Consider the following 55,411-nt stretch of genomic DNA (forward strand, 5'->3'; position numbering starts at 1 on the left):
TTCCGGAACCAGCCACCCATCTGCGCGCCGGTGGATCCGGTCGGAATGCCGATGGCGTTGTATTCCTTCAGCAGGTTGTTGATCAGGTCCTGGCCGCCGCCCCACTGCAGCCATGAAATATGCTGGCGCGTGTTCAAGCCGAACGGCAGCGACGTGCCGAACGTGAAGGCGGGGTTCTTGCCCCAGTAATAATACAGCGCGGTGTTGCCCATCTCCACCGTTCCGTTGGCGACGGCGTCGAGCACCTGCAGGCCCGGCACGATCTCGCCGGCGGCGAATGGCTGGATCTGGAAACGATTGTCGGTGATCTCGGCAACGCGCTTGGCGAAATACTCGCAGCCGCCGTAGAGCGTATCCAGCGCCTTCGGCCAGCTCGCGGCGTATCGCCATTTGATCTCGGGCATCGACTGCGCGATCGCCGGCGCAGCGACGGCACTGGCGGCGAGGCCCAATCCGCCTGCCGTCAGGAATTTACGACGTTCCATGCGCTTCCCTCCGTTAAGTCGATGCTTCGACCAGGGACCGATCTTGGTGTCGTCTTGTCTTCGTCGACGCTCGACGTTGTCTGTTGAGACGTTGTGGCGTTTCCGAACGGCCCTTGCGGGCACTCGAAGATGGAATTCCGATCGTTGCGGTTCCGCGGCGAGGATGACCGGGCGCTTCGCCGGAATCAAGTCTCATGGGCGCCTCGCAGGTGCGAACGCCGGCCTGACGCAAGTCGGGCCTGCAAGCGATCTGCTATTCGGTCATTCAAAAACTAGGGAGGCTCGCGCATGACGGGCAAGAAAATCGTGGTCGCCGGAGCGAGCGGTCTCGTCGGCAATGCCGCGTTGCGACACTTCGGCGTCTCGGGCGGGTGCGATGTCATTGCCCTGTCCCGGCGGAAGCCGCGCGACCTCTACGGTGCCCGTCATGTACCGATCGACCTGACCAGCGCAGCGGATTGCGGGCGTGCCGCCTCGGAACTGAGCGGCGCAACGCATCTGATCTACGCCGCGCTCTACGAGGCGCCGCAGCTCGTCGACGGCTGGCGCGACCCGCAGCAAATCAAGACCAACGATTTGATGCTGCGCAATTTGATGGGTGCGCTCGAGCCTGTGGCGCCCGGCCTCAGGCACGTCGCCCTGCTGCAGGGCACCAAGGCCTATGGTGTCCACGTTCGCCCCTTGACCGTGCCGGCCCGCGAAGGCCGCTCCGAAATGTACGAGCAGCCCAACTTCTACTGGGCGCAGCAAAACTTCTTGCGCGACCTCCAAACCGGCAAGGCTTGGCATTGGAGCATCCTGCGGCCGGTGCTGATCGTCGGTCTCGCCATGGGCGGCGCCATGGACCTGATCCCGCCGCTCGGCGTCTATGCCGCGATGCTGCGCGAGCAGGGCAGGCCGCTCGACTACCCCGGCGGCGCTCCGCGGGTGGGGCAGGCCGTCGACGTCGATCTTCTCGCCCGCGCCATCGCCTGGTCGGGCGAGGCCGAGGCCGCGCGCAACGAGGCCTTCAATGTGACCAATGGCGACGTCTTTACCTGGGAGAACATCTGGCCTGCGGTCGCCGATGCACTGGAGATGAAGCCGGGCAGGCCGGTCCCGCTGTCGCTCGCGAGGGAATTCCCGAGCTGGGTCGCTCCCTGGGATGCGCTGCGGCGCAAGCACGACCTAGCATCGCCTGCGCTGGCCGAATTCGTCGGCCTCTCGTTCCAATACGCCGATTACAGCCTGCGCTATGGCCACACCGAATCCGGTCCGCCCTCGATCGTCTCGACCGTGAAGATCAACCGCGCCGGCTTCACCGAGATGATGGATACGGAAGACATGTTCCGGAAGTGGTTCAGGCAGGCAAAGCAAGAGCGACTGCTTCCCTGACCGAGAGCCAAAGCGGATACGTCCGGGATCGTTGCCCAGGTCAGACTGTGACCCGGAGCGGTCCGCTGGCCGAGCCGGTTCGAACGGCTTCAGATCTGGCTTATCTGAGCGTGTGTCGCAACCACCGTGAGGGACGGACATCACCTAGGACGGCGATCCTCTGTAGCGGCGAAAAGTCGACTTTCCACAGATCAAGTTCAAACAACTCGTCGCGCTGGCCGAGGTTCAGCGCGACCGACACCAGCACTCCATCGGCATCGTCGAATTCGCATTCGCCAATACATCGGCCGAAACGCCGATCTGCCGCGCCGACAAAGAGAAGGCTACCCATCCCACCGTCGTTCATTTCCTCGACGAGCCCAAAATGGTCCTGCAAGGGCGAATGCTGACCTAGAATAAAGGCAACCAGATCACGCTCTGCGGGGGTGAGTGGGCGTGGCATCTTCTTTCTCGTAGCGGCTGGCGTGCATTGGCTCTATCACGCTGCGAATCCTTATTGATCCAAGCTAGGTTGGCTCGTTCAACAATGTCAGCAGAGAACGAGCTTTGACTAAATCTGCAGTGGCAAGTCCCTCGGAGAAACGAACGTAAAGGGGCGCTAGCAGCTCCCGTGCCTCACCGATACGCGACTGCTTCTGCATCAGGGATGCCAGAGTTGTCGCCGTCCTGAGCTCCCAGGATATTGCGCCTTGGCGGCGTGACCACTCGAGAGAGTGATTGAGGTGCGCTTCGGCCGACACGAGCGCCTCCGCGCCACCTTGATTGAGCGCCAGGATACCCTTGATGCGCAGCAGTTCAGCGACGAACCAGCGGTCCTCGTTCCTTTCCGATTGAGCCAGCGCCCTTTCGATCGTTGTATTGGCTCCGCGGTGATCGCCGATATCAGACTCACCGAGTGCGAGATTGCCCAGAAGGAATAAATAGCGGCTTTGAAAGCCGGTCGGGGGGAAGCCATTCAAGCCTTCGCGAAGCAGGGCAAGGCCCGCAGCGGTGTGGCCACCCTTCATCTCCAGAATACCCGCATAACAGCGGCCCCATACTCCCATTGCTCTGAACGTCGCTTCTCGATGAAGCATAGTTGAGATGAGCGCTTCCGCAGCATCAAAATTGCCGATCTCAAGCGCTAGAGGGCAAGCGCCGAAGGCAATCGCATAGAGAAGAGAAAAATCGTGTCCAAGTGCCGTCGCATGATCGAAGGCGTGTTTGCCGACCGCGGCTGCCTGGTCCGGAAAACCCAACAACCAAAGCGTTTGGCTGTAGTACGTTCGGGCAGCCACATGTTGATCAAACTGATATCGCAGGGCGTGCATTTGCCCTGGCGGCGCGACGTAGCCTGCCAGCATTTTTTCCAGATGTCGCCGGGCGCCGGCTTGGTCCCCTAGAATGTGCCGCGTCACTCCCAAAATCCGCTCTCCGACGAAACGATCAGCGACATCGATAGCGCCATCAGGCAGGTTGACGAATTTTTCGGCGATCTGCAGTGCACCGGGGAAATCGCCTCTTAGGTATCGCCCTATCCAGAGACCCCATAAGCTCCTCAGCTGATATTCGTTGTCGTCCAGTTCTTCAGCCAATCGGGATACACGCAACCACGCATCGTCGATGATCGCAGCGTCCCCGGTCGATTCCATATGCGCAACCGCCAAAGTGAAGAAGAGGCGGAGCTCCCGGCGCGCGTCACGACCCAGCTTTTCGTCGATTTGGAAAACCGCTTGCTCTGTCCGCTCCCGACATTCGTCTATGAGCATATGATGAATCCAGACCGGTGCGGCAGCGGCCGTGAGGTCGAGCGCTAGCAGCGAATCACCAGACTTGCCATGCGCCCAGTCGAGGGCAACGCGGATCTCATCGATCGGCCGACCATTAGTGGCAACCGATGCTTCGGTCAGATTGTTGCTTCCTGCCCCTTTCAGGGACCGAACGAGCTTGGAGGCAGACGCATTTTCGCTCTTCCGGAAACCGGACAGCTCGACCCCAATCCGCTCGAATAAAGTTAAATGATAGACAGCATGACGGCGAGCAACGAGGTTTGCATCATCGCTTCTGGCCAACTTTTCCTGCACATACCCGCGGGTGGTATCCAGCAATCGGTATAGCGGGATGGCGAGACGAGCGTTCGCTGTCAGAAGTGACTTGGCGGCAAGACTGGCAACGGACTCGATCACCTGCGAATCGTCCAAATCATCTCCGGCCGCGATCGCGAAGGCAGCCTCGATCGTAAACGGCCCAACGAAAACAGATAGTCGGCGCAGGATAATCTGCTCAAGCTCCGGCAAAAGATCGTAGCTCCAGTCGAGCGTTGCAGCCAGAGTCTGGTGTCGCGGCAACGCCGTTCGCCGGCCTCGCCAGAGCTCGAACTTGTGGTCGAGGAGCCGCAAAACGTCATGGACTCCGTAAGCGCCCACACGACCAGCTGCGAGTTCGATTGCGAGGGGGATTCCGTCGAGCTTTCGGCAGATCTCGGCCACGACCGGTGCATCGAAGTCGTTGAGTATGAACTGAGGCTGACTTGCTGTAACGCGTTCGACAAAAAGCTGTACTGCAGCGTATGCCATCGCCTCTCGTGCATTGGGACCCTCAGGCGGAAACTCGAGGGGAGCTATCCAATGAACGTGCTCGCCTCTGACCCGCAAGGTTTCACGGCTTGTTGCCAAGATGTAAACTTGCGGCGTTTCCTCGAAGATGGTTTCTGCCAGCGCAGAAGCCGCCTCAATCACACGCTCGCAGCTATCGAGCACCAGCAAAACTCGGATGTCTCGCAGTGCGGCCAGAAGGCCGGGGATAGGATCGCGATCGTCAACGGCAAGTCCGAGCGCCGAGCCGATCGTACCCGCCACGAGATGCGGATCAGAAAGTGAGCCCAGGTCAATAAGGTGAACCAGATCGGCAAACTCTGTAGTGAGTTGGTGGCCGACAGATATTGCCAGAGTTGTTTTTCCGATCCCGCCCGGACCGACAATGGACACGAATCGTTCGGCCATAAGATGCGAGGAGATCGCTTGCACGGCGTCGTCCCTGCCAATCATCCTGCCAAGGCGATTCGGAAATGTTGAGCGTCGACCCGATTTTGCGATTTCAGCAACAGGCTTGAGCGTTCGTGAGACAGGCGCCACGAAGCTATACCCTTGTCCTGGCACGGTCGTGACATACGTCGCTCCGGCCTCTCCATCGCCGAGCACCTTGCGCAAGCCCGCCATATGAAATCTAAGGCTACCCTCGTCGACGGTGACGCCGGCCCAAACCCGAGCTAGCAGAGTCTTCTTGCTGACAACTTCGCCAGCATGCTCGACAAGAACTGTAAGGATGTCCAAGCTACGGGCGCCCAACTGAAGTGGTACACCCGATTTTTCTAGACGTCTCCGCTCCGGGATTAATTCAAAGGGCCCAAAAGAAAAACTTTCTTTCGCGAGCCGATCTTCATTGACGACCGAGCCCACCATCATCATGCGTCCAACTGGTTGTGCCGCGCGAGCTACCTTGCCATGGTTGCCACTGAAATCAATGGACTGGTGAAGGCGGCGGAACTCAGCAGAGCATGTTCGCCCCTCTGTCGCGCACATGTGGCGGCCAGCGGACATCGCTCAGTCCGCACCAATAAATCTCGATTTTATGAGTACAGGGCCTACTCTGCGCTAATGAACGCCGCTTCCATGGCCTTCCGCGTCCTGATCGTCTCGTTGCCCGCGTCGAACTCGACATCGCTCCAGCGCACGATCTCGCCATGGGCGACGTCGTGCTTCAGCCTCACGCGATGCGCCAGCCCGATAGGCAGCGCACCGGCCTTGAGGCTCGCGGCCGCCGGCAACAGCTTGCCCCACACCGTGTAGCCGCCTTCGCCGTCCAACATCTCGCCGGCGCGCAGATTGCGTTTTGCCACGGCGGCGACGTCGCCGCGGAAACCATGGGGCTGCCCGGTCGGCTCGCCCCGCAGCGCGGCCGACAGCACCGAGATGTTCAGCTCGAGGCCGATCAAATGGTAGGGCTTGTACATCGCCGCGTACCGTCCGCTGCCGTCGGTCTTGAGGCCGTATTGCCTGAAGCAGTCGGCGGCGTAGTCGTTCGGCGCCTCCAGCACGACGTAGACGCCCCAGCGCAGATCGCGAAACACCGGCCTTCCATCGCGCTCGAGCGAGGAGACCACCTCCACGACGCCCGATCGCTCCAGCACGCCGCCCTTGCTGCCCGGCCGCATGATATGCGGCAGGTCGTCGACGCCGCAGGGTGGAAACAGCAGGCCCTCCGCAGGCACGTCCAGTCCGCAGGCGTTCGCAATCGCGGCCATCTCGATCGCCGATTTGGTACCGTCGAGGAACGAGTTGAACATCTGCGGATTCATCCCGGCCGATTGCGCCTCGCCCGCGGTCAACCCGTAATGCTGCCAGACGCTGTCGGGCGTCACGTCGTGATAGGCCGGCAGATATTTTGTGCCTTTGCCGGCGGCAACCACATGAAAACCGGTGGCGCGCGCCCAATCCACCATTTCCGCGGTCAGCGCCGGCTGGTCGCCATAGGCGAGCGAGTAGACCACGCCGGCCTTGCGGGCTTCCTGGGCGAGCAGCGGACCGGCAAGCACGTCGGCCTCGACATTGACCATCACGATATGCTTGCCGGCCGCGATCGCCGCGCGGGCGTGTTTGATGCCGACGGCGGGATTGCCGGTCGCCTCCACCACCACGTCCATCGCGCCGCCGGCGATGGCGCGCGCGCCATCATCGGTGAAGACGGTGGCGGCGATCCGCTCGGCGCTCCAGCCCACCGTGCGGCAGGCCTCGCGCGCGCGGTCGCGATCGATGTCGACGATGATGGGTACCTCCAGCCCCGTCGTGTGCGGCACCTGCGCCAGGAACATCGAGCCGAATTTGCCGGCGCCGATCAGCGCCACACGGACGGGCTTGCCGGCGGCAGCGCGGGCCTGGAGGAGGCGGAAGAGGTTCATGTTGTTACCCGATCAAGTATGGTGGTCCGGACGCGGTGCAGCGCCATAAGCGCGTTCACGCGCGTCTTCGACGCACTATGGCGCTACTCCGCAGAGCCGGCACCCAGAAAGAAAACTATCCGTGTGGTATGGGCCCGGCTCTGCAGCGCACCGCTTCGCGCTGCGCTGCGTCCGGGGCACGAGAGTGTCCTACTCCGCCGCCTGCCGCGGCGCACGGGCGAGCCGCACCAGTGCGTCGTCCTCCACCGTCTTGATCGGCGCAAAATCGCGATGCGCGATGTACTCCGGCCGCGTCGGGGTACGGATGTAATTCGAAACCGCGTTCAGCGTCAGGTACACGATCTTGCGCGGATAGGGCGTGATGTTGCCGGCCGAGCCGTGCACGAGATTGCCGTGGAACATCAGCATGCCGCCGGGCTTTCCCGTCGGCGCAACGATGCCGCCCTGCTTGACCAGCCGCGTCACGGTCTCCTCGTCCAGCGTCCACAGCGGATAGGAGGTCGTCGCGAGGTCATGCGAGGCCTTGAGGTCGCCGGCGTTCTGGCTCTGCGGTACCAGCATCAGCGGGCCGTTGATCGGCATCACCTCGTCCAGGAAGATCGCGATGTTCATCGCGCGCGGCTCGGGCATGCCGTCGTCGCGCTTCCAGGTGCCGTAATCCTGGTGCCATTGCCAGACATCGCCGGTGAAGGCGGATTTCGCGTTGATCTTGAACTGGTGCATGTAGACCTGCTCGCCGAACAGCTGCTCGACCGGGCCGATCATGCGCGGATGAGCACCCAGAATGCCGAACGCCTCGTTGTAGAGATGCGCGGCAAAGGCGGTGCGTGGCGCGCCGCTCTTCTCGCGCCAGACTTCCGGCCGGTTCGTGTCATAGATGCCGACCGCCTCGCGCGCGAGGAGATCGACCTCCTCCGGACTGAACAGTTCGGGCAGGAACAGCCAGCCCTCGTGGTGGAAGAACTCCAATTGCTCCTGGGACAGTTTCACGGCGCGTCCTCCTGTTTTGATTTGTTGTCGCTCGTCTTGGCCGGCCATCCACGTCTTGGCAGTGGCGGTCGCTACGCCGCCGCCTCTTCCGTCGCCCTCAATCTCTCCTCAGTCATCCGTCCCGCCGTCTGCGCGTGCGCAAGCGCCGCACGTTCGGCCGCCTTCGCATCTCCTGCGAGAATATGTCCGGCAATGTCGGCATGCTCGGCCCAGGCGCTGCCGCGATAATCGAGCTCCGACAGCACCGTCGCCATCGAGCGGCGCATATGGGGCCATTGCGGCGTAATCGTCTCCTCGATCACGGGATTGCCGGCGAGCCGATAGATCGCGCGATGAAACGCGACGTCGAGCGCGATCAGCTCGGCGAGCGTGGTCTTGCCATCGATCCCGCGTCCGGCGGCGAGCGCCGCCTCCAGCCGCGCGCGTCCCGCCGCATCGCCTGCGCGCTCCGCTGCCAGCCGCGCCGCCAAGGCATCGATTGCGCCGCGCACCTCGTAGAGCTGGCGGATGCGTGCGGGATCGAGCTGGGTGACTTCAAAGCCGCGCCGGCCGCTCTCGGCGACAAGTCCCTGCCGGTGCAACAGGTGCAGCGCATGCGACACCGGCTGGCGCGATACGCCGAGCCTGTCGGCGAGCTCGTTCTGCCGGATGCGCTGGCCGGGCTGCAGCGTGCGGTCGGAGATCGCCTCCAGGATCCGCGCATAGACCTGGTCGATCAAGTTCGGAAGCGGGTCGAGAGGGATCACGCCGGCAGCTCCGAGACCATGAGAGGGAATACGGAATTCCGTATTCAAGGATACGGCGAGGGGATAAGGGCGTCAAGCGCGGCCAAGGGGGCGTCCAGCCTCATTTCGCGCCACCTAAGTCATTGATATTGCTGGGCTCAGCTACTGTGCATGGGGTTGTTTTTGAGGAAAAAAGAGTGTGAGGCCACTTACTCCGCCAAAAACGCGTCCACCGCCTCGCCGAACTCCAGGGGCGCCTGCTCGAACATCCAGTGGCCGGCATTGGGGATCACGGCTGTCTTCGCCCCGGTGATGTGCTCGGCCAGCACACGCCACATCACCGACAGGCTCCCTGTCGTCGCCCCGCCGCCGATCAGGAGTGTCGGGGTCGTGATCGCCTGCGCGTCCGCGAGCGTGTAGGGCCTGCGCTGCTCGTTGATCTGGCCGAGGAAGGTGATCGCGTTGTCGCGCAATTGCTGCTTCGCCGCCGCCGGCACGCGCCGCCACGAGCCGTCGCCTTCGATGCCTTCGTAGAAGTTCTGCAGCGCGCCCTCGATGTCGCCGGCGCGGATCATCTCGACCGAGCGCGCCGTGCGCGCCGCCAGCGGCGGGTGCGCGGGCGTGCCTGCGGGCACCGGCAGGCTCGCATCGAGATCGCCGCCGGGTTCTGCAAGCACCAGCTTTCGCAACAGATCGGGCCGCGCCTGCGCCACGCGAAAGGCGATGTGACCGCCGCGCGAATGGCCCATCAGATCGACCGGCGCGGGTTCGACCTGCTCGATGAAAGCGATCACGTCAGCGACGTGCTGGGCCATCTTGTAATCGTCGCCGACGGCATCCCAATGTTCGGGAAAGAAATGCCGCAGGCTGACCGAGATCACGCGATGCGATTTCGACAGCGGACCGAGCACGGAGTACCAGGTGCGGAAATCGCCGAGCGTGCCGTGCACGCAGACCAGCGGCGGCCCCTCGCCCACTTCGAGATAGGCCATGTCGTAACCATTGACGCGAAGTGTCTGCATGATCAGCCCGCCAGAAAATCCAGCACCAGTTCGGAGAATTTCTGCGGCGCCTGCTCGAACATCGGGTGCGTTGCGTTTGGGATGACCGCCGTCCTGGAATACGACACATGCGCCGCGAGCGCATGCAGCACTTTCGGCAGCAGGCCCTTGGTCCGCGCGCCCAGGATGAACAGCGTCGGCATCCTGATGGACTCCGCGTCGGCCCTCGAGAACGGCGGGCGGTTGTCGCGGACCTGGCCGATCAGCGTGAAGGCGTTGTCACGCAGATTCTGCTTCACCAGGGCCGGCAGCCGCGGCCAGGTGCCGGGCCCTTCCAGCGTGTCGACGAAGACTGCAAGGCCGCCGTCGATGTCGCCGGCCGCGATCTTCTCGGCCGAGGCCGTGAACCGCGCCAGCAACGGCGAGGGGCCGCCGGCATAGTCTGGATCGAGGCTCGCGTCGAGCTCCCCGCCGGGCTCGGCCAGCACCAGCCGCCGGAGCAGGTCCGGCCGCCGCTGCGCCACGCGGAAGCAGATGTGCCCGCCGCGGGAATGGCCCATCAAATCAACCGGGCCGAGGTCGAGCTCCTCGATGAAGGCGATGACGTCGTCGACATGCTGGGCGATCGAATAGGTGTCGCCAACGCCATCCCAGCGATCGGGGAAGAAGTGCCGCAGGCTGACGGCCATCAGCCGGTGCCGCTGGGACAGCGGACCGAGCACGCAGCCCCAGACACGAAAGTCGTTGAGCGAACCATGCACGCAGACCAGCGGCGGCCGCCCTCGGTCTTCGCCCACGTCGAGATAGGGCATGTCGTATCCGTTGACGTGGAGGCTTTGCATTCTGGGCTCGCAAACAGGGAAGGCGGAACTCCTGTGCAAGATTCCCGGAAACCGGGTGGATCGCAACTATTTCCAAGTCTAGATTTGAGCTCAGTTCACATTGGGGCATGCGAGGGGAACGCAAGCCAAGGACGAAGTTATGACCGACCAGCATTTTGCCCTCTTCGACAGCAAGATCGGCCTTTGCGCCATTGCCTGGGGTCCGCGCGGCATCAACGGCACGCAACTGCCGATGGGCGGTGAGCAGAAGATCCGCACCCGCATCAGCCAGCGCCATGCCGATGCCAGCGAAGCCGCGCCGACCGCCGAAGTACAGCAGGCGATCGACCGCATCACAAAACTGCTCGCGGGCGAGCCGGATGACCTCACCGACATCCCGCTCGATCTCGATGGCGTGCCCGACTTCAACCGCGGGGTCTACGCGATCGCCCGCACCATTCCGCCGGGCAAGACCGTCACCTATGGCGACATCGCCAAGCAACTCGGCGGTGTCGAGCTGTCGCGCGACGTGGGCCAGGCGCTCGGCCGCAACCCGTGCCCGATCGTCGTGCCCTGCCATCGCGTGCTGGCGGCCGGCAACAAGCCCGGCGGCTTCTCCGCGAATGGCGGCGTGGTGACGAAGCTGAAGATGCTGGAGATCGAAGGCGCGCTGGTGAACCACACGCCGAGCTTGTTTGATTGAGGCGATGACGCCGCTGGCTAGATCTTCGCCGCCGCCATCGGCCAATATTTGTCGCGCAAATGCGGCTTCACCAGCTTCCCAGTGGGCGTGCGCGGCAGCTCGGCTTCGAAATCGATCGAGCGCGGGCATTTGATCGTCGAGAGGCGGCTCCTGCAATAGGCGATCAGGTCGGCCTCGAGCTCCTTGCCGGCGCGCTTGGGATCGTGCGGCTGCACCACCGCCTTGACCTCTTCGCCCATCTCCTCGTTCGGCACACCGAACACGGCGACGTCGGCGACCTCGGGGTGGGTGATGAGCACGTCCTCGGTCTCCTGCGGGTAAATGTTCACGCCGCCCGAGATGATCATGTAGGACTTGCGGTCGGTGAGAAAGAGAAAGCCATCCCTGTCGAGATAGCCGACGTCGCCGAGCGTCGACCAGCCTTTTGCGTTATAGGCCTTCTTCGTCTTCTCGGGATCGTTGTGATAGGCGAAAACCGGCGCATCGGCGAAATAGACCGTGCCGATCTCGCCCGTCGGCAGCTCCTCATCGTTCTCGTCCAGAATCTTGATCTTGCCGACCACGGCGCGGCCGACGCTGCCGCGGTGCTCCAGCCATTCTTTCGAGTTGCAGACGGTGACGCCGTTGCCTTCGGAGCCCGCGTAATATTCGATCAGGATCGGCCCCCACCATTCGATCATCTTGGCCTTGACCTCGACCGGGCAGGGGGCGGCGGCGTGGATCGCGCCCTTCAGTGTCGAGACTTCGTAGCGGTTACGGACCTCGTTCGGCAGCTTCAGCATGCGCACGAACATGGTCGGCACCAGCTGCGCCTGGGTCACCTTGTACTTTTCGACCAGTTTCAGGAAATCTTCGGCGTCAAAGTGCTCCATGATGATGGAGGTGCCGCCGAGCAGGACAGCCATCATGTTGAAGCGCAAGGGAGCGGCGTGATAGAGCGGTGCCGGTGAGAGATAAATAGTCTCGGCGTTCATGCCGCACATGCTGGCGCAGAGCACGCGCAGAAACGCGTTCGGCTCGTCGATCGGCTTGCCCTCGAAAGCCTTCTTGATACCCTTGGGCCGGCCCGTGGTGCCCGACGAATACAGCATGTCATAGCCGGCAACCTCGTCGGCAATCGGGGTTGTCGGCTGTGCGGCGGCTTCCTTGTCGTAGGAGCGGAAGCCGGCTTGCGGCTCGTCCATCATGTAGAAGACCGGCTCGCCGGGCGCACCCTTGATCAGCGTCTTGATCTGGTCGGCACATTTCGGTGTCGTGATCACGACCTTGGCGCCGCAATCGGCGATGATGTAGTCGATCTCGTCCTGCTTTAAATAGCGGCTGATCGCGGTGTAATAGAGCCCGCTGCGTTGCGCAGCCCAGCAGATCTCCATAAAGGCGAGGCGGTTCTCCATCAGCAGCGCGATGTGGTCGCCGGCCTTCAGCCCGAGCGAGCGGAACAGGTGCGCGCCCTGGTTCGAGAGCTCGTCGAGCTCGCGATAGGTAATCGCCTTGCCGGTCCCGGCCATTTGATAGGCGATCTTGTCGGGTGTGGCGCGGGCGTGGATGGAGGGGTGTGTCATGTCTCTGTTTACGCGGCTGGGAGTAACGTTCCCCGGATATCCGGGGTCCATTGTGAGGCATGGGTCCCGGCTCTGCGCCGCAGCGTTTCACGCTGCAGCGCGTCCGGGACACGAGAGGGCTTACAGCCGCTCCACGATCGTCACATTCGCCATGCCGCCGCCTTCGCACATGGTCTGCAGGCCATAGCGTTTGCCGCGCTGATGCAAGGCATGCACCAGCGTCGTCATCAGCTTGGTGCCGGAGCCGCCGAGCGGATGGCCGAGCGCGATGGCGCCGCCATTGACATTGAGACGTTCCGAATCGGCGCCGGTGGTCTTCAGCCACGCGGTCGGCACCGAGGCAAAGGCCTCGTTGACCTCGAACAGGTCGATGTCGTCGATCGCCATGCCGGCCTTCTCCAGCGCGCGCTTGGTGGCGTGCAGCGGTGCGTCGAGCATGATCACGGGATCGCCACCCATCATGGTCATGTGGTGGACGCGCGCCAGCGGCTTCACGCCGAGCTGCTTCAGGCCACGCTCGTTCACCACCATCACGCCGGAAGCGCCGTCGCAGATCTGGCTGGCGCTGGCCGCGGAGAGCTTGCCATTCTCGGCGATCAGCTTGACGCCCTTGATGCCGTCGAGTGTGGCGTCGAAGCGGATGCCCTCGTCGATGTGGTGGGTGTCCTTGGAGCCGTCGGCGCGGGTGATCTCAAGCGGCACGATCTCCGTCTTGAAACGGCCGGCCTGCGTCGCCGCGATCGCGCGCTGATGACTGTTGTAGGAGTACTCGTCGAGCTCATCCTTGGAGAGGCCGTACTTCTCGGCCATCATCTCGGCGCCGGTGAACTGGCTGAACACGATGTTGGGATAACGCTGCTCGATACCCGGGCTCTTGTAATTGCCAAAGCCGTTCTTGGCGGGAAGCTGCGACGACAGGCCCATCGGCACGCGCGTCATCGATTCCACGCCGGCGGCGATCACCACGTCCATCGCGCCCGACATAACGGCCTGCGCAGCAAAATGCAGCGCCTGCTGCGACGAGCCGCATTGGCGGTCGATCGAGGTGCCCGGCACGCTCTCCGGCAGTTTCGAGGCCATGATGGCGTTGCGCGCCACGTTGTTGGACTGCTCGCCGACCTGCATGACGCAGCCCATGATCACATCCTCGACCAGCGCGGGATCGACCTTGGTGCGGTCGACCAACTCGTCCAGCACCTTCGCGGCGAGATCGGCCGGATGCCATCCGGCGAGGCGGCCCCCCTTGCGCCCACCGGCGGTACGCGCAGCGGCGACGATATAAGCCTCGGCCATGTCGGTTTCTCCCTGGATTATTTTGAACGGTTGGTTGTCGGGGCGGGATTTAAGGGGCGACCGGTTGTTTAGTCAATCGATCAATTAACTCTTGTGGGGAGGCGCTGCTTGGGCTTATCTGCGGCCGCTCTTCCGCCAAAATCAGGGATCTCCGTGACTACCAGCGTACCGAACAGGCTCCCCAGCGGAAAGAATTCCACGGCAGAGAAATTGCTCGTGGCCGCGAGCGAGCTGATGATCGAACGCTCCTCGATCGAGATTTCCCTGAGCGACATCGCCCAGAAGTCCGGCGCCAACGCCGCGCTGGTCAAATATCACTTCGGCAACAAGGACGGCCTGCTGCTGGCGCTGCTCGAGCGCGACGCAGGAACGGAACTGTCCAACCTGGAATATCTGCTGGCGCAGCCGATCACGCCGACCGCGAAGCTGAAGCTGCACATCGGCGGCATCATCCGCGCCTATCACCGGTTTCCCTACATGAACCGGTTGATTCACTATCTGCTGCACGAGAGCGTCGCGGGCTCCGCGGACGAAGTCTCGAAATTCTTCGTCGCACCGCTGCTGGATTTCCATCGCCGCCTGCTCGCCGAAGGTGTCAGTCAGGGCGAATTCCGCGCCACCGATCCCGTGCTGTTCTACACCAGCCTGATCGGCGCCTGCGATCATTTGTTCTTCGGCCGGCACGCGATGTCACGCGCGACCGGCGTCGGCCCGGTCACCGACGACGTCTGCCGGCAATATATCAAGCACATGGAAACGCTGATCTGCGGCGGCATTCTCACGAATATCGAGGAAGCCGCCGCGGCCGGATGATCCGGCCAGAACGCAGAAGTCTAGAGAAGAAACGCCCAAGGAAAAGGTTCGAGGAAAGGTACAAGCGATGCAGTTGAAAGACGTAGCCGTTCTCATCACCGGCGGCGGGTCGGGCCTTGGTGCCGCGACCGCCCGCGCCATGGCCGCCAAGGGCGCCAAGATCGGCGTGATCGACCAGAGCAAGGAAAACGCCGAGAAGGTCGCCGCCGAAGTGAAGGGCATCGCGCTTCATGCCGACGTCACCAGCGAGGAGCAGATCAAGGCGGCGATCGCCAATGCGGAAGCCGCGCACGGCGTCGCGCGCGTGCTGATGAACTGCGCCGGCATCGGCGGCTCGCAGCGCATCGTCGGCCGCGATGGAGTCTACCCGCTGGAAAAGTTCGCGCGCATCATCAACGTCAATTTGATCGGCACGTTCAACTGCCTGCGTCTGTTCGCCGAGCGCTTGGTCACGATCGAGCCGGTCGGTGAAGAGCGCGGCGTCATCGTCAACACTGCTTCGGTCGCGGCTTACGAAGGCCAGATCGGCCAGATCGCCTATGCAGCGTCGAAGGGCGGCGTCGTCGGTCTCACGCTGCCGGCCGCGCGCGACCTCGCGAGCCAGAAGATCCGCGTCAACACCATCGCCCCCGGGCTATTCCTGACGCCGCTGCTGATGGGCTTGAACGAAGAGGCCCGCAAGAGCCTCGGTGCCCAGGTGCCGCATCCCGCGCGTCTCGGCGACGCCAATGAATACGGGTCGCTGGCCGTGCACATCGTCGAGAACCCAATGCTCAATGGCGAAACCATTCGCCTCGACGGCGCGATCCGCATGGCGCCGCGGTAGAGCTCTTTTTCCTTCTCCCCTTGTGGGAGAAGGTGGCGCGCTCCTGAGCGCGCCGGATGAGGGGTTCTCTCCACGATCTCACCTGTGGAGGCAGACCCCTCACCCGAGCGAATGCGCGGCGCGTGACGTACATGCCCTCTCCCACAAGGGAGAGGGCGCAGTAATCGGCACCATCGTTGCGGATGAAGGAAGTCGCGCGCATGTCCCAACCGCTGCTGATCGAGCACAATGACGGCGTCGACACCGTGACGCTCAATCGTCCTGAACACCTCAACGCGCTCGATCCTGCGTTGATCGACGCGCTCAACGTCTACTTCCAAGGCCTTCAGCGCAACCGCGACACGCGCGTCGTGGTGTTGAAGGGCGCCGGCAAGAATTTCTGTGCGGGCCTCGACCTCAAGGCGGCGATGGCGCGCCGTGCCGGCCAGCAGGAGCCGCCTGATGTCACCGAGTCGCTGGATTCGCAGCGGCGCATCGCCGACATCGTGATGCTGATGCGGCGCTGTCCGCAGCCGATCCTCGCGCTGGTACAGGGCGCGGCGGCCGGCGGCGGCTTTGCGCTGGCGCTCGCCTCCGACATCCGCATTGCGACGAGATCGGCGCGGATGAACTGCGCCTTCATCAAGCTCGGCCTTGGCGGCTGCGACATTGGCACCAGTTATTTTCTTCCACGCCTTGTCGGTGTCACCGTGGCATCGGAGCTGATCCTCACGGGACGCTTCATCGGCGCCGAGCGGGCGCTCGCGGTCGGGCTGGTCTCCGAGGTCGTCGACGAGGACAAGCTCGATGAGGCCGCCGAACCCTATGTCGACGCGATGATCACGGCCTCGCCCGTGGGCCTACGCCTGTCCAAAGAATGTCTCAACATGAGCGTCGATGCCGGATCGCTGGAAGCCGTAATCGCGATGGAGGATCGCAACCAGGTCCTGTGCAGCCGCTCCGAGGAATTTTCGGAAGGCATCAGGGCCTTCCTTGAGAAGCGAAAGCCTGTCTATATCAGGCGCTGACAATGAAGATCCGTAAAGGACGAGAAATTCCGGGAGACGCACTATGAGTGGAAGCGCGGCGGCGGTGATGACGAAACCCGCCTTTCGCAAGGTCAAGTGGCTTGGGCGCGACATCGACGTCGAGCGCCGCGACGACGGCACGGTGGTGCTGAAGTCGCGCATCCCGCTGCAGACCTACGAGAAGCATATTCCGGCTTCGCTGGCAAAATGGGCGAAGGAAGCGCCAGAGCGGATCTGGCTTGCCCAGCGCGGTGGCCCGAACCGCGAATGGCGCAAATTGTCCTATGGCGAAGCCAAGCGCATCGTGGATGCGCTGACGCAAGGCCTGCTTAACCTTGCGCTCGACGGCCGCCCGGTCACAATCCTCTCCGGCAATTCGATCGAGCACGCGCTGATGACGCAGGCCGCGATGCAGGCGCGCGTGCCGGCCGCGCCGGTCTCGCCGGCCTACTCCTTGATGAGCCATGATCACGTCAAGCTGAAATACCTGTTCGACCTGATCAAGCCCGGCGTGGTGATGGTGCAGGACGGCCCGACCTTCGAGAAGGCGCTGAAAGCGCTCGATCTCACCGGCGTCACCATCGTTCACGTCTTGCGGCCCTGCGATGGCATCGAGAGCGTCAGTTTTGCCGAGCTCGCGGCGACAGCTGTGACTGCCGATGTCGAAGCGTCGATCGCGAAGATCACGCCTGAGACCGTCGGCAAACTGCTGTTCACGTCAGGCTCGACCGGCATGCCCAAGGCCGTCATCAACACGCAAGCGATGATGTGCGCCAATGCGGCCATGATGATGCAGGTGCGGCCACGCGATCCCGGCGGTCCGATCTCGACCATGCTGGACTGGATGCCCTGGAACCACACCATGGGCGGCAATGCGGCGTTCCACCCGATCCTGGTCGATGGCGGCACGCTCTATATCGATGACGGCCGTCCGATGCCGGGGCAGTTCGAGGAGACTCTCCGGAATCTGCGCGAGATCTCGCCGACCTATTACGCCAACGTCCCCGCCGGCTATGCCGCGCTCGCCGCCGCCATGGAGAAGGACGAGGCGCTGTGCCGCTCCTTCTTCAAGAATCTCTCGATCATGGCCTATGGCGGCGCGCGGCTGCCTGATGACCTCTACGACCGCATGCAGGCTCTCGCCGTGAAGACCACCGGCGAGCGCATCGTGTTCTACACCGGCTGGGGCTCGACCGAGACCGCGCCGACATCGACCGGTACCTATTGGGACACCGAGCGCGTCGGCCTGATCGGCCTGCCGTTCCCCGGCGTCGAGTTGAAGATGGTGCCGTTCGGCTCGAAATACGAGCTGCGTCTGCGCGGCGTCAACGTCACGCCGGGCTATTTCGGCCAGCCTGACCTGACGAAGAAGATGTTCGACGAGGAAGGTTTTTATTGCATCGGCGACGCCGGAATCTTCGTCGACGACACCGATCCGGTGAAGGGCATCATCTTTGCCGGCCGGGTGGTCGAAGATTTCAAGCTGACCACCGGCACCTTCGTCCATGTCGGCTCGCTGCGCACCGATGCGATCGCCGCCGCGACGCCCGTCGTGCATGATGCCCTGGTCGCGGGGCAGGATCGCGCCTTCATCGGCTTGCTGGCCTGGCCGAACCTGCATGCCTGCCGTCAACTCGTCGGCAAGCCTGATCTCAGCTTCGAGGATGCAGTGACGCATCCCGAGGTGATCGCTTGCTTCAGGCGCGGGCTGGAAGCTCACAACCGGGAGTGCGAAGGCGCCAGCAGCCGCATCATCGCGCGCGCCATGCTGATGGCGGAACCGCCTTCGATCGACGGCAACGAGCTCACCGACAAGGGCTACATCAACCAGCGCGCCGGCCTGGAACGTCGTGCCGCGCTGGTGGGGCGGCTCTATGCTGACAAGCCTGACCAGGACGTCATCATTCTCAAGTAATCGACATCAGCAACACGGATACGCGCCATGAATTTCGATTTCTCCGACGACCAGAAGCAGCTCCGCGATCAGGCGCGCAAATTCCTCACCGAGAAGTGCCCACCCAAGGCAGTGCGCGCAGTCCTCGACGGCAAGGTGCCGTACGACAAGGAGCTGTGGAAAGGCCTCGCCGAGATGGGTTTTCTCGGCGTCGCCATTCCCGAGGATTTTGGTGGCGCCGGCGCCGGTCATCTCGAACTTTGCGTGATCGCCGAAGAGATGGGCCGGGCGAACGCACCGGTGCCGTTCTCCTCGACTGTTTACCTGGCTGCCGAAGCGCTGCTGATCGCGGGCAGTGACGCGCAGAAGAAAAAATGGTTGCCGGCCATTGCCTCGGGCGAGGCGATCGGCACGCTGGCGCTGTTCGAGGGCAAGGGCAATCCGTCACCGAAGAACGTCAAGCTCACGGCTGCGAATGGCGTGCTCAACGGGGTCAAGAAGCCGGTCGCCGATGGTACGATCGCCGACTTCGCGGTGGTGGCGGCACGCACGGGATCGAGCGGACGCGACGGCGACATCTCCTTGTTCATTGTCGATCTCAGGGCCGGCGGAGTCGAGGTGAAAAGCCTGACCAATCTCGATCCGACCCGCGGGCAGGCGGAGATCACTTTCAGGGATTGCAAGGCCGAGCCCCTGGGCGCGGCCGGCGAAGGCTGGAGCATCTTGACTCAAGTGCTCGATCGCGCTGCGGTGCTCTGCGCATTCGAGCAGGTGGGCGGCTCCGACCGCGCGCTGGAGATGGGCCGCGACTACGCGCTCGACCGCATCGCCTTCGGGCGACAGATCGGCTCGTTCCAGGCCGTCAAGCACATGCTGGCGGACATGTACGTGTCGGCAACGCTGGCGCGTTCCAACAGCTATTACGGCGCCTGGGCGCTCTCGACCAACGCCGCGGAGCTGCCGGAAGCCGCCGCCGCGGCCCGCATCAGCGCGACGCAGGCGTTCCAGCACTGCGCCAAGAACAACATCCAGGTTCACGGCGGCATGGGTTTCACCTGGGAGTTCGACTGCCACATGTACTACCGCCGCGCCAACGCGATGGCGCTCGGGCTCGGCAGCCTGTCCTATTGGGAAGACCAGTTGATCGACCGCATGCGCAAGAAGAACGCGGCGTAGGCGAAAGGCAACGTCATGAACTTCGACGACACTCTGCAAGAAGCCGAATTTCGCGCCACGGCTCGCGCCTGGATCGCGGCAAATGCGCCCAAGCAGTACGAGGAGGAGCTTCGCAAGTCCTCGCTCGGCCGCACGCAATTGAAGAACGCCAACATTCTGGAAGTGGCAAAGGCCTGGCAGAAGAAGAAGGCAGATGCCGGCTGGGCCTGCCTGCATTGGCCGAAGGAGTATGGTGGCCGCGGTTCGTCGCCGATCGAACGTGTGATCTGGCAGCAGGAAGAAGGGCCGTTCGGCCAGCTATCCCGCATGTTCATCATCGGCCACGGCATGTGCGGGCCGACCATGATGGCGTTCGCGCGCGAGGAGCATAAGCGCGCCTATTTGCCGCCACTCGCCTCCGGCGAAAAGGTCTGGTGCCAGCTGTTCTCCGAGCCCGCCGGCGGCTCCGACGTTGCGGGCCTACGCACGCGCGCCGAGAAGGATGGCGATGACTGGGTGATCAACGGCCAGAAGATCTGGACGTCGGGCGCGCACTATTCCGATTACGGCATTCTGCTCACCCGCACCGATCCGACCGTGCCCAAGCACAAGGGCCTTACCATGTTCTTCCTGGACATGAAGAGCCCTGGCGTCGAGGTGCGGCCGATCAAGCAGGCGAGCGGCGCTTCCGACTTCAACGAAGTCTATTTCACCAACGTCCGCATTCCCGATCACCAGCGCCTCGGCGAGGTCGGTGACGGCTGGAACGTCTCGCTGACCACGCTGATGAACGAGCGCAGCGCGATCGGCGCGGCCGTCTCGACCGGCTTCCCCGAGCTGTTCGAATATTGCTCCAGCCTGATGCTGGACGATGGCCCGGCAATCGAGGACCGCGCGGTGCGCGCGAAGCTGGCGAGCTGGGCGGCGAAAGCGAGCGGACTGAAATACACCAGCATGCGCGCGATCTCGGCGCTGTCGAAGGGCGAGCGTCCGGGACCGGAGAACTCCATTGGCAAGCTGGTCGCGGGCTCCATGATCCAGGATGTCGCGACCTATGCGCTGGATCTGCAAGGCGCTGCCGGTGTGATCAGCGGTGCCGAAGATTCCGAACTCGCCGGCCGCTTCCAGGCGATGCTGCTGCGCGCGCCGGGAACCCGTGTCGAAGGCGGCACTGACGAGATCATGCGCAACATCATCGCCGAGCGGGTGCTGGGCCTGCCCGGCGACATCCGTGTCGACAAGGACGTGCCGTTCAACAGGATCCTGACGAAGGGAAGAGGCTGATGATCCTCATCCTGAGGAGCCGCGGAGCGCGGCGTCTCGAAGGATGCAGGCCCAACGGGGGCCTCGTGGGTCGAGACGGCGCTGCGCGCCACTCACCATGAGGGACTAAGACAGAGCAAGAACGAAGAGGTCCGCCATGAATTTCGACGACACCCCGCAGGAAGCCGCCTTCCGCGAGACCGCGCGCAAATGGGTTGAGGCCAACGCGCCGAAGGAGTTTTTGGCTGAGCTGTCAAAATCCTCGCTCGGCCGCATCCGGCTGGCCAACCACGACATCGTCGATGTCGGCAAGGCCTGGCAGAAGAAGAAGGCCGAAGGCAATTGGGCCTGCCTGCATTGGCCCAAGGAATATGGCGGCCGCGGTGCGACGCCGATCGAGCGCGTGATCTGGCAGCAGGAGGAAGGCGTCTATGGCAAGCTGACGCAGCCGTTCCAGATCGGCGAGGGCATGTGCGGGCCAACCGTGATGGCTTTTGGCAGCGAGGAGGCCAAGCGGCGCCATTTGCCGAAGCTGGCCGCGGGCGAGGAGATCTGGTGCCAGCTGTTCTCCGAGCCATCAGCGGGCTCTGACGTCGCGGGCTTGCGCACGCGCGCGGAGAAGAAGGGCGACAATTGGGTCGTCAACGGCCAGAAGATCTGGACCTCGGGTGCGCACTATTCCGACTACGGACTTTTGATCGCGCGCACCGATCCCAATGTGCCCAAGCACAAAGGTCTCACCATGTTCTTCCTGGACATGAAGAGCCCCGGCGTCGAGGTGCGCCCGATCAAGCAGGCCAACGGCATGCAGGAGTTCAACGAGGTCTATTTCACCGACGTCGTCATTCCCGACAGCCAGCGTCTTGGCGCCATCGGCGAGGGCTGGAGCGTGTCGCTGACCACGCTGATGAACGAGCGCATGTCGATCGGCTCGCGGCTTGCGACCGGCGTCCCGGAGATGTTCGAGTTCTGCTCCAACCTGATGCTGGAGGATGGCCTCGCCATCGACGATCCCGCCGTGCGCTCAAAACTCGCGAGCTGGGCGGTGAAGTCGAGCGGGCTGAAATACACCAGCTACCGCGCGATCTCGCCGCTGTCCAAGGGCGAGCGGCCGGGACCGGAAAATTCGATCGGCAAGCTCGTCTCCGGCATGATGCTACAGGACATCGCAACCTATGCCATGGACCTCCAGGGCGCGGCCGGCGTTCTCACCGGCACGGACGAGGAGACCGTGCAGGGCCAGTTCCAGCAGATGCTGCTGTCCTCGCCTTCGATGCGCATCGCGGGCGGCACCGACGAGATCTTGCGCAACATCATCGCCGAGCGCGTGCTGGGATTGCCGGGCGACATCCGCGTGGACAAGGACGTGCCGTACAACAAGATTCCGACCAAGGGGCGTTGACATCTCGTGTCCCGGACGCGCGAAGCGCGAGCCGGGACCCAAGAGCCATAATAGACAGGCCACAATGGGCCCCGCCTCAGCGCCGCATCACTTCGTGCTGCGTCGCGTCCGGGGCACGAAAGCGAGCTTAAGCAATGGACGCTGCAGTCAATCATAACAACCGCATCGGCGTGCTCGAAGAGCTGCTCAACGAGCGCTACTCGGTGCGCGCCTTCCTGGCCAAGGAAGTCGATCGCGCGACGATCGAGCACGTGCTGACCACCGCCCAGCGCACGGCGTCCTGGTGCAACAGCCAGCCCTGGCAGGTCGTCATCGCCAGCGGCGAGGCCAAGGAGCGTTTCCGCAAGCTGATCTACAAGGAGGCTTCGGGCGGGCTCGGGGACGACTATGATTTCACGCCGCCGCGCGAATATCTCGGCGCTTATCTCGAACGCCGCCGCGAGAGCGGTTTTCAGCTCTACAACACGCTCGGCATCGCGCGCGGAGACAAGATGGCCTATGCCAAGCAGGCGCTGGAGAACTACAATTTCTTCGGCGCGCCGCATGTGGCCATCATCCATACCGACGAGCCGCTCGGCATCTACGGTGCGATCGATTGCGGCGCCTATGTCTCGAACTTCATGCTGGTCGCGCAGGCGCTCGGGCTCGGCACAATTCCGCAGGCGGCGCTCGCGCGCCACTCCGGCCTGATCCGCCGCCATTTCAATTTGCCTGATGATCGCCGCATCGTTTGCGGTATCTCGTTCGGCTATGCCGACAATGCCCACAAGGTCAACAGCTACCGGACGTCGCGTGCGAGCCTGGCCGAGACCGTGACCTTCGTGGACGAGTGATCGAGGCGATGCACGCTTCGTATTGGACGTGATCCCGTTCGCGCGAAAAGACGGCCGCGGATGCGGCCGCCTTCATCGCGGTCTCAGTTCGATTGACGCCGGCCGTCAGCCGCCGCTGCCGCCGATCACGGCGCGAATGGTCTCGTCGGGCCCGAAATCCTCGGCGCCGTCGACATAGAGCAGCGCCGCGAGCTTGGAGCGCGCACGGTTGACGCGGCTCTTGATCGTGCCGACTGCGCAGCCGCAGATCGAAGCCGCGTCCTCATAGGAGAAGCCGGAGGCGCCGACGAGGATCAGCGCTTCACGCTGGTCCTGCGGAAGCTTGTCGAGCGCCGTGCGGAATTCCTCGAACTCAAGATGGGCGTTCTGCGAGGGCTGCGTCTTCAGCGTCTTAGCATAATTGCCTTCGGCATCCTCGACTTCCCGCCGCCGCTTGCGATAGTCGGAGCGGAACAGGTTGCGCAGGATCGTGAACAGCCATGCCGGCAGATTGGAGCCGGGCTGGAACGAGTCGATGTTGGCGAGCGCCCGCAACAGCGTCTCCTGGACCAAATCGTCGGCGCGGTCCGCATTGCCGCTGAGCGAGATGGCAAACGCGCGCAGACTGGGCACGGCCGCCAGGATGTCGTTACGCAGGGAATCCGTGAGAGGCATCAATCCCTCCCATTGTTGTCGTTAGAGCCGCCACCATTTTCCACTTGGGGGGTCGCTCCCGGCGCATCAAGTTTCTTGATCAGTTCCGCGAACCGGTCCGGAACCCCCTGCCGCACCACGTCGTCGTACATGGCGCGCAGCTGGTGCCCGATCCGGGACTGGATCTCCGGAGTGAGCCCTCCCTTGCCGGGGGTCGTGCTTTTGCTGGCTTGAGACTTGAGATCTTTCATGACCTGTTCCACGTTTCCCCGAGTTAAGTAGCTGTAAAATCGAGAAGTTCTCTCAACCGGGAGCCGTTCCCTGGATAGGCTCAATGCGAGCTGCGAGAAAAAGTTCCGCCCCCATGCGGAACTTTTCTTGGTCTGAGGCGTAATCAGCCCAGCAGGGGAACCCGGCCCCCCGCCTAACGCCTGCACGTCAAGGTCGGCCCGAAGATGATATGGAGTGGGGATGTCCCGTTCACAGCTCGTTGCTGAACACTTGCCGTTGTTGCGCCGGTACGCACGCGCCCTGACGGGCAGCCAGTCCTCCGGTGACGCCTATGTCGCAGCCATGTTGGAAGCCATGCTGGGAGATCCGTCGGTGCTCGACGAGAGCCACGGGCCGCGCGCCGGCCTGTTCCGGCTGTTCACCCAAATCTGGAATTCCGTTTCCGTCAACGACGATTCCGAGGTGACGAACCTGCCGATGCCGCCGGAGCGGCGGCTGTCCAACATCACGCCCTTGCCGCGGCAAGCCTTCCTGCTGCTCTCGCTCGAGGGATTTTCGGAAGAAGAGGTCGGCTACATTCTCGGCACCGACGTCGGTGAGACGCGCCGGCTTGCGGATGCCGCAGGGCGTGAGATGGCAGCCGAGATCGCCACTGACGTGCTGATCATCGAGGATGAGACCTTCATCGCCATGGATCTCGAGAGCCTGGTGAAGAACCTCGGCCACAATGTCGTCGGCGTCGCCCGCACCCACGCCGATGCGGTCGCGCTGGCAAAGAACAAGCGACCGGGCCTGATCCTCGCCGACATCCAGCTCGCCGACGGCTCGTCGGGCCTCGACGCCGTCAACGAGCTGCTCCGCACCTTCGAAGTGCCGGTGGTGTTCATCACCGCATACCCCGAGCGCTTCCTCACCGGCGAGCGACCGGAGCCGGCCTTCCTGATCTCGAAACCGTTCCAGCCGGCGATGGTGTCGGCGGTGGCGAGCCAGGCGCTGTTCTTCCAGCGCAACTCCCGCAACCGCGCGCCGAAGGTACCGGCGGCGTAACGAAGGCGCCAGCGCCCGGCATTTTGACGAAATCCGATCCGGCGTGCCGCAAGGTGCGCCGGATTTTTGTTGATCCGGTTGTCACGCTTGACGGCCATCGAATTCGCCGCTCATACCTCGCGCAGCGGCCGTTGCAGCCGCGGTGCCATCGGAGACGTGTTCATGGACCAGCAACTCCTCGATCGCCTCGCCATCCGCGACCTCGTCGAGAACTGGGCGGTGTGGCGCGATGCCGGCGATTGGGAGCGTTTTGCCACCGTCTGGCACGAGGAAGGCTGGATGTCCGCCACCTGGTTTCAGGGGCCGGCGCGGGATTTCATGCGGGTCAGCCAGGAGGGGTTCGCCAAGGGCGTGCGCATCCTGCATTTCCTCGGTGGCTGCAGCATCGATCTCGAGGGGGCGCGCGCCATCGCGCAGACCAAGATGACCATCTCGCAGCGCGCACCGGTGCACGACGTGCCCTGCGACGTCGTCTGCACCGGGCGCTTCTACGATTTCCTGGAGAAGCGGCAGGGAAAATGGGGCATCGTCCGCCGCCAGCCGATCTACGAGAAGGACCGGATCGACCCGGTTGATCCCTCCGCGACGCTTCAGCTCGACCAGAAAGCCCTTGCCGCGCTGCCCGAAGGCTACCGCCACCTCGCCTACATGCAGGAGCTGATCGGCTACAAGGTCAAGCGCGACATGCCAGGCCTCACCGGGCCCGAGGTTGAGAAGCTCTATGCGGAGGGGCGGGAGTGGCTTGCGGGGAAGGCGAACTGAACGCCAGACAAAAGTAAGGCGCGACTGGCATCACCACAGTCGCGCCCTACGTCGCCGGCTTATGGGGCAGGGGGGAATAGCCGGCTGTTGATACGACTCCCGTCCCTGAAAGTCGTTCCAGGGGGTTGCAAAATTTTTCGTGGGGCCATCCTTTTCGCACCCTGCCTTTTCGCACACGGTTAAGTGATCTTAACGCCTGAGAACTCTGGGTCCTCTCCTCGCGTTGTTCCCGCGATCGCCATGGGGCGAGGGACCGACAGCCATGTCACAGATTCAAAAGGTATTTTTAGGCGCCGTCGCGATCGCCGCGACGCTTGGCGCCGTCCAGGTCGGCGCCGTGCAGCTGGCCTCCGGCCATGATCCGGCCGACCGCTGGCAGGCGGTCGCTGACAAGCCGGGCCATAACGTCAATCGCTCCAGCAAAGCGGACCGGCTGGCCGACATCAAGCAGGCTGAGGTTCCGACCCGCACCGTGTCGATGCGGCTGAACGATCTGGCCGACACGTCGGTGCTGCTGCGGGTCCCCGCGGTGATCGAGACCGGCAACGCCAAGCCGCCGGTGTTGCTCCCGGACCAGAAGCAGAGCCGCAAAAAGCCGACGATCGCCTGCGAGCCGATGGTCAGCTCCCTGACCGAGGTCGCAAAGCTGCTCCAACCCGGCCGCTGTGTGACTTGATCGGCTTTGGCCACGGACAAGTCGCCCTCCGCCCGGAGGGCGATTGCTGACGTCTACTTGATCCCCTGCCCCCTCGCGTTATATCCCGGGTTTCTTCCTCTTTGGATTGACCGGGTAAACGCATGACGACGTCAGACACGGCTGTGCATACGCAGCCCTTCCAGGCCGAGGTTTCCGAGCTTCTGCACCTGATGGTGCATTCCGTCTATTCCGAGACCGATATCTTCCTGCGCGAGCTCGTCTCCAATGCCTCTGACGCCTGCGACAAGCTGCGCTATGAGGCCATCGCGAATCCGGCGCTGCTGGGCGAAGGCGACGCGCTCAAGATCCGGATCATTCCGAACAAGACGGCCGGAACGCTTGCGATCGCCGACAATGGCATTGGCATGGAGCGGCAGGAGCTGATCGACCACCTCGGCACCATCGCCCGCTCGGGCACCAAGGCCTTCGTATCGAAGCTCAAGGAGGCCAAGGATGGTCTCGGCCTGATCGGCCAGTTCGGCGTCGGCTTCTATTCCGCCTTCATGGTAGCCGACAAGATCGTCGTGGTGAGCCGCCGCGCCGGCGAGAGCGACGTCTGGACCTGGACGTCCTCGGGCGGCTCGGGCTTCGAGATCGCGCGTGCCAGCGAGGAGGATGCGGGCCGCGTGCAGCGCGGCACCGAGATCGTCCTGCATCTCAAGGACGATGCGAAGAAATATCTCGAAGCTTACGAGATCGAACGTATCGTCGGCGCTTATTCCGACAACATCCTCTTCCCCATCGAGCTCGTGCCTGAAGGGGGCGAACCGCGTCAGATCAATTCTGCGAGCGCGCTGTGGCAGCGCTCGAAATCCGAGCTCACGCCGGAAGACTACAAGAAGGCCTATCAGCAGATCGCCTCCGCCTTCGACGATCCCGCGATGACGCTGCATTATCGCGCGGAGGGACGTTACTCCTACGCCGTGCTGCTGTTCGCGCCCTCGACGAAGCCGTTCGACCTGTTCGAACCGAACCGCAAGGGGCGCGTCAAGCTCTATGTCCGCCGCGTGTTCATCACTGACGATGCCGATCTGCTGCCGGGCTATCTCCGCTTCATCCGCGGCGTCGTCGACAGCGAGGATCTCCCGCTCAACATTTCCCGCGAGATGCTTCAGAACAATCCGCAGCTCGCGCAGATCCGCAAGGCCGTGGCGACCCGCGTGCTGTCCGAGCTCGAAAGCCTGGCGGAGAAGGATCCGGAGAACTTCGCGAAGATCTGGGAGGCCTTCGGCGCGGTGCTGAAGGAAGGCATCTACGAGGATTTCGAACGCCGAGAAAAGCTGCTCGCGCTGTCGCGTTTCACCACGACCTCGGGCGAGAAGCGCTCGCTCAAGGACGTCGTCGCCGGTTTCAAGCCGAACCAGACCGAGATCTATTATCTCGTCGGCGACAGCATCGACCGGCTGAAGTCGAACCCCCGGCTCGAGGCGGCGACTGCGCGCGGCATCGAAGTTCTGCTGCTGTCCGATCCCGTCGACGCCTTCTGGACCTCGATGCCCTCGGAGTTTGACGGCAAGCCGCTGAAGTCGCTGAGCCAAGGCGATCTCAATCTCGACCTGATCCCGCGCGTCGACGAAGCCGACGAGGCGAAAAAGGACGAGCCGCCCGCCGACGAGGCCGCCACCATCGCGGTGATCAAGGCCGCGCTCGGCGAGCGCGTCAGCGACGTCAAGGCCTCGACGCGTCTTACCAGCTCCGCGTCCTGCCTCGTCGCCGACAGCCAGGGCCCGAGCCGCGAGCTCGAGCGCATCCTGTCTCAGCAGAACCGTGGCATGCGCACCAAGCCGATCCTTGAGATCAACCTGCGCCATCCGCTGGTGACGGCGATCACGAAGGCTCAGGCCGGCTCCAAGATGGTTGACGATCTCAGCCTGCTCCTGCTCGAACAGGCGCAGATCCTAGACGGCGAGCTGCCGGAGGACCCTGCGGCGTTTGCGGCAAGGTTGAACCGGCTGGTGTTGCAAGGGCTCGGCGCGTAGCGGGCGCAGTGCACCGCACTCACCTTGCCGTCATCTGCGCGCAGGAACGGTCGCCTCTGCCATGGTGTTATGCCATACGAGGTGGCCGGCATCCGGGCCGCCGACATGGCCGACATGACAGATTCGAGGATTTCTCCATGCGTTTGCCGATCCTGACCCTGACCGCAATTGCCACGCTGTTCGTGGCGGCAGATGCCAGCGCCCAGACCTACGATCCGCGTTACCCGGTGTGCATGCACGTCTATACGCCCGGTAGTTTTGGCGGGGGCGGTGGCGATTATTTCGATTGCTCCTTCACCTCGCTGCCGCAGTGCCGCGCCACGGCCTCGGGCCGCTCGGCAAGCTGCGACGTCAATCCCTACTATGCGTTCGACCAACCCCCGCCGCCGCCGCGCCGGCGCCACAAGAACGTGCACTAGCGATCCGCAACGGCCTTCAGGGGGAATTTTCATGCATCGCTTGTTCGGCCTGATCATGACCGTCGGTGCCCTGCTCACGGCCGCGCCGTCGCATGCACAGACCTTCGATCCGCGCTATCCCGTCTGCATGCACGTCTATTCCGGTGCAAACGGCGGTGGCGGGGAGTGGTACGATTGCTCCTTCACCTCAGTGCCGCAGTGCCGAGCTACGGCTTCCGGCCGCTCCGCCAGCTGCGATCTCAATCCGTATTATCCGTTCAACGCACCGCCGCAGCGCTTGCGCCATCAGCGAGGCGGCTAGGGCTCACCGCCCGTTCGGCCGTCAATCAGACGGAGTATGCAGGGCTAGCTGCCGTGGGGCGCCTCGTTGGCCGCGGTGACGATCGCGTCGGTCAACTGCCAGGTCATCTTGTCCGTGGTCCAGTCGCTTGCGTGCAGCCTGCTGTCGTCGCCCGGGTCGACCATGCGGTCGAACGAAATTCTTGCAACGTCGTGCCAGCCCTTCATCAGCGCGAAGCGGCGAAAGACGTTGACCCGCTTTGCATGCGCGATCTCGCTGATCGCTGCGACCATCGCGTTCGCCTTGTCGGCCTTGGCCGGCGTCAGCACCGCCGGCCCATATTGCAGATCCATTAGGATGACGTCGATCCCTCCGTCCACAAGCAGCTGATCGACGCCGTCAGCGATGGCCCTCCTGGTTTCGTCGAAGGTCGGTGGATTCTGATCGGCCGATTGCCACACCGCATTGGTGCCGACCTGCCAGATCACGAGATCCGGCTTCTGGTCGAAGACGTCGTGCTTGAACCGCAAAAGCTCCTTGGGAGCCTCTTCGCCGCCGACGCCCCGGTTGATGACATCGATCCCGGGCTTCGGAAATATGCTCCGAAGGTCCGCCAGCAATCGTTGCGGATAGGGCGCGATGCCTCCTTCGCCCGCCGTGGTCGACGAGCCGATCGCGACCACCTTGACCTGTCCGCGCCTCAGGCCATTGGCAAAATTGGTCAGCGGCTGCTCGAACGGCGCGGCCTGGACGGGAAATTCAGACGAGCCGAGAGCCACAGGTCGTCTCCCTTTCGCAACCGGGACAATGCAGGGTCAAAAAGACTAACCCGTTTGCCCGGAGCCGCCTAGCCTCACGCCCCGACAACTGGCTTTGCTATTGCAAGAACTGCCAGGCGGCGCACCTCGATCGCCTCCGGTTTGGTAAAGGATCACTAGAGTTAATCGTGCACTAACCCGGTTTTACCTTGTCTCTTAACATCTGGGCAGGGCGTGCGAGCTAAGCTGCCGGAAACCCGCAGACACGTAAAGAATGAACGGCATGACAACCGGCGTCATCGAGCAACCGAAAGCCGCGCGCGCACCTTCGGCTTCGAAAATCTGGCTGAAGGCGATCGAGCTCACCGCACGGATCGAGACGTTGCCGGGCCGGCTGTTCGCCGATGTCGTCGACGATTGGGCGCAGCGCCAGCCAGATCGCGTTGCGCTGACCACCGATGACGCGAGCCTCGACTATGAGGGACTTTCGAAACGCATCAATCGTTATGCGCGCTGGGCGCGCTCGGCCGGTGTGGCCAAGGGCGGCACTGTCGCGCTGATCATGCCGAACGGCATCGATTATGTCGCGGCCTGGCTCGGCATCAGCCGCGTCGGCGGCGTGGTCGCGCTGATCAACACCAAGCTCGTCGGGCACTCGCTCGCGCATTGCGTCGGAGTCGCAAAGCCCGCTCACATCATTGTTGCGCATGAGCTTGCAGCGGAGCTGTCCGGCGCGTTGCCGCACTTGAAGACGGAAGCAAAGGTCTGGACCCACGGCGATGCCCGCAGCGAGCGTCCGATCGATGTCGCGCTCGACGCCCTCGATGACCGGCCGCTTTCGCCGGACGAGCGTGGTGACGTCACCATCGACGACCGGGCCCTGCTGATCTACACGTCCGGGACGACCGGCCTGCCGAAAGCCGCAAGCATCAGCCACCGCCGCATCCTCAATTGGGGCTTTTGGTTCGCCGGCCTCACCGGCGCGACGCCGCAGGACCGGCTCTACGATTGCCTGCCGCTGTTCCACTCGGTTGGCGGCATCGTGGCACCATGCAGCATGCTCGCTGCCGGGGGCTCGGTTGTGATCGCAGATAAATTCTCAGCCTCGAATTTCTGGCCCGACATCGTGCGCCACGACTGTACGCTGTTCCAGTATATCGGCGAGCTCTGCCGCTATCTGCTCAAGGCGCCGCCGTCGGAATACGAGAACCGGCATCGCCTGCGGCTCGTCTGCGGCAACGGCCTACGCGGTGACATCTGGGACGATTTTCAGGCGCGTTTCGCCATTCCGCGCATCCTCGAATTCTACGCGGCGACGGAAGGCAATTTCTCGCTGTTCAACGTCGAGGGCCAGCCCGGCGCGATCGGCCGCGTTCCGCCGTTGCTTGCGCATCGTTTCCCTGCCGGTCTCGTCAAGCTCGAGCCCGATAACGGCGCCCCGCTGCGCAATGCGGAGGGGTTTTGTATCCCCTGCGCGCGCGGCGAGGCCGGCGAAGCCATAGGCCGCATCGGCACGGCGGATGAGGGCGGCGGCCGCTTCGAGGGCTACACCGAGGCGAGCGAGACCGAGAAGAAGATCCTGCGCGATGTCTTTGCCAAGGGCGATTCCTGGTTCCGCACCGGCGACCTGATGCGGCTCGACGAGAAGGGCTTCTTCCACTTCGTCGACCGCATCGGCGACACCTTTCGCTGGAAGGGCGAGAACGTCGCGACTTCGGAGGTCAACGACGCCATGCGGGGTTTCACTGGCGTGATCGACGCCACCACCTACGGCGTCGGCATTCCCGGCACCGACGGCCGCGCCGGCATGAGTGCGATCGTGGTGAACGAAGGCTTCGCCGTCGAGGCACTGCCCGCCCATCTCGCACAGCGCCTGCCCGCCTATGCTCATCCCGTCTTCATACGCATCTCGCGCGAGCTCGATGCGACCGAGACGTTCAAGCAGAAGAAGGGCGAGCTCGCGCGCGAGGGATTTGATCCCGGCGCGGTCTCCGATCCGCTGTTCATGCTGGACCCGAAGACCGGCGCCTATGTCGCGCTGGACGCGGAGACGTATGCGCAAATCAACCAGGGTACGATCCGGCTCTAGCCGCGCGAAAATCCGCCAGATAGGTCCAATTTTATCCGAATTGTCCAAGAAGCCATTTACTTCTGTCGGGTAAACAAACGGGCAAGGGAGGCGGTCATCAAGAACCGCCGCAACACGAACGACAACAGAAGCGAGCCAGCCATGTCGGTACGGTCTAAGGTCATTGAAGCGATCCAGCAGATCGCCAAAGAGCAGCACGTCGCGCTTCCCGCACTCTCGGACGAGCTGTCCCTGCACGAGACGGGCTTCGACTCGCTCGCCTTCGCCATCCTGGTGGCGCGCCTCGAGGACGAGACCGGCGTCGACCCTTTCACCATTTCCGAGGACGCAGCGTTCCCCGCCACCGTGGGCGATTTCGTGCGGGCCTACGAAAATGTCCCCGCGTGAGATCTTTGCGCTCCGCGACCATCTCGGCGCGGAGCTGACCGGCCGCACGCTGTCGGACGCGCACGATGTCGTGTCGTTGACGGATATCCTGTCGCAGACGGTCCTGGGTGGCCGCCTGGGCGAGCTGTCCGGCCGCGCGGTGCTGCTGAAATTGTCCGACCAGCTCCGATCGGGTCTTGCCATGATCGAGCTCGACGGTATTGCCCGCCGCATGCTGCTGTGCCCGCCGGATCTCAACCCGGCGCATCTCGACGCGCTGATGGCGAATGCCGGGATCGATGCCGTTGTCACCGACGAGCCCGATCGCTGGGCCGAGACTGGCGTGCCGCTGGTCGTCACCGCACAACTGCCGCTTCAAGCCACAGCGCCGGCCAGGACCGAACGCGCCACGGAATGGCTGATGCTCACCTCGGGCACGTCGGGCGTGCCGAAAATCGTCGGCCATACGCTGGAAGCACTCACCGGCGCCATCGTCGCCGAAGGCCCGGCGCGCGGACCCGCGCCGGTATGGGCGACGTTCTACGACATCCGCCGCTATGGCGGCCTGCAGATATTCCTCCGCGCCGTCCTCTCGGGCGGCTCGATGGTGCTGTCCGATCCGCATGAGGCGCTCGCCGATCACGTCACGCGGCTGAACGCGCGGGGCGTCTCCCACATCTCCGGCACGCCCTCGCACTGGCGCAAGCTGTTGATGAGCGGCTCGGCCGCGCAGTTCGCGCCGCGCTATGTCCGCCTCTCCGGCGAGATCGCCGACCAGGCGGTGCTGGACGGCCTGAAAGCGGCGTTCCCGAATTCCTCCGTCGGCCATGCCTATGCGTCAACCGAGGCCGGCGTCGGCTTTGCCGTCAATGACGGGCTGGAAGGCTTTCCGGCGGACTACCTCGGCAACCGCAACGGCGTCGAAATGAAGGTCGTCGACGGCTCGCTACGTATCCGTTCGACGCGCACGGCGCACGCCTATATCGGCCGCGACGCGGCTGCGCTCACCGATGCAGACGGGTATGTCGATAGCGGCGATATCGTCGAATTGCGCGGCGACCGCTACTATTTCGTTGGCCGCCGCGGCGGCATCATCAATATCGGTGGGCTGAAGGTTCACCCCGAAGAGATCGAGGCGGTGATCAACCGTCATCTCGATGTGCGGATGTCGCGGGCGAAGTCACGCAAGAGCCCGATCACCGGCGGCATCGTCGTCGCCGACGTGATCCTCGCCGACGGCACCGATCCGGCGCGCGCGAAAGAGATCCGCGACCAGATTCTGGATCAGTGCCGCGCTCAGCTCGCCTCCCACAAGGTGCCGGCGGTGATCCGCTTCGTCGAGGCGCTCGACGTCACCCCGGCCGGCAAACTGGCGCGCACCGATGCATAATGTTCTCGTCACCGGCGGTAGCCGCGGTATCGGCCTTGCGATCGGCCAGCGGCTTGTTAATGGCGGCTACAACGTGATCGCGGCGGCGCGGCGCGAGAGCGACGAGCTCAAGGCGGCGATTGCCGGGTCGGAGGGGCGCCTGCATTTTCGCGCTTGCGACCTCGCCGTGATCGACGCGATCCCCGCCTACGCAAAACTCGTGCGCGATGAATTCGGCCCGATCTACGGCCTCGTCAACAATGCCGGCCTCGGCACCGAAGGCTTGCTCGCGACCATGCACAATTCCGAGATCGAGGCGCTGGTGCAGCTCAACGTGCTGTCGCCGATCATTCTCACCAAATATGTCGCGCGCCAGATGATGGCCGACGGCGCCGGCCGCATCATCAACATCTCCTCGATTATCGCGACGACCGGCTATAATGGCCTCTCGGTTTACGGTGCGACCAAGGCCGCCGCCACCGGCTTCACCCGTTCGCTCGCGCGCGAGGTCGGCAAGCTCGGCATCACCGTGAACGCGATCGCGCCCGGTTTCATCGACACCGAGCTGACGCACAACCTGTCTGACGACAGCCGCAAGCGCATCGCCGGCCGCAGCGCGCTGCGCCGCCTGCCGGAGACCGACGACGTCGCGCGGATGGTGGAGTATTTGCTGGGAGAGGGCGGTCGCAATGTGACGGGTACCGTGTTTACGGTCGACGCGGGCAACACGGCGTAGGTGGAACTCATCGCCACAATTGCATTGATCCGGCGCAATGACATCGTCCGGATTTGGTCGTAAGATCCCGCGCAATCGATTGGGTTACGTCAATCGATCTGCCCTAATCGATAGGGAGCAGTCCATGACCGCTTCGAGCCCGGACAAGGCGTCGGTAAAGCCATCTTGCGCAGAGCAAAGCGACGTTCACTGCGAGCCCGTTCACTGCGAGCCGATGTCTCACCAAAATTCCGGTGACCACGGTTACGAAATGTATCCGCAGAAATTCGTGCGTCTTGTCGGCTGCCATGACGTTCCCGCCTCCGCGCTACGCAAGCGCGTGGGCGAGAAGCTGCACTAGACATTCAGGTCCGATGCTTCGGCAGGTCAATCCGTTCGTGTGAGAACTCCGGCGGGCCCTCGGTCAGGCGGCGGATCCGGCGCTCGCGTTCGTCTTCAGACAGCGCAGGATCGAGCAGTCCCTCGAGTTCACGCACCGCAAGCTCTTCGATCCTGGTGGCATCCGAAGCGAGCGGGTGCCCTGGCGGGAGTGCCGGGGGCGCGACCTTCAGGCCGAGCTCGACCAGCTTACCGATGGCTTCCGAGCGCTACAGGTGATGGGTTTCGGCCCAGCTATCCACGGCCGCGGTCAGGCTTTCCGGCGTCTTCACCGCGCTGATCGGATCACGCCCAGTGCGCCGGCTTGCCGGAGCGATGGAGTCCTTCCTGTCGAAGTCGGACACGTCGATGTTCCCGCGCAACCATGTCAGATCATCGAGACTAGACGCCATTTACGGTCAACCGTTTAATGACCTTCTGTGGCATTGCAGTGCGCCCTCATCTTGTTGTCCGGGTCCATTTCGGCCAATGGTTGCAAGGGCGCGCGCCTGGCGAACCGAATCGATTCTTCTACGTATGTCCCTTTGGACGTGCGTCCCAACCATCCGGCATCATCCGATGACATCAGCGTTCTATAGCGGCATTCCGGTCTTTCGCGGCTTCACCAGTCTGATGGACCCCGCTTTGTATTCGCCGCTGCCCGACGACTGGAGCGTCGGCGTTGCCGACATCGTGGATTCGACCAAGGCCATCGCGGCGCAGCGCTACAAGGCGGTGAACATGGCCGGTGCCGCCGTGATCGCAGCCGTGACGAATGCATTGGAGGGACGCGAATTTCCCTTCGTGTTCGGCGGCGACGGCGCGAGTTTTGCGGTCGCGCCTAATGATCTCGAACTGGCCCGCGAGGCTTTGGCTGCGACCGCGACCTGGGTGCGGGAAGATCTCGACTTGCGGATGCGCGTCGCGCTGGTGCCGGTGAGCGCCATTCGCGCGCATGGCCTAGACGTGCGCGTCGCGCGCTTCGGACCGTCGGCCAATTTGTCCTATGCGATGTTTTCTGGCGGCGGGCTCGCCTGGGCGGACGCAGCGATGAAGCGCGGCGAGTTTGCGATCACCGAAGCGCCCGCGGGGACGCAGCCCGATCTCTCCGGCCTGTCCTGCCGCTTCGAGGTGATTCCGGCTGCGCGCGGCCTGATCCTGTCCGTGCTGGTCATGCCGGCCCAAGGCGCCGATCCCTCGGCATTCCGCAACGTGATCGAGGACATCATCCATCTCGTCGAGCGCAGCCCGGATGCCGGTCGTCCCGTGCCGCCACAAGGGCCGCCGCTGACATGGCCGCCGCAAGGGCTGGAATATGAGGCGCGCACCAAGCGCGGAGGTCCGTTGCTCGCACGCCGCGCCAGCGTGCTGGCCTACACCCTTTTCGTCTATCTGATCATGCGCTTCGATCTCAAGGTCGGCGGCTTCGTGCCGAAGCTCTATACACGGCAGGTCGTGGAGAACTCCGACTTCCGAAAATATGACGACGGCCTGCGCATGATCCTCGACTGTACGCCGGAGCTCGAACGCGCCCTCAGCGATCGCCTCGCGATTGCCGCGCGCGACGGCATCGTGCGTTACGGCCTCTATCAGCAGGACGCTGCGATGATGACCTGCTTCACCCCGTCGGCGTTGCGCAGCGATCACGTCCATTTTATCGACGGCGCGCGGGGCGGCTACGCCTCGGCGGCGACGGCGCTGAAGGCGATGACGGCGTGAAGCGCTAGCGCCCCGCCCGCGTCCAGGTTTCGCCGCCGCAGAGCGCGCCGACGCAGCCTTCGACCCGCAGCGAATCCGGATGGAATCACATTCCCGCGTTTATTTGCCTGCGTGCAATGACCTGCGCTTATTTGACCCAGCGCACGAAGGCGACCGAGGCCGCGGTCGACAGCCCGAATACCGCCATGGCGCCGCCGACCAGCGCGAACAGGGTCCAGGCCGGAGCCTGCACCATCATGAGGCCGCCGCCGCCGATCGCGACGATCAGAAGCCGTGCGGTGGAGGCGAGCACGGCACCGCCGACCCGCGCCGCGCCTTGCGAGGAGAAATACAGCGACACGCCCACGCCGAAGAACACGAAGGTTGGGCCTGCCCAGTGGAAGTAGCTGTGCGCGGCGGCGGCAACGCCGGGATCCCTGGTGAAGAGCGAAACCCACAGGGATGGATCGAGCGCGATGATGAGGCCGATCAGGCCGACGGTAAGTCCCGAGGCCCCGGCCGCGGTCCAGGCCACGCGCCGCGCGCGCTTCACCTGTCCGGCGCCCATCGCCATGCCGACCATCGGCACCGATGCGATGCCGAAGGCGAAGGTGATCGGGATCAGCAAGAATTCCAGTCGCGAGCCGATGCCGTAACCGGCGAGCATCTCGGTGCCGAAGGTCGCCAGGATCTTGGTGAAGATCAAAATGGTGAGCACGGTCTGGAGCGGCGACAGGCAGGCGACCGCGCCGACCTTGAGGATGTCGAAGAACAACGCGCGATCGAAATGGAAGGCGCCGAAATCCAGCGGCAGCCGGCTGCGGCCGGACCAGAGGTACCAGAGGAAGAAGATCGCAGCGCAGGTGAATGCGATCAACTGACCGGCGGCCACTCCGGGCATGCCGAATTGCGGCACGCCGAACAGGCCGAGCCCCAGCGTGCCGCCGAGCGCGATCTGGAGCACGCTCGTCCCGATCAGCGCCATCGAGGGCAGACGCATGTCGCCGGTGCCGCGGATCACCGACGCCAACGTGTTGACGAGCCAGATCGCGACCGCGCCGGAGAACAGCATTTGCGAATAGCCGCTGGCTTCCTCGAGCACACGCTCGCGCCCGCCCAGCAGCGCGAAGAACGAGCGGCCGAAGACGAGCATCGTCACCGTGAAGAAAAGCCCGCCGCAGAGGCCGATGATGGCGGCATGCAGCGCCAGCGTCGCCGCACGGTTCCGGTCGCCTGCGCCGAGCGCGCGGCTGATCGCAGACGAGACGCCGCCGCCCATCGCGCCTGCGCTCATCATCTGCGTCAGCATGGCGAATGGGAACACCAGCGCGATCGCGGCGAGCGGAATGGTGCCGAGCCGGCCGATATAGGAGGTCTCGGCGACCGCGACCAGCGTGCTGCCCACCATCGCGATCATGTTGGGGATCGCGAGCCGCAGCAGCGTCGGCAGGATCGGGGCCGTCAGCAAGCCGGCGATGGGGGAGGCGACCGGGGCAGGCAGCGGCACGGCGTCTATCGAGGCGTCGATCGTCATGTGTCACCGCGCGGAATATTGGATGATGATCGACATATTATATGGCGGGCAGCCCCGGCACCAGCCGCGCCTCACGCAGGGCTCACCAGGGCAGGCCGCAGAGGTCGATAGTGCCGAGTGTCGGCGCGCTGACGATGTTGCAGACATAGGGCGCCATGTGAGTGAAGCGGATCCGCCCCTCCGGCTGCTCGCAATAGACCTCGCCCTTGAAGGGGAGCCAGCTGCGGGCTTCGTAGAACGCGACATTGTGCGGCTCGCAGAACAGCAGCGCGAAGCGGACCGCCTCGTTGGCGCGCATGGTATGCACCGCGGCATCGATCGCCATGGTCGCATAGCCGCGGCCGCGCCGATCCTCCCGCGTGCAGACGCCGCCGATGCCGCCGATGTGAACCTTCTGCCCATTCCAAGTGACGGTGCGGAAGTAGATGCCGACGTGGCAGACGAGACCATCCTCGGGCGTCTCGATGAGGACGCGCAGGTCGGCATTGGCCCATTTGACGTGAGCCCAGGGCTGCTTCGCGACGATATCAGGTCCGAAGACCGCCTGGTGCAGTGGCTCCGCCATCCGCCAGGAGGCGTCGCCGTTCAAAATGTCGATCTCGATGCTCATCGCTCTCACCTTCGCATCTCCGCGCCGTCGGTGCGTTTCGTTCTGCCATAAGCACCTCAAAGGCAATGATATTTTATGGCCTGGTTGAAACGCCCTACATCCTTGCGACGATTTTATGCAATCCGGCCAAGCCGCCGCACCATGCCTTTTGGAAAATTCACGGTATTTAACAGCCGCGGAACCTTCTATAAGGGGTGACCGTTAAGTCTCGTTCCCCCATCAGTCGCGGACAACACCCATGACCTTTACGCTGCCCCCACTCCCCTACGCCTATGACGCCCTCGGACAATTCATGTCGAAGGAAACGCTCGAATTCCACCACGACAAGCATCATCAGGCCTATGTCACCAACGGCAACAACGCGCTCAAGGGCACCGAATGGGAAGGCAAGTCCCTTGAGGAGATCGTCAAGGGCTCGTTCGGCAAGAACCCCGCGGTGTTCAACAATGCCGGCCAGCACTACAACCACATCCATTTCTGGAGCTGGATGAAGCCCAATGGCGGCGGCACCAAGCTGCCGGGCAAGATCGAGAAGAAGATCAACGAGGACCTCGGCGGCTTCGAGAAGTTCAAGACGGACTTCCAGGCGGCCGGCGTCGGCCAGTTCGGCTCCGGCTGGTGCTGGCTCCAGGTCAAGAACGGCAAGCTCGAGATTTCCAAGACCCCGAACGGCGAGAATCCGCTGGTGCACGGCGCCACCCCGATCCTCGGCTGCGACGTCTGGGAGCACTCCTACTACATCGACTACCGCAACCGCCGTCCCGACTATCTGAAGGCGTTTGTCGAGAACCTCGTGAACTGGGAATACGTCGAGTCGCTGTTCGACAAGGCCTGAGTTCGACGAGGCCTGGGCTTCACGCATTCCGGGGCCGGCTTTGCCGCTCCGGAATGACGGAATTGAAAGGCGGTCGAGGCGCGGCCGCCTTTTTGTTGTGCGGAATTCGCACTTCGCCTCGCATGGCCCTGCGCGAGGTGCGCATCGCTCCCGTCATCGTACTGTTTGCATCGCATCTGCGGCGCCCTTAAGCAGGACGGGCATCGCCCTCGAGCCGAACGCGCCCGTTGTCAGATCCTTCCTCGAAAGACCCGGCATCCGCCGAGGACGCGGAATCCGAGCCGCGGCCGGGTCGCGTGCGCAAGCCGATCGGCTGGTCGACCATCATCATCGCAGCCCTTGTGGCGGTGAGCGCAGGTCTGGTCTGGCGGCGTGATGGCACCGACGGTGTTCTCGAGATACTGACCCACGATCTCTCGCTGTTCGGCGGCATCCTGCCCCGCGTGCTGGCCGGCTGCCTGCTCGGTGCGTTCATCTCCGAGATCCTGCCGCACGAAAAAGTCTCGCGCGCGCTCGGGCCGAAATCGGGCCTGAAAGGCCTTCTGATCGGCACCGCCTTCGGCGCGATCCTGCCCGGCGGTCCCTTCACCGCCTATCCCGTGGCGAGTGCGCTGCTGGCGGTCGGCGCCGATTTCGGTGCCACCATCGCCATGGTCGTGAGTTGGACCTTGATCGGCTATGGCCGGGCGGTCGCCTGGGAAATCCCGATTATGGGCACCGACTTCACGCTGTGGCGCATCGTCATCTCGCTGCCGTTGCCGGTGCTCGCAGGCGCGCTCGGCCGCTTCGTCTATGTCCGGCTTTATCCGAAGCCGGCCATGAAGGACGACGAGACATGAGCGCCGCGCTCCTGATCGACATCCTGTTGTGGGGTTCGGTGTTCGGCGTCGGCCTGATCGCCTTTCGCCGCGGCCCACCAGTGTTCAAGGCCTCGCTGCGCGAAGGCTCGATGGACTTCATCAACATCGTGCCGCGGATCGCGCTGGGGGTGATCGGCTCCGGCTACATCGCCGCTATCATCCCACAGGAGGTGATCAGCGGCTGGCTCGGCCCGGACAGCGGCTGGCTCGGGGTCGCGACTGCCGTGGTCGCCGGGGCCGCGACGCCCGGTGGCCCGGTGATCGGGTTCTCGATCGGGACGGTGGCCCTGAAATCGGGTGGTGGGGTGCCGCAGGTGGTCGCCTATGTCGTCGCTTGGGCGCTATTTGCCTTCCAACGGGTGATTTTGTGGGAAATTCCGTTCATGCCGGCCCGTTTCGTCTGGTTCCGCTGCGCGGTTTCGGTGCCGTTCCCGTTCGTCGCCGCCGCCATCGCCATGCTGATCGGCAAACCCTGAGCCCGGCATGGACAGCTGTAATGTTATAATATAACATCCAGGAATGGTTCCCGCCGCGTCCCAAGCCCATCATAGCGATCATGCTCATAGCCATTCCCATGACGACGGGCATTCGCATGGACACGATCACACCCACGCACATGTCCACGGTGCGGCCTCTCCGCATCCGGCTCAGGCGGCGCACTGGTCGATCCTGCGCATGACGATGGCCGCCCGTCTCGCGGCCGCGCTCGCGGTCTGCGCCGTGCTTTGGGGCGTGGTCTTCCTGGCGATGAGGTGACCATGGCGGCGCTGCATTTCCACAACGTTACGCTCGGCTATGACCGCCATCCGGCCGTGCACCACCTCAATGGGGAGGTCGCGCCGGGCGCGCTGCTGGCCGTGATCGGCCCGAACGGCGCCGGCAAGTCGACGCTGCTGCGGGGCATCGTCGGCATCCTCAGGCCGCTCGACGGCAGCATCCATCTCGGCGGGCTCGACAGCCGCGATATCGCCTATCTGCCGCAGAGTGCGGAGATCGACCGCAGCTTCCCGATCTCGGTGCTGGACTTCGTCGCCACCGGGCTGTGGCGTGGGACCGGCCTGTTCGGCGGCATCGGCAAGGCGGCGCGCGAAAAGATCCTCCGCGCGATCGCTTCCGTTGGCCTCAACGGTTTCGAAAACCGCCCAATCGGCACGCTCTCGGGCGGCCAGATGCAGCGCGTGCTGTTCGCGCGCGTACTGCTCCAGGACGCGCGGCTGATCGTGCTGGACGAGCCCTTCAACGCCATCGACAGCAAGACCACGGCTGATCTGCTGACGCTGGTGAAGCACTGGCATGGCGAGGGCCGCACAGTGCTCGCCGCACTGCACGACATGGAGATGGTGCGCACCCATTTCAGCGAGACGCTGGTGCTGGCGCGCGGTCCCGTGGTGTGGGGGCCGACGGCGGAGGTGCTGACGCCGGAAAACCTGCTGGTCGCAATGCGGATGTGCGAAGCCTTCGACGACAGCGCCGCCACCTGCTCGGCCGATGATGCCCGCTCACGGGCGGCTTGATATCCGATGCTCTATGACGCGTTGATCGGCCCGTTCACCGAATTCGAGTTCATGCGACGTGCGCTCGCGGCCGTTATCGCGCTGTCGCTCGCGGGTGCGCCGATCGGCGTGTTCCTGATGTTGCGGCGGATGAGCCTGGTCGGCGACGCCATGGCACATGCAATCCTCCCCGGCGCCGCTGTCGGTTTCCTGCTCTCCGGCCTCAATCTGTTCGCGATGACGGCCGGAGGCCTGATCGCAGGTTTTGCCGTCGCAATCCTCGCAGGCCTCGTCGCGCGCTCGACCGGGTTGAAGGAGGATGCCTCGCTCGCGACCTTCTATCTGGCCTCGCTGGCGCTCGGCGTCACCATCGTCTCGATCAAGGGCACCAATATCGACCTGCTGCACGTGCTGTTCGGCAATATTCTCGCGATGGACGACCAGACGCTGCTGGTCGTCGCATTCAACGCCACGGTCACGCTGCTGGTGCTCGCCGTGATCTACCGTCCGCTGGTGATCGAAAGCGTCGATCCGCTGTTTTTGCGCACCGTCAGCCGGGCCGGCGGGCCTGCGCATCTCGCTTTCCTCGCGCTGGTCGTGATCAACCTCGTCAACGGCTTTCAGGCGCTCGGCACGCTGCTCGCGGTCGGCCTGATGATCCTGCCGGCCGGCATCGCGCGGTTCTGGTCGCGCGATCTCACCGTCATGATCTGCATCGCGGTCGTCGCTGCCGCCGTGTCCGGCTATGCAGGTCTCGTGCTGTCGTTCCAGACCCGTGTGCCGTCGGGTCCTGCGATCATTCTGGTGGCAAGCGCGCTCTACACCGTCTCCGTCCTGTTCGGCCGGGTCGGCGGCGTCGTTAGGCAGCTGTTTCCCGGCCGGCATTTGGAAGCGTGATAGCGATGCGGCGCATCCTGCTTTGTGTGCTTATGCTGATCGCCTCGCCGCTGCACGCCGCTGAGCAACTGAAAGTCGTCGCGAGCTTCTCGATCCTGGCCGACTTCGTCCGTAATGTCGGCGGCGACCGGATCAATCTGACGACGTTGGTCGGGGCCGACAGCGACGTCCATGTCTACGCGCCCGCGCCAAGCGATGCGAAGCGGATCGCGGACGCAAAGCTGGTCATCGTCAACGGGCTTGGTCTCGAGGGCTGGCTGCCACGGCTCGTGCAGTCCTCGGGCAGCAAGGCGCAGGTGGTTATCGTGAGCGCCGGCATCGCGCCGCTCAAGCTCGGCTCGGCCGCAGATCCGCATGGCTGGCAGTCGGTCCCCAACGCCAAAATCTACGTCACCGACATCGCCAATGCGCTGGCCGCGGTCGACCCTGACGATGCGGAGTTCTTCCGCGCCCGGGCCAAGGCCTATTTGGAAAAGCTCGAAACGCTCGACCGCGAGGTCCGCGCAGCCGTGGCCAAGATCCCGCAGGAGCGTCGCAAGGTGATTTCGACCCATGACGCTTTCGGCTATTTCGCCGCCGAATACGGCGTCCAGTTCATCGCGCCGCTCGGCGTCTCCACGGAAACCGAGCCCAGCGCGCGGGACATCGCCACCATCATCGGCCAGATCAAGGCCCAAAAAATCCCAGCCGTGTTCCTGGAAAATATCAGCGACGACCGGCTGATCCGGCGGATCGCGGCGGAGACCGGCTCAAAAGTCGGCGGGACCCTGATTTCGGACGGTTTGACCGGCGAAAAGGGGCCTGCACCCACTTACATTGATATGGTCAGGCACAATATAAAGGCCCTGACCAGTGCGCTTGACCACTAGGGCAGGGGCCACCCCGCCTCGCGTCGCGCGAAAAGCCCGAAGTCCGGAGTTGTTATGTCTGAAGCGACCGCCCCAAAAATTCCCGTGACCGTCCTGACCGGCTATCTCGGTGCGGGCAAGACCACGCTGTTGAACCGCATCCTGTCGGAAAACCACGGCAAGAAATACGCCGTCATCGTCAACGAATTCGGCGAGATCGGCATCGACAACGACCTCATCATCGGTGCCGATGAGGAAGTGTTCGAAATGAACAACGGCTGCATCTGCTGCACCGTGCGCGGCGATCTCGTGCGCATCATGGAAGGCCTGATGAAGCGCAAGGGCAAGTTCGACGCCATCATCGTCGAGACCACCGGTCTTGCCGATCCGGCCCCCGTCGCCCAGACCTTCTTCGTCGACGAGGACGTGCAGAAGAGCGCGCGCCTCGATGCGGTGGTCACGGTTGCGGACGCCAAATGGCTATCCGACCGCCTCAAGGATGCACCTGAGGCCAAGAACCAGATCGCCTTTGCCGACGTCATCGTGCTGAACAAGATCGATCTCGTTTCCAAGGGAGAACTTGCCGAGGTCGAGGCCCGCATCCGCGCCATCAATCCCTATGCGAAACTGCATCGCACCGAGCGCTGCTCGGTGGCTTTGGCGGACGTGCTCGACCGCGGCGCTTTCGACCTCGACCGCATCCTCGACATCGAGCCGGACTTCCTGAATGCCGAGGATCATGACCACGACCATGATCATCACCATCACGACCATCATCACAATCATGATCACAGCCACGGCCTGAAGCACTATCACGACGAGGACATGCAGTCGCTGTCACTCAAGACCGACAAGCCGCTCGATCCGAACGTGTTCATGCCCTGGCTTCAGAACCTGGTGCAGGTGGAGGGCGGCAAGATCCTGCGCTCCAAGGGCATCCTTGCTTTCCACGACGATGATGACCGCTACGTCTTTCAGGGTGTCCACATGATGCTGGAGGGCAACCACCAGCGCAAATGGAAGGACGGCGAGCCGCGCGAGAGCCGCCTCGTCTTCATCGGTCGCGAATTGCCGCAAGACCTCATTCGCCAGGGTTTTGAGAGCTGCATCGTCTCGTGATGAAAGAGTTTACGCCACCCGCCGATTCCGCCTCGATCGTCTCCGTCACCGAGCGCGTCAAACCGCTCGCGCTCGGCATGGTCGTGACCTCCGTGCATTTCCTTGGCAACCGCGCCGCCTTCGTCGGCGGCGAGGAGAATGTCGCGCTCGTGGATAGCCAGGGTGAGATCAGCAAGATCGCCGTGCACAGCGGCGGCATTCTCTCGGCCGCCTCCGACGGCAAGCGCCTCGTGATGGGCGGCGACGATGGAAAAGTCGTGTCGCTCGAGGCCAAAGGCGAAGTGACGCTGCTTGCGACCGACCCGAAACGGCGCTGGATCGATGCGGTGGCGCTGCATCCGGACGGTGCCTACGCCTGGTCGGCTGGCAAGACTGCTTTCTTCAAGAGCGGCAAGAGCGAGGAGAAGTCGCTCGAGGTGCCCTCGACCGTCGGCGGCCTCGCGTTTGCGCCGAAGGGCCAGCGTCTCGCGATCGCCCATTACAACGGCGCGACGCTGTGGTTTCCCAACATGGCGGGGTCGGCCGAATTCCTGCCTTGGGCCGGCTCGCATCTCGGCGTCACCTTCAGCCCGGACAACAAATTCCTGGTCACCACGATGCACGAATCGGCGCTGCACGGCTGGCGGCTTGCCGACAACAGGCACATGCGCATGACCGGCTATCCCAGCCGCGTCCGCTCGATGTCGTGGAGCGCGGGCGGCAAGGCGCTGGCGACCTCGGGCGCCGACACGGTGATCCTGTGGCCGTTCGCTAGCAAGGATGGCCCGATGGGCAAGGAGCCAGCGATGCTCGCGCCGCTGCAGGCGCGCGTGTCGGTCGTCGCCTGCCACCCCAGGAACGACATCTTCGCCGCCGGCTACAGCGACGGCACCGTGCTGATGGTCCGTCTGGAGGACGGCGCCGAGATCCTCGTCCGCCGCAACGGCACGCCCGCAGTCGCCGCGCTCGCCTGGAACGCGAAGGGGACGCTGTTGGCGTTCGCCGACGAAAATGGTGATGGCGGCCTGCTCGAGCTTTAATCTGTCATCGTTCCGACCGTGGATGGGGCCATGTGGCGCGCAGCCGTCGAGTTCCGGCCGCCACGGGCGGGAACCGCAGAGCGGCAATTTCGTTGATCCCGCAGACAAAGGCGGTGATCGACATGCCCGGCCAATATGACAAGCGCAGACTGAAGCTCGACTTGATGGTCGCCTGCTCGCTGTTCGCGGCAGGCGTCGTGGTGTCAGGCATGTCGCTGGCGCAAATCCGCGCCGAGACCCGGATGCAGACAGCCCAAGCGACGCAACCCCTTCAGGGCACGCCGTCCGACGATCAGAATAAGCCCGCGGAAGCCAAGCCCGGCGGCGACCGGCCGACCACGCCCGCCCCAGAGCCCGCGCGGCCCGAACCGCAGACGCAGGGCGCTGCCGGCGCGGCGAAACCAGCATTGCCGCCAGCCCCAGCCGAGAAGATCGCGCCGCCGATCGAGAGGAAGTAGGTTCTGCATCTACGCGGGTGCTGTCATCGTCCGCGAAGGCGGACGATCCAGTATTCCAGAGGCTGTGCGTGGATACGGAGATGCTGCGGCGTACTGGATGCCCCGCCTGCCGCTTACGCTAAAGCTTCGGCGCGCCTGGACCTCAACCTCGGCTAAGCCTTGGCGTAGCCGGGTCGCGGGGCATGACAGCAGTGGCCGTGGCGCGACGCCGCCTCACCGCACCAGAACATTCCGGAACTGCCAGGGATCGCTCGTGTCGATGTCCTCCGGGAACAGTCCCGGACGATCCGTCAGCGGCGTCCAGTCGGTATAAAAACCCTTCACCGGGCCGAGATACGGCAGCTGAATTTCCAGCAGACGATCGAAATCCATCTCGTCGGCTTCGACGATGCCCTCGTTCGGGTTTTCTAGCGCCCACACCATGCCGCCGAGCACGGCGGAGGTCACTTGCAGACCGGTGGCGTTCTGATAGGGCGCGAGCTTGCGGGTCTCTTCGATCGAGAGCTGCGAGCCGTACCAGTAGGCATTGTTGTCATGGCCGAACAGCAGCACGCCGAGTTCGTCGATGCCGTCGACGATTTCGTTCTCGTCGAGGATGTGGTGCTTTTCCTGCATCTTCGCGGCGCGGCCGAACATTTCATGCAGCGACAGCACGGCATCGTCAGCCGGATGATAGGCGTAGTGGCAGGTCGGCCGATAGACCGCCGTGCCCGATGCGTCGCGCACGGTGAAATAGTCGGCAATCGAGATCGACTCGTTGTGGGTGACGAGGAAGCCATATTGCGCGCCGCGGGTCGGGCACCAGGTGCGCACGCGCGTGTTGGCGCCGGGCTGCATCAGATAGATGGCAGCGCCGCAGCCGGCTTCGTGAGTCCGCGCATTCTCGGGCATCCATTTTTCGTGGGTGCCCCAGCCGAGCTCGGAGGGCTGCACGCCTTCCGACAGGAAACCTTCCACCGACCAGGTGTTGACGAAGACATCGGGCTCTTTCGGCTTCTTGGAGCGCTGGGTGTCGCGTTCGGCGATATGGATGCCCTTGATACCGGCCTGTCGCATCAAGTCCGCCCATTCGGCTTTGGTCTTCGGCTTGGGGGCATTGAGCTTCAGATCGGCGGCGACGTTGAGCAACGCCTGCTTGACGAAAAACGAGACCATGCCGGGATTGGCGCCACAGCAGGAGACGGCCGTCGTCGACCCCGCGGGGCGCGCCTTCTTGGCGGCCAGCGTCGCTTCGCGAAGGGCGTAGTTGGAGCGCGCCTCCGGGCCCTTCGACGAATCGAAATAGAAGCCGAGCCAGGGCTCGTTGACGGTGTCGATATAGAGAGCGCCGAGCTCGTTGCAGAGCTCCATGATGTCGGTGGAGCCGGTGTCGACCGAGAGATTGACGCAAAAGCCCTGGCCGCCGCCTTCGGTGAGCAGCGGGGTCAGCAACTCGCGGTAATTGTCCTTGGTCACACCCTTCTGGATGAAGCGCACATTGTGCTTCTCGCAATGCGCCTTGCGACCCTCGTCCTTGGGATCGATCACGGTGATGCGCGATTTGTCGTAATCGAGATGCCGCTCGATCAGCGGCAGCGTGCCTTTGCCGATGGAGCCGAAGCCGACCATGACGATGGGGCCAGTGATCTTCGCGTAGATCTGCGAGGCGGGGCTCATAGGATGGTTTCTCCGGAACGTGCTGGCGAGCAAATGGTGAGGGATGGCTCAGGTGCTGCGGCGCTTGGCAGTGGCTTCGATCTCGACTTTCATCTCGGGCTTGTAGAGCGCCGAGACGACGAGAAGCGTGGCGGCCGGGCGGATCTCGCCGAGGACTTCGCCGCAGACCGCGAAATGCGCGTCTGCGTTCTTGGCGTCGGTGAGGTAATAGGTGACGCGGACAATGTCGGCCATCTCGAAGCCGCCCTCCTTCAGGGCAGCTTCGATGGTCTTGAAGCAGTTGCGTGACTGGCTCGTGACATCGGCCGGCATCGTCATGGTGGTGTAGTCGTAGCCGGTGGTACCCGCGACGAAGGCGAACTCGCCGTCGATCACGGCGCGGCTGTAGCCGGCGGTCTTCTCGAACGGGGAGCCGGTGGAAATCAGGCGGCGGGACATGGTCGTAGGCCTCGACTGAAGAGGAATTTCGTGGGGTTTACGCAATTTGCCGGCCTGCGCAACCCCAAAGGAATGGAGCTTAACGCAGGCACAGCCGGGCGTTGCCGCTTAACGCGGCTAGGTCGTCGCCATCATGGCGATCCCTTAAGCCGCGCGCGCCTGGAGGGCGCGAACTACCCTCCGTTTGGGCAGGGCCGCACCAGTCGGGACGATCATCCCGGCGGCGCCGTCCAGCGCGCCTGTCGTGAATTCGATCGCCAGCAGGCGGTCGCGCTCGAACGGACCGGGCAGCGACAGCTCGCCGGTGTTGGCGGCCGAGAAGCCGAAGCGGGCGTAATAGGGGGCATCGCCGAGCAGGATCACGGCGGCATGCCCGCGCGCCCGGGCGGCAGCCAGCGCTTGTTGCATCAGCGCGGCGCCGATCCCGAGCTCGCGGCAGGCAGGGTCCACCGCCAGCGGTCCGAGGACCAGAGCGGGCCTGCCTCCGGCGCTGACGTGCCACAGCCGCACGGTTCCCACGAGCTTCCCCTCGCGCATCGCGGCCAGCGCAAGGCCGGCAGCGGGGGCGCGTCCGTCACGCAGGCGCTGACAGGTACGGCCATGGCGGTTCTCGCCAAAGGACGCATCGAGCAGCGCTTCACGCATCGCAACGTCGACAGCACGCTCCGCACGGATCGCGAACGGAGCGGCTTTCGAAGTGGGGTCAATTTGTGTCTTCCGAAGAGCAGTCATGGCGCGTCAGTCCCCGCTTGAAACTGACGTGCGCAAAGCACGCCGGTTCAAGGCGTCGTCAGAAATCGAAATGTCAGGGAGGGAGCCGGCAAGCCGGTTCCCGGGTTCGTCAGGCCTCAGACGCGAGGCGGATCAGATGTGGTAGGTTTTCAGCGGCGGGATGCCGTTGAAAGCCACCGCCGAGTAGGTCGACGTATAGGCCCCGGTGCCTTCGATCAGCAGCTTGTCGCCGATCTCGAGCGTCACCGGAAGCGGATACGGGTTCTTCTCGTACAGCACGTCGGCGCTGTCACAGGTCGGGCCCGCGAGCACGCACGGCGTCATGTCCGCGCCGTCATGCGGGGTGCGGATGGCGTAACGGATCGACTCGTCCATGGTCTCGGCGAGACCGCCGAACTTGCCGATGTCCAGATAGACCCAGCGCACCTCGTCCTCGTCGCTCTTCTTCGAGATGAGCACGACTTCGGACTCGATGATGCCGGCGTTGCCCACCATGCCGCGGCCCGGCTCGATGATGGTCTCCGGAATCTGGTTGCCGAAGTGCTTGCGCAGCGCGCGGAAGATCGAGCGCCCGTAGGTCACCACCGGCGGTACGTCCTTCAGGTACTTGGTCGGGAAACCGCCGCCCATGTTGACCATGGTCAGGTTGATGCCGCGCTCGGCGCAGTCGCGGAACACCTGCGAGGCCATTGCCAGCGCACGGTCCCACGCCTTCACCTTGCGCTGCTGCGAGCCGACATGGAAGGAGATGCCGCACGGCTCCAGGCCCAGACGCTTGGCAACGTCGAGCACGTCGACGGCCATCTCCGGGTCGCAGCCGAACTTGCGCGACAGCGGCCATTCGGCGCCGGCGCAGTCATAGAGGATGCGGCAGAACACCTTTGCGCCGGGCGCGGCACGGGCGACCTTCTCGACTTCGGCGGCGCAATCGACCGCGAACAGCCGAATGCCGAGCGCGAAGGCGCGCGCGATGTCGCGCTCCTTCTTGATCGTGTTGCCGAAGGAGATGCGGTCGGGCGTCGCACCGGCGGCCAGCGCCATCTCGATCTCGGCGACCGTCGCGGTGTCGAAGCAGGAGCCCATGGAGGCGAGCAAAGCCAGCACTTCCGGCGCCGGGTTCGCCTTGACGGCATAGAACACGCGGCTGTCGGGCAGCGCCTTGGCAAAGGTCTGGTAATTGTCGCGCACGACTTCGAGGTCGACGACGAGGCACGGCTCGGTGTCGAGGCCCTCGCTGCGGCGGTTGCGCAGGAATTCCTGGATACGGTCGGTCATAGCACTCTCCCAAACGGCCCAGCGACGGGGATCCGTTCAAAAAATGACGTCGGATAAGAGCGCTCCGGCCAGATCGCGCGATGGAGGCGCGACGAGCCAAAGACTCACATCAGACTGTGCTGCCGTGGATTGGTTGGGAATGTTCCCGCCCGCACACCTGGCAATGAAGGACAAGCCTTTTCAGTAGCCCGCGCCGGCGTTGGACTGCCGGTAGAGACCAAAAAAGCCCGATCCGTCGTTGCTTTAAGTCGCGTCCCCCGTTGAGAGCGGGGTGCGCCGGTTCGCCTCCGGCTGCCAGTCACGGTTGCAAAGAGCAAAGTCACCTTCGACAAGGCATCTCTTTGAGAGAGATGCTGGACGCTCCGGGTTTGCTTTCGTCTTCCGGCGATGAGCCTTCCGACTTCCACACTTCCGAAGAGCCCCTCGGCTTCTTCACCCCTTGGCGGCTGTCCGGCCTCTTGTCCGGATACCTACCGACTGACACACGACCACAGGCACGTGCGAAATTGGGCAATCCGCACATAAGTGTTTTGACTCTGCTTCGCAAGAGATTTTTTAGGCTGCGAACAGAATTGCCTAACATCTGCTTGCGCAGTGTTGCGCGCGCGACGCGAAAGATGAACGCGCGTTAAGTTTTCTGCGCGGCGCGCGTCACTCGCGAGCGTCCGCGCTTCAGCCGCGCTTCGTGAACGGCTCGACGCGTTGAGCGGCGCGGATGAAGGCCGTCATCACGAGCACGCCGAGCGCAAACAGCGTGGCCTGAAGGATGTGCGTGCCTTGCTCGCCCAGCCCGAACAGGATCGCGAGCGCCCAGCCGCCGGCAAACGCCGCGCCGAACACCTCGGCGCCGATCAGGATGGCGGCGCTGACGACGGTGATGACGCTCGGCCAGACGATCCGACGGGAAGACGAGGAGGTCGCGTTCATGAGCTCAGGGGTCCTAGGCTTGGAGGGCCGCAATCTCACCGAAAAGGCAGCCGGGAGCAAGGGCAAACGGCCCAAAAAAGCCCTATCGCGTGCTATAGCTGGCCGCAACAATCGAGCCACAAATCGGGACTTGTAATGTCAGAACCCCGCCAAACTACGGACTCCGAGACCAACCCGCTGCTGAAGGCGTGGGTGACGCCGTTTGCGACCCCGCCCTTCGACGAAATCAAGCCGGAGCACTTCCTCCCGGCCTTCGAGCAGGCCTTCGCCGACCACTCCGCCGAGATCGCAGCGATCACCAACGACCCGACCGCGCCCGACTTCGCCAACACCATCACGGCGCTGGAGCGCTCGGGCAAGCTGCTCAGCAAGGTCGCGTCGGTCTTCTACGACCTCGTCTCGGCGCATTCCAACCCGGCCATTCTGGAGATCGACAAGGAGGTTTCCTTGCGGATGGCGCGGCACTGGAATCCGATCATGATGAACGCCGTGCTGTTTGGCCGCATTGCCCAGCTACACGAGAACCGCGCCAATCTCGGTCTGACACCGGAACAGCTCCGCCTGCTCGAGCGCACCTACACCCGCTTCCACCGCTCCGGCGCCGGCCTCTCCGAAGAGGCCAAGACGCGGATGGCGGAGATCAACGAGAGACTCGCCCAGCTCGGCACCAGCTTCAGTCATCATCTGCTCGGCGACGAGCAGGAATGGTTCATGGAGCTCGGCGAAGCCGACCGCCAGGGCCTGCCGGAGAGTTTTGTCGCCAGCGCCAAGGCTGCGGCGGAAGAACGCGGCATGGCCGGCAAGGCCATCGTCACCCTGTCGCGCTCCTCGGTCGAACAGTTCCTGAAGAGCTCGGCCCGGCGTGACCTGCGCGAGAAGGTCTACAAGGCCTTCACCGCGCGGGGCGACAACGGCAATGCCAACGACAACAACGCGACCATCGTCGAGGTCCTGAAGCTGCGCGAGGAGAGCGCCAATCTCCTGGGTTATCCGACCTTCGCGGCCTACCGGCTCGAGGATTCCATGGCCAAGACGCCGGAAGCGGTGCGCGGCCTTCTGGAGCGGGTCTGGAAGCCGGCCCGGGCGCGGGCGCTCGCCGACCGCGACGACATGCAGGCGCTGATCACGGAGGAGGGCGGCAATTTCAAGCTCGCCCCCTGGGACTGGCGCTTCTATGCCGAAAAGCTGCGCCTTCAGCGCGCCAATTTCGACGACGCCGCGATCAAGCCGTATCTCGCGCTCGATCACATGATCGCCGCCGCCTTCGACTGTGCCACGCGCCTGTTCGGCGTCACTTTCGAGGAGCGCAAGAACGTGCCGGTCTGGCATCCGGACGTCCGGGTCTGGGAGATGAAGGGGCGGGACGGCAAGCACAAGGCGCTGTTCTATGGCGATTACTTCGCCCGGCCGTCGAAGCGCTCCGGCGCCTGGATGACCTCGCTGCGCGACCAGCAGAAGCTCGACGGCGAGGTCGCGCCGCTGATCCTCAACATCTGCAACTTCTCCAAGGGCGCGGACGGGGAACCCTCGCTGCTGTCGCCCGACGATGCCCGCACCCTGTTCCACGAGTTCGGCCATGGCCTGCACGGCATGCTCTCCAACGTGACCTATCCGTCGCTGTCGGGCACCTCCGTGTTCACCGACTTCGTCGAATTGCCCTCCCAGCTGTACGAGCATTGGCAGGAGCGGCCCGAGGTGCTGCAAAAGTTTGCCCGCCACTACCAGACCGGCGAGCCGCTGCCGGACGATCTGCTGCAACGGTTCCTGGCCGCGCGAAAATTCAACCAGGGTTTCGCCACGGTCGAGTTCGTCTCCTCGGCGCTGATCGATCTCGAATTCCACACCCAGCCGGCCTCCGCCGCGCAGGACGTCCGCGCCTTCGAGAGACGCGAGCTGGAGAAGATCGGCATGCCCGAGGAGATCTCGCTGCGTCACCGTCCGACGCAATTCGGTCACATCTTCACCGGCGATCATTATGCCGCCGGCTATTACAGCTACATGTGGTCGGAGGTGATGGACGCCGACGCCTTCGGCGCATTCGAGGAAGCCGGCGACATCTTCGATCCCGCCGTCGCAAAACGCCTGCACGACGACATCTACTCGAGCGGCGGATCGGTCGATCCGGAAGCCGCCTATGAGGCCTTCCGCGGCCGCCCGCCGGAGCCCGATGCGCTGCTGCGTCGCCGAGGTCTGCTTGACGCCCCGAAGGCGGCCTGATGGGCGTGCGCGCCCTGCTCGGGCTGCTGCTCGCCGCTGGCCTCACCTTTGTGGCCGGGGCGGCGCAGGCGCACCCGCATGTCTGGATCACCGCGACCAGCGAGTTGCTCTATGCCGCGGACGGCACCATCACCGGCGTGCGCCACGCCTGGACGTTTGACGACATGTTCTCGGCCTATGCCGTGCAGGGGCTCGAGAGCAAGACCAAGGGCGTCTATACCCGCGAGGAGCTCGGACCGCTGGCGCAGACCAATGTCGAGTCGCTGAAGGAATATGCCTACTTCACCTTCGCGCGAGCCGACGGCAAGAAGGAGCGATTCCAGGAGCCGGTCGACTACTTCCTCGACTACAAGGATACGGTCCTGACCCTGCACTTCACGCTGCCGCTGAAGAATCCGGTCAGGTCCAAGCAATTGATGCTCGAAGTGTTCGACCGCTCCTTCTTCATTGACTTCCAGATGGCCAAGGACAACCCGATCAAGCTGGTCGGCGCGCCCGCCGGCTGCCAGATGAAACTTGAGCGGCCGAGCGACGGCACCGCGAGTGCGCAGAAGCTCAACGAGCAGACCTTCATGAACGGCGAGAACTCCAATTTCGGCATGATGTTCGCCAACAAGATCACGGTGGATTGCCCTTGAAGTCGAAACTCTCCCCGCTCGCACGTGGGCTGCTCACCTGTGCCGCCGTTCTGCTGGTTGCGGGCGTGGCCGACGCGGCCCTCCACGAACTCGTCGCGCAGAACCCGTTTGGCGCACCAAGACCCGCGCGGGCGGCTGAGCCTGAGGCCAGTGGCCTCATCGGCTGGCTCTTGGCAAAACAATCGGAATTTTATCGCCAGATGTCGGCGACCATTCGCGCCGCCAAGTCCGACGGCTCGGCGGTGTGGACGCTGCTCGTCATCTCCTTTGCCTACGGCATCTTCCACGCCGCAGGGCCCGGCCACGGCAAGGCGGTGATCGCCTCCTATCTCGTCGCCAATCGCGAGACTGTCAGGCGCGGCATCGTGCTGTCGTTTGCATCCGCGTTGATGCAGTCGCTGGTGGCGATCCTGATCGTCGGTATCTCGGCCTGGGTGCTGAATGCGACCGCCAGGACCATGTGCAAGGCGGAAGGCGCGATCGAGATCGCAAGCTACGCCCTGATCGCGCTTTTCGGCCTGCGCCTGGTCTGGGTCAAGGGCCGCACCTTCATCCGTGCGCTGCAGGCGGTTCAGCCGGTGTCGGCGATCGCGGGCGTGCCGCATGACCATCATGATCACGGTCACCACCATCATGATGCGCATGATCATCATCGTCACGATCATGCGCACGCCCATCATCACCACGCGCATCACCACGTCCATGACGAGCATTGCGGCCATTCCCACGGCCCCATGCCGAGCGAGCTCGCCGGCCTCGGAGGCTGGGGACGCGGCTTTACCGCGATCCTGACCGTCGGCATCCGTCCCTGTTCGGGCGCGATCCTGGTGCTGGTGTTCGCGTTGGCCCAAGGCCTGTTCTGGGCCGGCATCGCCGCAACTCTGCTGATGGGGCTCGGCACCGCGATCACCGTCGCGGTCATTGCCGTGGTCGCCGTCTCCGCCAAGGACATCGCCGCCCGCCTGAGCGCCGGACGCGACGGCAACGGCGCGCTGTTCATGCGCGGCATCGAATTCGCCGCCGCCGGCCTCGTGCTGCTGTTCGGTGCAGGCCTGTTGTTGGGTTACATCGCGGCCGAACGGACGACGTGTTTCTGAGTTTTTCCCTCTCCCCTTGTGGGCGAGGGTGGCTCGCCGCGTAGCGGCGAGACGGGTGAGGGGTTGTCTCCGCGAGCGATCCTCTTGCAGCTGCGTTCGCCGATAGAACCCCTCATCCGGCGCTTCGCGCCACCTTCTCCCACAAAGGGAGAGTCACACCGGCAAGAACTGCTTCAACGCCGGCATGAAGAAGATCCCGAGATTGATCGCAAAGCCGATGCTCCAGAGGATGGAGCGCAGCGTCGGGCGGTTCC

General features: G+C 63.9%; 56 protein-coding genes and 2 pseudogenes (2 of these 58 running past the window's edge). 35 read left to right on the plus strand and 23 right to left on the minus strand.

From position 1 onward, the window contains the following. Positions 1-485, minus strand: the 5' portion of a protein-coding gene (locus IVB13_RS26430) for an ABC transporter substrate-binding protein (RefSeq protein ID WP_018453275.1). The gene continues 604 nt to the left of window position 1, outside the view; the window shows 485 of its 1,089 coding nt (coding positions 1-485); it begins with the start codon at positions 483-485; its stop codon lies off the left edge, out of view. Positions 486-773: 288 nt separating this feature from the next. On the opposite strand from IVB13_RS26430, the gene IVB13_RS26435 reads away from it, so the two are divergent. Beyond that, a complete protein-coding gene (locus IVB13_RS26435; protein ID WP_247490894.1) occupies positions 774-1,859 on the plus strand; it encodes an NAD-dependent epimerase/dehydratase family protein in 1,086 nt (361 codons plus the stop codon). 100 nt (positions 1,860-1,959) lie between these two features. On the opposite strand, the gene IVB13_RS26440 is transcribed toward IVB13_RS26435, so the two are convergent. From IVB13_RS26440 to IVB13_RS26470, 7 genes are all read right to left on the minus strand, one after another. Continuing rightward, positions 1,960-2,301, minus strand: coding sequence for a hypothetical protein (locus tag IVB13_RS26440; RefSeq protein ID WP_026232500.1), 342 nt, complete (start codon positions 2,299-2,301; stop codon positions 1,960-1,962). Between the two features lie 64 nt (positions 2,302-2,365). After that, the gene (locus IVB13_RS26445) at positions 2,366-5,437 is read right to left on the minus strand and encodes a winged helix-turn-helix domain-containing protein (RefSeq protein ID WP_247490896.1); all 3,072 of its coding nucleotides are present in this window, start codon (positions 5,435-5,437) and stop codon (positions 2,366-2,368) included. 44 nt (positions 5,438-5,481) lie between these two features. Next, the gene (locus IVB13_RS26450; protein WP_018453279.1) at positions 5,482-6,795 is read right to left on the minus strand and encodes a Gfo/Idh/MocA family oxidoreductase; all 1,314 of its coding nucleotides are present in this window, start codon (positions 6,793-6,795) and stop codon (positions 5,482-5,484) included. Positions 6,796-6,984: 189 nt separating this feature from the next. Then, on the minus strand, positions 6,985-7,785 hold the full coding sequence (locus IVB13_RS26455; protein ID WP_018453280.1) for a phytanoyl-CoA dioxygenase family protein: 801 nt from the start codon (positions 7,783-7,785) through the stop codon (positions 6,985-6,987). Positions 7,786-7,856: 71 nt separating this feature from the next. Further along, complete coding sequence (locus tag IVB13_RS26460; RefSeq protein WP_018453281.1) at positions 7,857-8,531, minus strand: GntR family transcriptional regulator; 675 nt, start codon at positions 8,529-8,531, stop codon at positions 7,857-7,859. Between the two features lie 188 nt (positions 8,532-8,719). Continuing rightward, positions 8,720-9,532: an alpha/beta hydrolase gene (locus tag IVB13_RS26465; protein ID WP_247299307.1), complete on the minus strand. Its 813-nt coding sequence runs from the start codon at positions 9,530-9,532 to the stop codon at positions 8,720-8,722. Positions 9,533-9,534: 2 nt separating this feature from the next. Beyond that, positions 9,535-10,353 carry an alpha/beta hydrolase gene (locus IVB13_RS26470; RefSeq protein WP_247299308.1) on the minus strand — a complete coding sequence of 273 codons (819 nt, stop codon included), beginning with the start codon at positions 10,351-10,353 and terminating at the stop codon, positions 9,535-9,537. A 139-nt stretch (positions 10,354-10,492) separates the two neighbouring features. On the opposite strand from IVB13_RS26470, the gene IVB13_RS26475 reads away from it, so the two are divergent. Beyond that, positions 10,493-11,035 (plus strand): methylated-DNA--[protein]-cysteine S-methyltransferase, encoded by a 543-nt coding sequence (locus tag IVB13_RS26475; protein WP_018453282.1) that lies wholly within the window; start codon positions 10,493-10,495, stop codon positions 11,033-11,035. Positions 11,036-11,052: 17 nt separating this feature from the next. On the opposite strand, the gene IVB13_RS26480 is transcribed toward IVB13_RS26475, so the two are convergent. After that, a complete protein-coding gene (locus tag IVB13_RS26480) occupies positions 11,053-12,597 on the minus strand; it encodes an acyl-CoA synthetase (RefSeq protein ID WP_247490898.1) in 1,545 nt (514 codons plus the stop codon). Positions 12,598-12,717: 120 nt separating this feature from the next. Continuing rightward, complete coding sequence (locus IVB13_RS26485; protein WP_018453284.1) at positions 12,718-13,890, minus strand: acetyl-CoA C-acetyltransferase; 1,173 nt, start codon at positions 13,888-13,890, stop codon at positions 12,718-12,720. A 210-nt stretch (positions 13,891-14,100) separates the two neighbouring features. On the opposite strand from IVB13_RS26485, the gene IVB13_RS26490 reads away from it, so the two are divergent. The 8 genes from IVB13_RS26490 (at position 14,101) to IVB13_RS26525 (ending at position 23,083) form a co-directional block, all read left to right on the plus strand. Beyond that, positions 14,101-14,703, plus strand: a complete 603-nt coding sequence (locus IVB13_RS26490) for a TetR family transcriptional regulator (protein ID WP_018453285.1) — start codon at positions 14,101-14,103, stop codon at positions 14,701-14,703. 67 nt (positions 14,704-14,770) lie between these two features. Further along, the gene (locus tag IVB13_RS26495; protein WP_018453286.1) at positions 14,771-15,529 is read left to right on the plus strand and encodes an SDR family NAD(P)-dependent oxidoreductase; all 759 of its coding nucleotides are present in this window, start codon (positions 14,771-14,773) and stop codon (positions 15,527-15,529) included. Between the two features lie 200 nt (positions 15,530-15,729). Continuing rightward, positions 15,730-16,536, plus strand: coding sequence for an enoyl-CoA hydratase/isomerase family protein (locus tag IVB13_RS26500; RefSeq protein ID WP_026232504.1), 807 nt, complete (start codon positions 15,730-15,732; stop codon positions 16,534-16,536). Between the two features lie 43 nt (positions 16,537-16,579). Continuing rightward, complete coding sequence (locus IVB13_RS26505) at positions 16,580-18,451, plus strand: AMP-binding protein (protein ID WP_018453288.1); 1,872 nt, start codon at positions 16,580-16,582, stop codon at positions 18,449-18,451. A 27-nt stretch (positions 18,452-18,478) separates the two neighbouring features. Beyond that, positions 18,479-19,606, plus strand: a complete 1,128-nt coding sequence (locus IVB13_RS26510) for an acyl-CoA dehydrogenase family protein (protein WP_018453289.1) — start codon at positions 18,479-18,481, stop codon at positions 19,604-19,606. 15 nt (positions 19,607-19,621) lie between these two features. Beyond that, on the plus strand, positions 19,622-20,869 hold the full coding sequence (locus IVB13_RS26515) for an acyl-CoA dehydrogenase (RefSeq protein WP_018453290.1): 1,248 nt from the start codon (positions 19,622-19,624) through the stop codon (positions 20,867-20,869). 136 nt (positions 20,870-21,005) lie between these two features. After that, on the plus strand, positions 21,006-22,250 hold the full coding sequence (locus tag IVB13_RS26520) for an acyl-CoA dehydrogenase (RefSeq protein ID WP_247490901.1): 1,245 nt from the start codon (positions 21,006-21,008) through the stop codon (positions 22,248-22,250). 134 nt (positions 22,251-22,384) lie between these two features. Further along, complete coding sequence (locus IVB13_RS26525) at positions 22,385-23,083, plus strand: nitroreductase (protein WP_018453292.1); 699 nt, start codon at positions 22,385-22,387, stop codon at positions 23,081-23,083. Positions 23,084-23,188: 105 nt separating this feature from the next. On the opposite strand, the gene IVB13_RS26530 is transcribed toward IVB13_RS26525, so the two are convergent. Beyond that, positions 23,189-23,737: a sigma-70 family RNA polymerase sigma factor gene (locus tag IVB13_RS26530; RefSeq protein WP_007597240.1), complete on the minus strand. Its 549-nt coding sequence runs from the start codon at positions 23,735-23,737 to the stop codon at positions 23,189-23,191. Further along, positions 23,737-23,967: a NepR family anti-sigma factor gene (locus tag IVB13_RS26535; RefSeq protein WP_026232505.1), complete on the minus strand. Its 231-nt coding sequence runs from the start codon at positions 23,965-23,967 to the stop codon at positions 23,737-23,739. The genes IVB13_RS26530 and IVB13_RS26535 overlap by 1 nt, the downstream gene beginning before the upstream one ends. A 220-nt stretch (positions 23,968-24,187) precedes the next feature. Here IVB13_RS26535 and IVB13_RS26540 point away from each other — a divergent pair, with 220 nt between their 5' ends. From IVB13_RS26540 to IVB13_RS26565, 6 genes are all read left to right on the plus strand, one after another. Continuing rightward, positions 24,188-24,994 carry a response regulator gene (locus IVB13_RS26540; protein ID WP_007597237.1) on the plus strand — a complete coding sequence of 269 codons (807 nt, stop codon included), beginning with the start codon at positions 24,188-24,190 and terminating at the stop codon, positions 24,992-24,994. 162 nt (positions 24,995-25,156) lie between these two features. Continuing rightward, positions 25,157-25,756, plus strand: a complete 600-nt coding sequence (locus IVB13_RS26545; RefSeq protein WP_026232506.1) for a nuclear transport factor 2 family protein — start codon at positions 25,157-25,159, stop codon at positions 25,754-25,756. A 262-nt stretch (positions 25,757-26,018) separates the two neighbouring features. Beyond that, on the plus strand, positions 26,019-26,432 hold the full coding sequence (locus IVB13_RS26550; RefSeq protein WP_018453296.1) for a hypothetical protein: 414 nt from the start codon (positions 26,019-26,021) through the stop codon (positions 26,430-26,432). Positions 26,433-26,554: 122 nt separating this feature from the next. Next, a complete protein-coding gene (gene htpG / locus IVB13_RS26555; protein ID WP_247299309.1) occupies positions 26,555-28,432 on the plus strand; it encodes a molecular chaperone HtpG in 1,878 nt (625 codons plus the stop codon). A gap of 137 nt (positions 28,433-28,569) precedes the next feature. Further along, on the plus strand, positions 28,570-28,851 hold the full coding sequence (locus IVB13_RS26560) for a DUF3551 domain-containing protein (protein WP_018453298.1): 282 nt from the start codon (positions 28,570-28,572) through the stop codon (positions 28,849-28,851). Positions 28,852-28,882: 31 nt separating this feature from the next. Then, positions 28,883-29,152 carry a DUF3551 domain-containing protein gene (locus tag IVB13_RS26565; protein WP_007597230.1) on the plus strand — a complete coding sequence of 90 codons (270 nt, stop codon included), beginning with the start codon at positions 28,883-28,885 and terminating at the stop codon, positions 29,150-29,152. Between the two features lie 44 nt (positions 29,153-29,196). On the opposite strand, the gene IVB13_RS26570 is transcribed toward IVB13_RS26565, so the two are convergent. Continuing rightward, positions 29,197-29,910, minus strand: a complete 714-nt coding sequence (locus tag IVB13_RS26570; protein WP_247490903.1) for an SGNH/GDSL hydrolase family protein — start codon at positions 29,908-29,910, stop codon at positions 29,197-29,199. Between the two features lie 253 nt (positions 29,911-30,163). Between IVB13_RS26570 and IVB13_RS26575 the strand changes: the two genes are divergently transcribed. The 5 genes from IVB13_RS26575 (at position 30,164) to IVB13_RS26595 (ending at position 34,789) form a co-directional block, all read left to right on the plus strand. Then, positions 30,164-31,978 (plus strand): long-chain-acyl-CoA synthetase, encoded by a 1,815-nt coding sequence (locus IVB13_RS26575; RefSeq protein ID WP_018453300.1) that lies wholly within the window; start codon positions 30,164-30,166, stop codon positions 31,976-31,978. Between the two features lie 141 nt (positions 31,979-32,119). Further along, a complete protein-coding gene (locus IVB13_RS26580; protein ID WP_018453301.1) occupies positions 32,120-32,365 on the plus strand; it encodes an acyl carrier protein in 246 nt (81 codons plus the stop codon). Next, a complete protein-coding gene (locus tag IVB13_RS26585; RefSeq protein WP_018453302.1) occupies positions 32,352-33,734 on the plus strand; it encodes a fatty acid--CoA ligase family protein in 1,383 nt (460 codons plus the stop codon). The genes IVB13_RS26580 and IVB13_RS26585 overlap by 14 nt, the downstream gene beginning before the upstream one ends. Next, positions 33,727-34,449, plus strand: a complete 723-nt coding sequence (locus IVB13_RS26590; protein ID WP_247299310.1) for an SDR family NAD(P)-dependent oxidoreductase — start codon at positions 33,727-33,729, stop codon at positions 34,447-34,449. Before IVB13_RS26585 ends, IVB13_RS26590 begins: the two co-directional genes overlap by 8 nt. A gap of 124 nt (positions 34,450-34,573) precedes the next feature. After that, the gene (locus tag IVB13_RS26595) at positions 34,574-34,789 is read left to right on the plus strand and encodes a hypothetical protein (protein ID WP_026232507.1); all 216 of its coding nucleotides are present in this window, start codon (positions 34,574-34,576) and stop codon (positions 34,787-34,789) included. 4 nt (positions 34,790-34,793) lie between these two features. Here the strand turns inward: IVB13_RS26595 and IVB13_RS26600 are convergent. After that, positions 34,794-35,219, minus strand: a pseudogene (locus tag IVB13_RS26600) (hypothetical protein). 166 nt (positions 35,220-35,385) lie between these two features. Here IVB13_RS26600 and IVB13_RS26605 point away from each other — a divergent pair. Continuing rightward, the gene (locus IVB13_RS26605; protein WP_018453307.1) at positions 35,386-36,525 is read left to right on the plus strand and encodes a DUF3095 domain-containing protein; all 1,140 of its coding nucleotides are present in this window, start codon (positions 35,386-35,388) and stop codon (positions 36,523-36,525) included. A gap of 4 nt (positions 36,526-36,529) precedes the next feature. Here the strand turns inward: IVB13_RS26605 and IVB13_RS26610 are convergent. The 3 genes and pseudogenes from IVB13_RS26610 to IVB13_RS26620 all read right to left on the minus strand — a co-directional run. Further along, positions 36,530-36,601, minus strand: a pseudogene (locus tag IVB13_RS26610) (DUF2147 domain-containing protein); the annotation flags it as partial. 51 nt (positions 36,602-36,652) lie between these two features. After that, positions 36,653-38,038 (minus strand): MATE family efflux transporter, encoded by a 1,386-nt coding sequence (locus tag IVB13_RS26615; protein ID WP_018453308.1) that lies wholly within the window; start codon positions 38,036-38,038, stop codon positions 36,653-36,655. Positions 38,039-38,120: 82 nt separating this feature from the next. Continuing rightward, positions 38,121-38,648, minus strand: coding sequence for a GNAT family N-acetyltransferase (locus tag IVB13_RS26620; RefSeq protein WP_018453309.1), 528 nt, complete (start codon positions 38,646-38,648; stop codon positions 38,121-38,123). A gap of 238 nt (positions 38,649-38,886) precedes the next feature. On the opposite strand from IVB13_RS26620, the gene IVB13_RS26625 reads away from it, so the two are divergent. The 10 genes from IVB13_RS26625 to IVB13_RS26670 all read left to right on the plus strand — a co-directional run bounded on the left by IVB13_RS26625 (position 38,887) and on the right by IVB13_RS26670 (position 46,177). Next, positions 38,887-39,483 (plus strand): superoxide dismutase, encoded by a 597-nt coding sequence (locus IVB13_RS26625; protein WP_007597204.1) that lies wholly within the window; start codon positions 38,887-38,889, stop codon positions 39,481-39,483. A 227-nt stretch (positions 39,484-39,710) separates the two neighbouring features. Further along, a complete protein-coding gene (locus IVB13_RS26630; protein ID WP_018453310.1) occupies positions 39,711-40,322 on the plus strand; it encodes a permease in 612 nt (203 codons plus the stop codon). Then, on the plus strand, positions 40,319-40,819 hold the full coding sequence (locus IVB13_RS26635; RefSeq protein WP_018453311.1) for a hypothetical protein: 501 nt from the start codon (positions 40,319-40,321) through the stop codon (positions 40,817-40,819). The genes IVB13_RS26630 and IVB13_RS26635 overlap by 4 nt, the downstream gene beginning before the upstream one ends. 43 nt (positions 40,820-40,862) lie before the next feature. Further along, entirely contained in the window at positions 40,863-41,099 is a 237-nt protein-coding gene (locus IVB13_RS26640; RefSeq protein WP_039798633.1) for a hypothetical protein, read from the plus strand. 2 nt (positions 41,100-41,101) lie between these two features. Continuing rightward, entirely contained in the window at positions 41,102-41,857 is a 756-nt protein-coding gene (locus IVB13_RS26645) for an ABC transporter ATP-binding protein (protein WP_018453313.1), read from the plus strand. Positions 41,858-41,863: 6 nt separating this feature from the next. Continuing rightward, positions 41,864-42,733, plus strand: coding sequence for a metal ABC transporter permease (locus tag IVB13_RS26650; protein ID WP_007597190.1), 870 nt, complete (start codon positions 41,864-41,866; stop codon positions 42,731-42,733). Between the two features lie 5 nt (positions 42,734-42,738). Continuing rightward, entirely contained in the window at positions 42,739-43,602 is an 864-nt protein-coding gene (locus IVB13_RS26655) for a metal ABC transporter substrate-binding protein (protein ID WP_018453314.1), read from the plus strand. 54 nt (positions 43,603-43,656) lie between these two features. Then, positions 43,657-44,700, plus strand: coding sequence for a GTP-binding protein (locus IVB13_RS26660; RefSeq protein WP_026232508.1), 1,044 nt, complete (start codon positions 43,657-43,659; stop codon positions 44,698-44,700). Continuing rightward, a complete protein-coding gene (locus tag IVB13_RS26665) occupies positions 44,700-45,719 on the plus strand; it encodes a WD40 repeat domain-containing protein (RefSeq protein ID WP_018453316.1) in 1,020 nt (339 codons plus the stop codon). The genes IVB13_RS26660 and IVB13_RS26665 overlap by 1 nt, the downstream gene beginning before the upstream one ends. 122 nt (positions 45,720-45,841) lie before the next feature. Then, entirely contained in the window at positions 45,842-46,177 is a 336-nt protein-coding gene (locus IVB13_RS26670; protein WP_026232509.1) for a hypothetical protein, read from the plus strand. A gap of 213 nt (positions 46,178-46,390) precedes the next feature. Here the strand turns inward: IVB13_RS26670 and IVB13_RS26675 are convergent, their stop codons facing one another. The 5 genes from IVB13_RS26675 to IVB13_RS26695 form a co-directional block, all read right to left on the minus strand. Then, positions 46,391-47,833 (minus strand): homospermidine synthase, encoded by a 1,443-nt coding sequence (locus IVB13_RS26675; protein WP_018453318.1) that lies wholly within the window; start codon positions 47,831-47,833, stop codon positions 46,391-46,393. 48 nt (positions 47,834-47,881) lie between these two features. Further along, positions 47,882-48,271, minus strand: coding sequence for a RidA family protein (locus IVB13_RS26680; RefSeq protein WP_018453319.1), 390 nt, complete (start codon positions 48,269-48,271; stop codon positions 47,882-47,884). Between the two features lie 144 nt (positions 48,272-48,415). Then, complete coding sequence (locus tag IVB13_RS26685) at positions 48,416-49,003, minus strand: N-acetyltransferase (RefSeq protein ID WP_026232510.1); 588 nt, start codon at positions 49,001-49,003, stop codon at positions 48,416-48,418. Between the two features lie 132 nt (positions 49,004-49,135). Further along, a complete protein-coding gene (locus tag IVB13_RS26690) occupies positions 49,136-50,278 on the minus strand; it encodes a type III PLP-dependent enzyme (protein WP_018453321.1) in 1,143 nt (380 codons plus the stop codon). Between the two features lie 672 nt (positions 50,279-50,950). Beyond that, positions 50,951-51,205: a hypothetical protein gene (locus IVB13_RS26695; RefSeq protein ID WP_018453322.1), complete on the minus strand. Its 255-nt coding sequence runs from the start codon at positions 51,203-51,205 to the stop codon at positions 50,951-50,953. 135 nt (positions 51,206-51,340) lie between these two features. Here IVB13_RS26695 and IVB13_RS26700 point away from each other — a divergent pair, with 135 nt between their 5' ends. From IVB13_RS26700 to IVB13_RS26710, 3 genes are read left to right on the plus strand one after another with little or no spacing between them, the layout of a single operon-like run. Next, positions 51,341-53,422 carry a M3 family metallopeptidase gene (locus IVB13_RS26700; protein ID WP_018453323.1) on the plus strand — a complete coding sequence of 694 codons (2,082 nt, stop codon included), beginning with the start codon at positions 51,341-51,343 and terminating at the stop codon, positions 53,420-53,422. Continuing rightward, the gene (locus tag IVB13_RS26705) at positions 53,422-54,060 is read left to right on the plus strand and encodes a DUF1007 family protein (RefSeq protein WP_247299312.1); all 639 of its coding nucleotides are present in this window, start codon (positions 53,422-53,424) and stop codon (positions 54,058-54,060) included. Before IVB13_RS26700 ends, IVB13_RS26705 begins: the two co-directional genes overlap by 1 nt. Further along, a complete protein-coding gene (locus tag IVB13_RS26710; protein WP_018453325.1) occupies positions 54,057-55,157 on the plus strand; it encodes a nickel/cobalt transporter in 1,101 nt (366 codons plus the stop codon). Before IVB13_RS26705 ends, IVB13_RS26710 begins: the two co-directional genes overlap by 4 nt. A gap of 153 nt (positions 55,158-55,310) precedes the next feature. Here the strand turns inward: IVB13_RS26710 and IVB13_RS26715 are convergent, their stop codons facing one another. Continuing rightward, positions 55,311-55,411, minus strand: partial view of an MAPEG family protein gene (locus tag IVB13_RS26715; RefSeq protein WP_018453326.1) — the 3' portion only. Its footprint extends 298 nt past the window's final position; 101 of the gene's 399 nt are visible here — the last part of the coding sequence; the start codon falls outside the window, past its right edge; the stop codon is at positions 55,311-55,313.

The organism is Bradyrhizobium sp. 17, from assembly GCF_023073515.1.
Taxonomy (GTDB): Bacteria; Pseudomonadota; Alphaproteobacteria; order Rhizobiales; family Xanthobacteraceae; genus Bradyrhizobium; species Bradyrhizobium canariense_D.

Excerpts from the sequence above, each read along its gene's own strand:
- IVB13_RS26620 (WP_018453309.1), bottom strand. The coding sequence starts at position 38,648 with ATGAGCATCGAGATCGACATTTTGAACGGCGACGCCTCCTGGCGGATG.
- IVB13_RS26450 (WP_018453279.1), bottom strand. The coding sequence starts at position 6,795 with ATGAACCTCTTCCGCCTCCTCCAGGCCCGCGCTGCCGCCGGCAAGCCC.
- IVB13_RS26485 (WP_018453284.1), bottom strand. The coding sequence starts at position 13,890 with ATGGCCGAGGCTTATATCGTCGCCGCTGCGCGTACCGCCGGTGGGCGC.
- IVB13_RS26495 (WP_018453286.1), top strand. The coding sequence starts at position 14,771 with ATGCAGTTGAAAGACGTAGCCGTTCTCATCACCGGCGGCGGGTCGGGC.
- IVB13_RS26440 (WP_026232500.1), bottom strand. The coding sequence starts at position 2,301 with ATGCCACGCCCACTCACCCCCGCAGAGCGTGATCTGGTTGCCTTTATT.
- IVB13_RS26650 (WP_007597190.1), top strand. The coding sequence starts at position 41,864 with ATGCTCTATGACGCGTTGATCGGCCCGTTCACCGAATTCGAGTTCATG.
- IVB13_RS26465 (WP_247299307.1), bottom strand. The coding sequence starts at position 9,532 with ATGCAGACACTTCGCGTCAATGGTTACGACATGGCCTATCTCGAAGTG.
- IVB13_RS26615 (WP_018453308.1), bottom strand. The coding sequence starts at position 38,038 with ATGACGATCGACGCCTCGATAGACGCCGTGCCGCTGCCTGCCCCGGTC.
- IVB13_RS26670 (WP_026232509.1), top strand. The coding sequence starts at position 45,842 with ATGCCCGGCCAATATGACAAGCGCAGACTGAAGCTCGACTTGATGGTC.
- IVB13_RS26470 (WP_247299308.1), bottom strand. The coding sequence starts at position 10,353 with ATGCAAAGCCTCCACGTCAACGGATACGACATGCCCTATCTCGACGTG.
- IVB13_RS26540 (WP_007597237.1), top strand. The coding sequence starts at position 24,188 with ATGTCCCGTTCACAGCTCGTTGCTGAACACTTGCCGTTGTTGCGCCGG.
- IVB13_RS26680 (WP_018453319.1), bottom strand. The coding sequence starts at position 48,271 with ATGTCCCGCCGCCTGATTTCCACCGGCTCCCCGTTCGAGAAGACCGCC.
- IVB13_RS26660 (WP_026232508.1), top strand. The coding sequence starts at position 43,657 with ATGTCTGAAGCGACCGCCCCAAAAATTCCCGTGACCGTCCTGACCGGC.
- IVB13_RS26590 (WP_247299310.1), top strand. The coding sequence starts at position 33,727 with ATGCATAATGTTCTCGTCACCGGCGGTAGCCGCGGTATCGGCCTTGCG.
- IVB13_RS26645 (WP_018453313.1), top strand. The coding sequence starts at position 41,102 with ATGGCGGCGCTGCATTTCCACAACGTTACGCTCGGCTATGACCGCCAT.
- IVB13_RS26565 (WP_007597230.1), top strand. The coding sequence starts at position 28,883 with ATGCATCGCTTGTTCGGCCTGATCATGACCGTCGGTGCCCTGCTCACG.
- IVB13_RS26510 (WP_018453289.1), top strand. The coding sequence starts at position 18,479 with ATGAATTTCGATTTCTCCGACGACCAGAAGCAGCTCCGCGATCAGGCG.
- IVB13_RS26605 (WP_018453307.1), top strand. The coding sequence starts at position 35,386 with ATGACATCAGCGTTCTATAGCGGCATTCCGGTCTTTCGCGGCTTCACC.
- IVB13_RS26685 (WP_026232510.1), bottom strand. The coding sequence starts at position 49,003 with ATGACTGCTCTTCGGAAGACACAAATTGACCCCACTTCGAAAGCCGCT.
- IVB13_RS26550 (WP_018453296.1), top strand. The coding sequence starts at position 26,019 with ATGTCACAGATTCAAAAGGTATTTTTAGGCGCCGTCGCGATCGCCGCG.
- IVB13_RS26595 (WP_026232507.1), top strand. The coding sequence starts at position 34,574 with ATGACCGCTTCGAGCCCGGACAAGGCGTCGGTAAAGCCATCTTGCGCA.
- IVB13_RS26480 (WP_247490898.1), bottom strand. The coding sequence starts at position 12,597 with ATGACACACCCCTCCATCCACGCCCGCGCCACACCCGACAAGATCGCC.
- IVB13_RS26705 (WP_247299312.1), top strand. The coding sequence starts at position 53,422 with ATGGGCGTGCGCGCCCTGCTCGGGCTGCTGCTCGCCGCTGGCCTCACC.
- IVB13_RS26475 (WP_018453282.1), top strand. The coding sequence starts at position 10,493 with ATGACCGACCAGCATTTTGCCCTCTTCGACAGCAAGATCGGCCTTTGC.
- IVB13_RS26665 (WP_018453316.1), top strand. The coding sequence starts at position 44,700 with ATGAAAGAGTTTACGCCACCCGCCGATTCCGCCTCGATCGTCTCCGTC.
- IVB13_RS26625 (WP_007597204.1), top strand. The coding sequence starts at position 38,887 with ATGACCTTTACGCTGCCCCCACTCCCCTACGCCTATGACGCCCTCGGA.
- IVB13_RS26500 (WP_026232504.1), top strand. The coding sequence starts at position 15,730 with ATGTCCCAACCGCTGCTGATCGAGCACAATGACGGCGTCGACACCGTG.
- IVB13_RS26435 (WP_247490894.1), top strand. The coding sequence starts at position 774 with ATGACGGGCAAGAAAATCGTGGTCGCCGGAGCGAGCGGTCTCGTCGGC.
- IVB13_RS26700 (WP_018453323.1), top strand. The coding sequence starts at position 51,341 with ATGTCAGAACCCCGCCAAACTACGGACTCCGAGACCAACCCGCTGCTG.
- IVB13_RS26525 (WP_018453292.1), top strand. The coding sequence starts at position 22,385 with ATGGACGCTGCAGTCAATCATAACAACCGCATCGGCGTGCTCGAAGAG.
- IVB13_RS26655 (WP_018453314.1), top strand. The coding sequence starts at position 42,739 with ATGCGGCGCATCCTGCTTTGTGTGCTTATGCTGATCGCCTCGCCGCTG.
- IVB13_RS26635 (WP_018453311.1), top strand. The coding sequence starts at position 40,319 with ATGAGCGCCGCGCTCCTGATCGACATCCTGTTGTGGGGTTCGGTGTTC.
- IVB13_RS26675 (WP_018453318.1), bottom strand. The coding sequence starts at position 47,833 with ATGAGCCCCGCCTCGCAGATCTACGCGAAGATCACTGGCCCCATCGTC.
- htpG (WP_247299309.1), top strand. The coding sequence starts at position 26,555 with ATGACGACGTCAGACACGGCTGTGCATACGCAGCCCTTCCAGGCCGAG.
- IVB13_RS26530 (WP_007597240.1), bottom strand. The coding sequence starts at position 23,737 with ATGCCTCTCACGGATTCCCTGCGTAACGACATCCTGGCGGCCGTGCCC.
- IVB13_RS26585 (WP_018453302.1), top strand. The coding sequence starts at position 32,352 with ATGTCCCCGCGTGAGATCTTTGCGCTCCGCGACCATCTCGGCGCGGAG.
- IVB13_RS26545 (WP_026232506.1), top strand. The coding sequence starts at position 25,157 with ATGGACCAGCAACTCCTCGATCGCCTCGCCATCCGCGACCTCGTCGAG.
- IVB13_RS26445 (WP_247490896.1), bottom strand. The coding sequence starts at position 5,437 with ATGTCCGCTGGCCGCCACATGTGCGCGACAGAGGGGCGAACATGCTCT.
- IVB13_RS26515 (WP_018453290.1), top strand. The coding sequence starts at position 19,622 with ATGAACTTCGACGACACTCTGCAAGAAGCCGAATTTCGCGCCACGGCT.
- IVB13_RS26690 (WP_018453321.1), bottom strand. The coding sequence starts at position 50,278 with ATGACCGACCGTATCCAGGAATTCCTGCGCAACCGCCGCAGCGAGGGC.
- IVB13_RS26520 (WP_247490901.1), top strand. The coding sequence starts at position 21,006 with ATGAATTTCGACGACACCCCGCAGGAAGCCGCCTTCCGCGAGACCGCG.
- IVB13_RS26505 (WP_018453288.1), top strand. The coding sequence starts at position 16,580 with ATGAGTGGAAGCGCGGCGGCGGTGATGACGAAACCCGCCTTTCGCAAG.
- IVB13_RS26695 (WP_018453322.1), bottom strand. The coding sequence starts at position 51,205 with ATGAACGCGACCTCCTCGTCTTCCCGTCGGATCGTCTGGCCGAGCGTC.
- IVB13_RS26580 (WP_018453301.1), top strand. The coding sequence starts at position 32,120 with ATGTCGGTACGGTCTAAGGTCATTGAAGCGATCCAGCAGATCGCCAAA.
- IVB13_RS26575 (WP_018453300.1), top strand. The coding sequence starts at position 30,164 with ATGAACGGCATGACAACCGGCGTCATCGAGCAACCGAAAGCCGCGCGC.
- IVB13_RS26535 (WP_026232505.1), bottom strand. The coding sequence starts at position 23,967 with ATGAAAGATCTCAAGTCTCAAGCCAGCAAAAGCACGACCCCCGGCAAG.
- IVB13_RS26640 (WP_039798633.1), top strand. The coding sequence starts at position 40,863 with ATGGTTCCCGCCGCGTCCCAAGCCCATCATAGCGATCATGCTCATAGC.
- IVB13_RS26560 (WP_018453298.1), top strand. The coding sequence starts at position 28,570 with ATGCGTTTGCCGATCCTGACCCTGACCGCAATTGCCACGCTGTTCGTG.